Origin of the sequence: Nonomuraea rhodomycinica (assembly GCF_013363995.1) — a bacterium.
In the GTDB taxonomy this organism is placed as follows: Bacteria; Actinomycetota; Actinomycetes; order Streptosporangiales; family Streptosporangiaceae; genus Nonomuraea; species Nonomuraea rhodomycinica.
The window spans coordinates 57672-113187 of sequence record NZ_JABWGO010000006.1 but is presented as its reverse complement, the minus strand read 5'-3'; the positions used below and the strand labels follow the sequence as shown (position 1 = coordinate 113187).

Genomic DNA, 55516 nt, shown 5'->3' with positions numbered 1-55516 from the left:
GTTGATGCCGATCCCATAACGGACGTCATCGCCACCCGGGGCACGGTCGTCATGGGAGTGTCTCCACGTACAGCAGCAGCGGGACCGCGTGGACGCCGTGGCACGTCGGCTGGTACGTCAAACAAAGGTGATCTCGACATGACAATCCGACAGGTAACGCCTTCGCTCATCTCCTGCGTTCTCGTCTTCTTGGCGGTGGCCTGCACACCCTCGCGTCCAGCAGATCAGACGCAGGCGCGGCGGGGCGCTACCACGTCGGCCGTCCCCACCGAACGCCCGACGCCCGCCGCGACCGTGGTGAGCACGCGGCCACCCGCTGCACGCGCACCCCTCCGTCTCCCCGGTCTCGACGCGGGCACGAAGACGGTCCTCAAGGCGGGCCCCACGAAGGGTTCCATGGTGATCGGGGACATCCCGCCCGGCAAGGACGACCTCTGGGTGCTGTTCAACTGCCGAGGCGCCGGCAAGGCCGAGATCCGGCTGGAGCCGGACGTGGCCATGCCGTTCACCTGCCTCGACGGCCTGATCAGCCCCATCATGAACCGGCTCGACCTCGGGCGGAGGAAGACCTTGACGGTGCGGGTCCAGGCGCCGGACTCGGTCGAATGGGCCCTGCGCGTCACGCGCTGAGCGTCAGCGCAGGGTGGCGGTGAAGGTGCGGCCGTAGGCGTGCCGCGTCGTCGCCCGCACCAGCGTGCCGCCCGGCACCCGCCGTACCGTCACCCCCTCGTCCGCCTTCTCCACTCTCAGCCGCGCGCCCGGCAGGAGAACCGACACCCGGTCCTGCTTCATCGTCGGGTCGGACAAGGCGACCACCGTACGGTCGTCCCTGGTCCGCACCATCACCGAGGCCGGGCCCTCGACGAGCAACCGCCCGGCCGGACGCGGCCCGTCGGCGAAGACGTTCGCGGCGACGATCCCGAGCTCCTCGTGCCTGATCGCCTGTACGTGCTCGTCGTTGGCGAGGACGGTCAGCGGGCCGCGCGGGTAACGGCGCAGAGCGGCCTCCGTCGCGTTCGGGACCAGGGCGTACGCGAACGCCGAGACCCCGCCGGAGGCCGGGTGGGTGACGGACGCGGTGAAGACGTTCTTGGTCACTGCCGTGTCCGGGTTGGAGGTGCGGACGACCCGGCGGCTGCGGGTCACCGTCTCCAGCCCGGCCGTCACCGGCTGGCGGGTGAGGAAGGCGTAGCCGATCGCGGTGCGGCGGGTGTCGTTGGCGTACCGGAGCCAGCGGGGCGGCCTGGTGTCGCCCGCCTGCCACGCCTTGCCGTCCCAGCCCTCCCCGCTCAGGGCGACCGCGTCCGAGGGGGCGGCGATGCGGCTGTCCACGGTGGTCACCGCGTCCCGTCCGCCCTGTCCGGACACGCCCGCCACCAGCACCACGATCTCGTCGTCCAGCATGAACCACGACTTGGTCGCGCGGGCGTTGCGGTACGCGACGAAGTCGTCGGGCAGGATGCCGGCCTGCTTGGCGGTGTACGCGACGTCGTCGGACTGCACCATGCCGGCCACTCCGTACGCGCCGAGCGTGGCGCCGCCGGAGAAGGCGTTGCCGGCGCGCGGGAAGTACACGTAGGTGTTCTGCGACTCCGACGAGGAGGTGAAGTTCAGCGGGTGGCCCGGGTTGTCGTACCAGAGCCGGCCGCCGTACAGCTCGGGGACGGTGCGCCGCTCCTCCACCGGCGCGGTGATCCCGGCCAGCCGGTACGGCGAGACGGTCGTGTAGTAGTCGACGCCGAAGACCTGGCGCTGGTCCTCGCCCGCGAGGTAGAGGTGGAAGGCGCCCTCGCCCTGGAACCACGGCATGAGGTTCTCGCCGCTCATGTACTCGTACTTGCTGATCCGCTCGGAGTTGCGGGCCAGGGCGAAGGCGTAGCCGGGGCGCCGGTGGACGGTACGGTCCATGGCGTTGAACGCGACGCAGCGCTCCGGCGGGTTCAGGTCGGCGGCGGGGATGGCGGCGTCGGCGCGGATGGCCGCGTACCGGGCGATGCTGACCGGGGAGACGAAGGCGGTCGTGTCGGCGGCGGGCAGGAACTTGACGTACTTCTTCAGCGGCAGCGGGTCCGCGACGTGGTCGGCGAGATCGGCGACGGCCTCCACGACCGCTCCGACGTCGGCGTACCCCGTGCCGGTGCGCGAGACCGCCCGGCCCTTGACGATCTCCATCAGCCAGCCCTCGAAGATCAGCGGGGCGAAGCCGTCGGCGATCCAGCGGTGGACCACGCCGGGCAGGTCCGCCGAGGTGCTCGTCGCTCCCTCCAGCACCTTGAGGGTCTGGACGACGCGGGTGAGCAGGGCCTTGCCGTACGAGCCGGTGTAGGCGACAGAGTGGTGCTGGATGAAGGAGCCGTCGGGGTAGTAGCCGTCGGTGTTGCCGTGCTGGAGGTCGTACGGGTCGATGGTGGCGAAGACGGTGGCCTGGTCGGAGATGGCCTTGCCGACGCGGGCGTCGTCACCGGTCAGGGCGCCCTGGAGGATGCGGTTGGCGGTGATGTCGGCCAGGTTCGCCCCGGTGTGGAAGCGGGAGTCGAGGTCGACGTCGCCGTTCTTGCCGCTGCGCAGGTAGGCGTCCATGGAGGCGATGTAGGTCGCCGTCAGGTCGGGTCGTTCCTCCCGCGCCCTGTCGGCGAGCAGGGCCAGGGTCCTGCTCACGTGGGTGGGGATGCCGATCTCCCAGTTGTGCCAGTTGCCGTAGTAGCCCTTCGACTGGTCGCCGTAGTAGCGCTCGTGCAGCCACACCAGGCCGTCGAGGACCCGCCGCTGGGCGGTCGCGTCGTCGAGGAGCGGGCCGCCCGGCGTGCGGGTCGCGAGGGCGATCTCGTACAGGTACTGGAAGGCCAGCCGCAGGTTGACGTCGTCGGTGCCGAGCCGCAGGCCGGAGAACAGCTCGCCGTCGCCTGCCTTGTCCATGGCGGTCAGCCGCTGCCTGGCGGCGGCGAGGATCGCGGCGAGCTTGGGGGCGACCTCGGGGCGGGCGTTGACGTCGGGGGTTCCGGCGAGCATCGCGACGGTGTTGGAGATCAGGCGGGCGTGGTCGATGCCGGTCGAGGTGCGCGCGAAGGCGGGGGTGGGGGCGACCGCGGCGAGCAGGCCGGCGGCGGGAAGCAGGGAGAGAACCTGGCGACGGGACATGTGCGGCACTGCGGGCTCCAGGCCGTAGGGGGGTATGCCGGGCTGGCCCTACATGATCTATTTTGTCCGAGCCGTCAAGTCAACCTCCGGGAGCGGGAACGCCTCCGGGCGCCCGGGCATCGGCGCCTCTAGAGTTCACGATCATGCGGCGACTGGTGCTCTTCGATCTGGACAACACGCTCGTCGATCGGCTGGACGCGTTCCGGCGCTGGGTGCGGGAGTTCGCGGATCGGCGGGGGCTGGGCGACGGGGCCGTCGAGTGGATGGTGCGGCTGGACGGTGACGGCGGCCTGCCGATGGACGTCTTCTTCGGCCGGGTACGGGAGCGGTTCTCGCTGCCGGAGCCCGCCGAGGAGCTGTGGGAGGAGTACCGGGACGGGATGCCGCGGCTCGTGGTGTGCCGGGAGCCGGTGCTGCGGGCGCTGGAGGGGTTGCGGGACGCCGGGTGGCGGATCGGCGTCGTCACCAACGGGATGGAGGACAACCAGCTCAGGAAGATCCGGTGGTCGGGGCTGGCCGAGCGGGTGGACGGGTGGGCGATCTCCGGGGCCGAGGGGGTGCGGAAGCCGGACGCGCGGTTGTTCGCGATCGCGGCCGAGCGGTGCGGCGCCCGTCTCGGGGGCGGAGGGTGGGTCGTGGGGGACGATCCGGTCAATGACGTCGCGGGTGGGCGGGCGGCGGGACTGCGGACCGTGTGGGTCGATCGGGGCATGCAGGCGTGGCCCTCCGACGTGGCGGCGCCTGATCATGCGGTCGCCGATGTCGAGCGGGCCATCGAGGTCATCACCGCGTCGGCGTGACCGTCGAGGTCATCACCGCGTCGGCGTGACCGTCGAGGTCATCACCGCGTCGGCGTGACCGTCGAGGTCATCACCGCGTCGGGGTGACGGCGTTCATCGCGTTCGTGGCGTTCGCCGTGTCCGGGGGGTGCCGTCCGTACCGTGAGGGGCGGGGGTGAGGCGGGTGGGCCGGGAGGAGCCGCGGGCCGGGCGGGCGGTGCTGCCGCTGTCGTTGACGCTGGTGAGCGGCATCCTGGACGCCGTCTCCTTTCTGGGCCTCGGGCACGTCTTCGTGGCCAACATGACGGGGAACGTCGTCGTTCTCGGCATGGCTCTCGGCGGCTCGCCGGACTTCTCCACCCCGGGTTGCCTGGTGGCGTTGGCGGGGTTCGTCGCCGGGACGGTGGTGTCCGGGCGGCTGGCCGGGGCCGTGCCGCGCCCGCCGGTGCCGGCGCTGGTCGTGGAGTCCGTGCTGCTGGTGGCGGCCACCGCCGTGGCGTTCGCCGGGCTCACGCCGGGACGCCGGTTCGCGGCGATCGGCCTGCTGGGGCTGGCGATGGGGCTGCGCACGGCGAGCATCCGGCTCGCGGGGGTGTCGGACATCACCACCACCGTGATCACCAGCACGCTGGCCGCGCTCGGCGCGCGCTCCGCGCTGGCCGGGGGCGACGGGGCCGGGTGGGGGCGGCGGCTCGGGGCCGTCCTGCTGCTGCTGGCGGGCGCGGGCGGCGGCGCGTGGCTGATCCTGCGCTGGGGGCCGGGCGTCGCGCTGGTGGCGGCCACCGGCATCCAGGCCGCCACCGGCGGCGCGTACGCTTACCTGTCGCGACGTCGGCCATGAGACGGGGGTGCGGCATGACCTGGTGGACGGTGGTCCGGTTCCTGCACGTGCTGTCGGCCGCGCTGTGGGTGGGCGGGCAGCTCACCGTGTCGCTGGTGGTGCTGCCGCTGGCGCGGCGCCTGCTGGACGAGGAGCGGCGGGGCGGGCTGCTGAAGGCGGTGGGCCAGCGGTTCGGGGTGTTCACCGTGGCGGTGTTCCTGCCGGTGCAGATCGCCACGGGCGTGGCCATCGCCGCGCACAAGGGCGTCACCTGGGGGTCGCTGGCCGAGCCGGGGTACGGGCGGGTCCTCGCGGCCAAGCTGCTGGTGTTCGGCCTGGTCATGGTGGCGGCCGCGCTGCACGGGTGGGCCAGCGTGGCGGGGCGGGCGGTGTTCGCGCGGGCGACGGCGCTGGCCGGGCTGGTCGGGTCGGTCGCGGTCGTGCTGCTGGCGACCGCTCTTCCCGCTACGTGAGCGGCTACAGGTACGCGCTGAACCAGGCCGTGGCCAGGCGGGCCACCTCGTCCAGGGCGCCGGGCTCCTCGAACAGGTGCGTCGCCCCCGGCACGATCTCCAGCCGCTTCTCCCCCGCCAGCCGTTCCATCGCCTGACGGTTGAGGTCGAGGACCAGCGGGTCGGCGCCGCCGACGATCAGCAGCGTGGGCTGGCGTACGCGCCCGAGGCGCTCCCCCGCGAGGTCGGGCCGGCCGCCGCGCGAGACCACCGCGTGCACCCTGTCCGGCAGGGACGCGGCGGTGACGAGGGCCGCCGCCGCGCCCGTGCTGGCGCCGAAGAGCCCGGTCGGCAGCCCCTCGGTACGGGCGTCGGTCTGCGCCCAGTCGCTCAGCGCCTCCAGCCGCCGCGCCAGCAGGCCGATGTCGAACCGCAGCTCCCGCGTCACCGCGTCCTCCCGCTCCTCCTCCAGGGTGAGGAGGTCGGCGAGCAGGGTGGCCAGGCCGGCCGCCCGCAGCCGCTCGGCGACGTGCCGGTTGCGCGGGCTGTGGCGGCTGCTGCCGCTGCCGTGGGCGAACAGCACCAGCCCGTGGGGCCGACCCGCCGGGCCGGGCGGAAGGGCGAGGTCGGCGTCCAGCCGGACACCGCCGCCCACGTGCACCCGGAGCGCCTGGTTCACGTCGCGCCCTTCACCGGCAGGCCGGACGCCGCGTCGGGTACGGAGATGTCCATGCGGGCCATCCGCCGGTACCCCGTCTCCGGCGGCCGGGCCGGGATGGCGAGCGACGGCCGGTCCACCTCGCGGTACGGGATCGACGACAGCAGGTGGGCGATCATGTTGATCCGGGCCCGCCGCTTGTCGTCGCTGTCCACCTCGTGCCAGGGCGCCTCCGGGATGTGGGTGTGGACGAGCATCTCGTCCTTGGCCCGGGAGTACTCCTCCCAGCGGATGAACGACTGCAGGTCCATCTCGGACAGCTTCCAGCGCCGCATCGGGTCCTCCAGCCGGTCGCGGAAGCGGCGCTCCTGCTCGGCGTCGCTGACGGAGAACCAGTACTTGCGCAGCAGGATCCCGTCCTCCACCAGCAGCCGCTCGAAGATGGGGCACTGGTGGAGGAAGCGGGTGTACTCCTCCTGCGTGCAGAAGCCCATGACCCGCTCGACACCGGCCCGGTTGTACCAGCTGCGGTCGAACAGCACGATCTGCCCGGCGGCGGGCAGGTGGTCGACGTAGCGCTGGAAGTACCACTGCGTCCGCTCGCGCTCGGTGGGCGCGGGCAGGGCGACGATGCGCGCGACGCGGGGGTTGAGGTACTCGGCGACGCGCTTGATCGTGCCGCCCTTGCCGGCGGCGTCGCGCCCTTCGAAGATGACGACGACCCGCCGTCCCTCGTCGCGCACCCATTCCTGGAGCTTGACGAGCTCGCCCTGCAGCCGCAGGAGCTCCTCCTCGTACGGCTTGCGTCTCAGCTTCCCGGAGTTCTTCGTCATCCGTACCACCTGCCCGCCTCACGTCCCGCCTGCCCCGCCGCACCGGCGTGATGCGGCGGGACCATGGTGACTCAGACGCCGGCGCCGGCCGCGAGCCGGGCCCCGAGGCGCTTGAGGCGGATGCGGGCCTGGGAGCGCAGCGGTTCGAGCACGATCGTGCGGGCCCCCTCCGGCACGTGCCGCAGGTCGTGCGTGATGAGGATCGTGGTGCGCCCGGTCATGAGCCGTCGCAGCGGCTCCATGACGCGGGCGGCCGTGACCTCGTCGAGCCCGGTCATCGGCTCGTCGAGGACGAGCACGGGCGCGTCGCGCACGAGGGCGCGGGCGATGGCGATGCGCTGCCGCTGGCCACCGGACAGTTGCCGGCCGCGCTGGCCGACCGGCGTGTCGTACCCGCGGGGCAGCGCGGTGATGAACTCGTGCGCCCCGGCGAGGACGGCGGCCTTGACCACCTCGTCGAACGTGGCGCCGGGACGGCCGTAGGCGATGTTCTCCCGCACGCTGCCGGAGAACAGCATGCTCTCCTGGTGCAGGATCGTGATGGCCTCGCGCAGGGAGGCCCGGGTCAGGTCGCGGATGTCGACGCCGTCGAGCAGGATCCGGCCCTGGTCGGGATCGTAGAACCTCAGCAGCAGCTTGGCCAGCGTGGACTTGCCCGCCCCGCTGGGCCCGGTGCAGACGATCAGCTCGCCCGGCTCGGCGGTGAGCGACAGGTGCCGCAGCGTCGGCCGGTGGCGGCCCGGGTAGGTGAAGCCGACGTCCTCGAACTCGATCCGCCCGTGGCTGCGCGACACCAGGGTCAGTGCGGTGGCGCGGTCGTTCACGTTGGGCCGGGAGTCGAGGATCTCCATGACGCGGTCGGATCCGGCCGCCGCCTCGGACACGGTCAGGGCGATCTCCCCCAGGCTCTGCACGGCCGGGTAGAGCAGTCCCAGGTACGCGGCGAAGGCGAGCAGCCCGCCGATCGTCAGCCGGCCCTCGGCGATCTCCCAGGCGCCGACGCCGAGGATGACGACCATGCAGATGGTCTGCAGGACCTGCACCATCGGGCCGTACAGGCCGGACAGCCGGGCCTGCCACATGTTGGCGCGCAGCCAGCCGCGGCCCTCGCGGTGCAGCCGGCGCGACTCGGTGGTCTGCCGGTTGTAGGCCTGGACGAGCGCCTGGTTGGCCAGGCTCTCCTCGATGACGCTGTTCATGGCGCCGTTGCTGAGCCGCTCGTTGGCGGCGGCCACGCGGAAGCGCGCGGCGAACATCTTCGACACCAGCAGGAACGCCGGGACCAGCGCCAGCGTGACGAGCGCGAGGTCCCACCGGATGAAGAACGCCGCGCCGGCGAAGAAGACCACGCTGACGACCGTGGTGAGCACCTTGACCAGGCCGGAGCCGACGAGCTGCTCGATGGCCTCGATGTCGTCGGTCAGCCGGGCCATCAGGTCGCCGAGGCGCCGGCTCTCGAAGAAGTCGGGTGACAGTGTCTGGACGTGGGCGAACACCCGGTCGCGCAGGCTGAGCAGGAAGCGTTCGGCGCCGAGCGCGGTGACGTACGACCCGCCGAACGACATGACTCCGGCCACCACCGCGAGGGCCAGCCAGGCGAGCGCCGGCGCCCAGAAGGCGGACAGCACGCGGGTGGTGAGCACCTTGTCGGTGATGTGGCCGAACAGCGCGATCGCGGCGACCTCGCAGACCGCCGCCAGGATGGCGAGGACCGTGCCGGCCACGAAGAGCCGGCGCAGTCCCCGTGTACCCGGCCAGAACTCGCGGAACGTCCGGCGGATGGTCACCGCCGGCGCGAGCGTGGGGCGGACCGTTCGGCCCCCGGGCGAGAGGGAGAGCCGGCGGGAGACCCGCCGGCTCTCAGGTGGATTTACCACCACCAACCTCCGCCGCCCCAGCCGCCGCCGCAGCCACCCCAGCCGCAGCCGCCCCAGCGCCGGCGCCATCCACAGCCGCCGCCCCAACCGCAGCGACGACGCCTCCAGCACGGCCCCCAGCCCTGCCGGAATCCATTTGTGGTGCCCATAGTCCCCTCCCCCGAGTTGGACTTTCACTGTCAAACGGGACCGTACCACCCATAAGACGATAAATCACCACTTATCGCGGAGAGCAAATCAGACTTGACCGGGAGGCCCGGTCAAATAGCCGGTTGCTTGGCAGCGGTAAATCGCCAGCAAAGATCCGGGCGCCATTCCATACTTCGGCCCCGGTTTAGCCGCGAGACCCGCCTCCACCTGGGGTTCCGCACTCGCTCCGACCCTCCGGGGAGGCGATTAGGCGCGACTTGAAGAATGTTTTTGCGCGCCAATGGTGTTCGTTATACACGGCCGCGCGGCTATCGCCCCCGGGTCGTCGCCGGGGTACGGCCGGACATGCGCGCGGACCGCCTCGCGCGACGCCTCCCCGGACGCACATGACGGGCCGGATACGTGCGCTCCCTCGCCCGTCCGCGCGCATCCCTCACGCGAACCCTCCCGCGGGACCGCGGCGGGCGTCGCCCCAGCTCCAGGCTTGACAAATATTTTTGTCGGTGAGACGCTCGACGCACCTGAGGAGGTAGTCATGAACAAGGTCGTTTCCAGCGACGGCACCGCGATCGCCTACACCCGCGTCGGCCAGGGCCCGCCCGTCGTGCTCGTGGACGGAGCGCTCTGCCACCGCGCCGCCGGCCCCAACACCGCGCTGGCCGAGGCGCTCGCCCGCGACTTCACCGTCTACACCTACGACCGCCGGGGACGCGGCGACAGCGGCGACACTCCCCCGGCCGCCGGGTCGGCGATCGACCCGCGGCGCGAGATCGACGACCTGGCCGCGCTGGTGGAGGAGGCGGGCGGCGACGTGCGCCTGTACGGCATCTCCTCCGGAGCGGCCCTGGCCCTCGCCGCCGCCGAGGCGGGCGTGCCGGTGGCCAGGCTCGCGGTGTACGAGCCGCCGTTCATCGTGGACGGCTCACGGCCGCCGATCCCGGCCGACTACCAGGAGCGCCTGCGGGAGCTGGTCGGCGCCGGGCGCCGCGCCGAGGCGGTCCGCTACTTCATGCGCTCGGCCGTCGGGTTGCCGGCCGTCATGGTGGCGATGATGCGGTTCATGCCGAACTGGTCGGGGCTGAAGGCCGTGGCGCACACGCTGGCGTACGACGCCGCGTTCGTCACGGCGTACGAGCGGGGCGAGCCGCTCCCGGCGGGGTCCTGGGCGGGCGTCACTGTGCCCACGCTGGTGATCGACGGCGGCAAGAGCCCCGCGTGGATGCGCAACGGCGTCCGGGCGCTGGCCGGGACGCTGCCCGCGGCCCGCCATCGCACCCTGGAGGGGCAGACCCACCTGGTCAAGACCGCGGCCCTCGCCCCCGTCCTCACCGAGTTCTTCCGCTGATCGCCCGTACGCCGCCGCCGGCCCGAGACACCCGCTTCCACCTGCGGCGGGGCGAGTCTTCACCCGTCCTGTGGGCATAGGGAGCCCATGGCTGAGTTCCTGACCGACATCACCACCATCCGTGAACGGGCCCGCGCGGAGATCGACAAGGGTCCCATCACCGACGCGTACGGCGCCGACCTGGAGCGCGTGATCCAGGTGTGCAACGAGGCCCTGGCCACCGAGCTGGTGTGCGTGCTGCGCTACAAGCGCCACTACTACACCGCCTCCGGGATCCAGTCGGAGTCCGTCGCGCAGGAGTTCCTGGAGCACGCCGGCGAGGAGCAGGAGCACGCGGACAAGCTCGCGGCCCGGATCGTCCAGCTCGGCGGCGAGCCGGACTTCAACCCCGACACGCTCACCGCGCGCGCCCACTCCCAGTACGACGCCAGCCGCGGGCTCATCGACATGATCAAGGAAGATCTCGTGGCCGAGCGGGTCGCCGTGGCCACGTACACGGAGATCATCCAGTGGCTGGGCGAGCGCGACATCACGACGCGGCGGGTGTTCGAGGAGCTGCTCGCCAAGGAGGAGGAGCATGCCGACGACATGCAGAGCCTGCTCGAACGCATCCCCCAGGGCCCGCCGGCGTCGCCGCTCTGAAGGGCCGCCGCCCCTCGCCCGCCGGCCTCACCCACGCGGACCGGTCGTGCGGGCGAGAGACTCCCTCCCAGGAGTGAGATCGAGGATCGCTCGTCGCGGCGATCCGCTCTGACCAGCGAACTCGGAGGATTACCGGGGTAAGCACCACGCCCCCTGGAGGCCCTCCGTGAACATCCGCACCGCTTTCGTCGCCGCCCCCCTGCTGATCTTCGCGTACGGGGTGATCCGCATCGTCGACGGGTTCGACGGCGAGAGGGGGCCCGGCCCGGCCTGGACCACCGGGCATCTGGCGTTCATGGCGGCCCTGGTGTTGTTCGTCCCCATCTTCTGGGAGCTGCGGCGGCGGCTGGACCGCAACGCGCTCGCCACCACGGCCGTGGCCGTGGGTGTGGCCGGCATCGCGTGCGCGTTCGCGCAGTTCGCCGTCGACATCGCGGTGGGCTTCACTGCCGCCGACCACGCGGCCATGGGACCGCTGTTCGACCAGGTCAAGGCCGTGCCGGGGGTGTCGCTGGCCGTCTACGACGCCGGGCCGTTCCTGTTCTACGTCGCGCAGTTCGTGCTCGTCACCCAGCTCGCCGTGCGGCGGCAGGCGCGGGCCTGGACGCCCGTCCTCGTGTTCCTGGACTTCACGCTGCCGCTCATCGACCGCGACCTGATCCCGGCCGGCGCCCTTCTGCTGCTGGTCTCGTTCGTGCAGCTCTCCCGCCGCGGTGCGGCGACCCCGCGCCACGCCCTCGCCCATGCCTGAGGCCGGACACGCAGAAGCCGGCCGCGCAGAAGCCGGCCGCGGGAAGGAGCGGCTCGGACGCGGGAAGGGGCGGCTGGTACGCGGCGAAGGCCGGCCGAGGCGACCTGCCGGACATGCGGCAGACTGGGACGCCGTGTCCTCCCCGCCGTCGTATCCGCCCTTCGTCGAGGCCGCGCGCCGGCGGCTGGCCGAGCTGCCGCCCCTCTGGGTCGACGCGGCGCTGACCGCGGTGATCCTGCTGGCACAGCTCTGGCCGCTCCTGACCGGGGTCAGCTCGACCGGGCGCCCGTGGGACTGGTGGGGCTACGCGGTCGCGGCCGGCGCCTCGCTGCCCCTGGTGTGGCGGCGGCGGGCGCCCGTGGCGGTCCTGGTCACGAGCCTGTGCGTCGGCGCCCTGTACGACCTGGCCGACGACGTCGCCCGGCAGCCCATCTGGTACGGCGCGACCGTCGCCTTCTACACCGTCGCCGCCCGCTCGCCGCGCTGGAAGCGGCTGGTCATGCTGGTCGTGACGCTCGTCGGCGGCATGCTGGTGGTCGGTTCGTCGGAGACCGCGCTGCGTGGCGTCATCGTGTTCGTCGCCGCGTACGCGGTGGGCCGGGCGACCGCCACGTCCCGCGCGCACGCCGCGGCCCTGGAGGAACGGGCCGCCCGACTGGAGAGGGAGCGCCAGGTGGAGGCCGAACGAGCCGCCGAGCGCGAGCGGGCCCGCATCGCCCGCGACATGCACGACATCCTCGCCCACGCGGTCAGCCTCATGGTGGTACAGGCCGAGGCGGGACCCGTGGTGGTGCGGTCGAACCCGGCGCGCGCCGAGGCCGCGTTCGACGCGATCGCCGCCGCCGGGCGCGACGCGATGACGCAGCTCAGGCGGATGCTCGGCGTGCTGAAGGAGGGCGAGGCGCCCAGGGTGCCGCAGCCCACCGTCGAGGACCTGCCCACGCTGGCCGAGCAGGTCACCGGCGCCGGCCTGGACGTGACGTTCTCCACGACCGGAGAGCCGCGGCCGCTCGCGCCCGACTGCGCGGTGGCCGCCTACCGGATCACGCAGGAGGCCCTGACCAACACCGTGAAGCACGCCGGCGCGCGCCGCGCCGACATCCGGCTCACCTGGGAGAACGGCAGCCTCATGATCGACATCACCGACGACGGGCGGGGCGCGGGCCGTGCGCTGCCCTCGGGCGGCAACGGCCTGATCGGGATGCGCGAGCGCGCCGCCGCGTGCGGCGGCGTCGCCACGGCCGGCCCCCGCCAGGACGGGCCGGGCTACCGGGTGTCGGTACGGCTCCCGGTGGCGGGCTCGTGAGCGACCGGAACGGTGGAACGTGAGCGACAAGAAGGGCGGACCGTGAGCGACCAGAGCGAGCAGAGCGACCAGAAGGGCCGGACCGTGAGCGACCGCATCAGGATCGTGGTGGCCGACGACCAGGAGCTGGTCCGGGGCGGCTTCGCGATGATCCTCGACGCCCAGCCGGACATCGACGTGGTCGCCGAGGCCGGCGACGGCGCCGAAGCCGTCGCGGCGGTGCGCGAGCACGACCCCGACGTGCTCCTGCTCGACATCCGCATGCCCCGCATGGACGGCATCGAGGCGGCCCGCGTCGTCTGCGCGGAAGCCCGCTGCCGGGTGCTCATGCTGACGACGTTCGACCACGACGACTACGTCTACGACGCGCTGCGGGCCGGGGCCAGCGGGTTCCTGCTCAAGGACGTCCGCCGCGACGACCTGGTCAACGCCGTGCGGGTGGTCGCCGGGGGCGAGTCGCTGCTGGCGCCCCAGGTGACCACGCGGCTGATCTCGGCGTTCACGTCCCGCCCGGCCGCCCGGCCCGCCGAGGCGCTGGGCGTCCTGACCGCGAGGGAGCGCGAGACGCTTCAGCTCATCGCCCGCGGGCTGTCCAACGCGGAGATCGCGGAGGCGATGGTGGTGAGCGAGCACACCGTGAAGACGCACGTCAGCAACGTGCTGTCCAAGCTCGGCCTGCGCGACCGGGTCCAGGCCGTCATCGCCGCCTATGAGTCGGGGCTCGCCGTGCCGGGCGCGTAACGCGGGAACGAGCGGGTAGGCGGGCGCGTATGAGTGCTGACCCCGAGAACTACGACGCCGACCTGCTCTGGGAGGAGTTCCACGGAGTGGTGAACATGACCTCCGAGGAGCTGCGGGCCTACCTGCTGGCCGACGCCGCCGGCGCGGACACCACCTTCCCCGCCGAGACCGACCTGGGGATCGACGAGCTGGGACGCGGCGTCCTGCACGTGCTGGCCAAGCGGAAGACCGACCTGACCGAGGACGACCTCGACACCATGCGCCAGGTCGTGGACCTGGTGGAGACCCTCGACAACAGAACCGACGACGAGGCACGGCGGCTCCAGCTCTCCGTGGGCCATGACCCGTTGCGCGCCGCCTGACCGGCTCGTCACCGGAGGGCCCTGGAAGGGACGACTCGTCGTGGCGAATCGGCAAATGGTGGATGGAGCACGACTTCAGATGGTGCAATGGGCCGTGCCGTACGCATCCGAGGAGGCCCGTTGACAGACAACCTCGACCTCGCCGCGAGCGCCCAGGAACTGGCCGACGCCGCGCCCGCCGGGTCGCTGGACCGTACCGCCGCGACGTCGGTGGCCATCACGCTGGCCACGACGCGGGACGCCGACCACGCCCGGCAGACGCTGGACGGGCTGTCGCCCGACGACGTGCGGCAGGCGGCGCTCCAGCTCTTCGACCGCCTCCGGGCCGGCTGACCGGTCCAGGAGCCGGTCGGCGTCGCAGTCCGGTCGCGATCCCGTCGCGGTCCCGATCCCGTCGCGGTCGCGATCCCGTCGCGGTCGCGATCCCGTCGCGGTCTCGGCCGCGGTCCCGCTCAGAGCGTGATCTCGTACTCGACCTGGTCGATGGGGTTGCCGTCGCCGAAGTCGTGGCCTCGCGTGGCGCCCGACTCGGTGAAGCCGTTCTTGGCGTAGAAGCGGCGTGACTGCGCGGTGTCGCGCAGCGTCCACAGGTGCGCGCGCCGGAAACCTCGCGCGCGCAGGGTGTCGAGCGTGGCCGCCATGAGCGTGCCGGCCACGCCGCTGCCCCATGCCTCCGGGTGGTTGTAGAAGCCGAAGATCTCCACGTCGCCGGGCCGCTCCGGGGAGGCGCCGAAATACGCGTACGCCAGCGGCCGCCCGCCGGGACGGGCGGCGAGCAGCACCGTGTCCGCGCCCGCACCCTCGGCCTCGGCCTCGGCGAGCACGGCGAGCACGGCGTGCCACTTGCCGCGCCGGTGCGCGACCGCCCGCTCGAAGAACGCGGGGGCGAAGTACGGCCGGTAGGCGACGGCCCAGGCCTCCGCGTGGATCTCGCCCATCGTGTCGGCGTGCTCCGGAGTCGCCGGGAAGACGATGAAATCAGAGGACATGATCGAAGCCTAGGGTGTGCCTGGCGGCGAAAATCCGCCTGAAAGTGGGGTGAAACGATCTGGCGGGTCCGGACAGGTACCGGATGACGGGCCCACCGGATGAGAGAAGGCAGCGTGACCCACCATGACCGCAAGGAGCGCTTCGAGGTGATCTACGTTGCCAACTACACCGACATCCTCGCCTACATCCGCCGGCGTACCGACTCCCACGAGGACGCCGCCGATGCCCTGGCGGAGACGTTCGCCACAGCCTGGCGCCGCCTGGACGACGTCCCCGAGGGGCGGGACGCGCGCCTGTGGCTGTTCGGCGTGGCCCGCCGCGTGCTGGCCAACGGCCGGCGCGCCGAGTCGCGCCGCAGCGAGCTGGTGGAGCGGATCGGTCACCAGCTCGCCGTGTGGGCGGAGCGGACCGAGGCCGGCGACGGCCTGGCGGGCGTCCAGGAGGCGTTCGCGCGGCTGAGCCCCGACGACCGGGAGATCCTCGCGCTGGCCGGGTGGGAGGGGCTGGGCTCCGACGAGATCGCCACCGTCCTGGGCTGCTCGCGCGCCAACACCCGGCTGCGGCTGCACCGGGCCCGCAAACGGCTGGCCAGGCACCTGGACACGGCCGGCGTCGACATGGCCCGCATCGGCCTGCGCGCCGTCGCGATGACGAAGGGGGCCATGTGATGCACGAGATCGACCGCCTGGTGGCCGGCATCGCGCCCGATCCCGGTCCCGGCAGCACGCCGATCGCCAGGGAGCTGCTGGAGGAGATCACCTCCGTCCCCGTCCCCGAGCGCCGCCGCCGCCGCGGCTGGCTCGCCGTTCCCCGGCCGCGCAGGTGGGCGACCGTGCCGGTCCTGGCCACGCTGGCGGCCCTGCTGTCCTTCGGCATCGCCCAGGCGCCCGCCTCCGCCGCGCTCGACATCGAGCTGGTGGACGACCACTACGTGATCACGGTGAAGGACCTGCTGGCCGAGCCCGAGGTGTACCAGCGCCAGCTCAGGGCCAGGGGACTGGACATCACGCTCGACGTGGTGCCGACCTCCGCGAGCCTGACGGGCCAGCTCATCGTGATCAACGACATGGACCAGTTGATGTCCGGTCGGATGGTGCCCGGCGAAGGTCCGATCACCACGATCGACGCCCCGGGGCCGTGCGAGCGGTTCGCCGGCTGCCCCATCGGCGTGAAGGTGCCGGTCGACTTCGACAAGAAGGCCGAGATCACTCTCGGCAGGCGGGCCCTGCCCGGCGAGAGGTACAAGCTGCCGCCCAGCATCGCCACGCCCGGCGAACCTCTGCACTGCGTGGACTACGTCAACAAGAGCGTCGCCGGCATCTCGGCGCTCCTGCGCGAGAAGGGGGTCACGCCCTCGTACATCCAGTACGGCAAGCGCGCGGCCCCCTCGGCCCCCGGCGGCTGGTACGTGTACGACGGCGTCATGAGCGCCGACGGCCAGGCCCTCCTGCTGGTCGGCGCCGAGCCCACCACCCGGCGCGAGCCGGCGCCGCCGTCCCGCTGCTGATCCCGGCCCGGCACTGAGAGCTCCCCCGGGGCGCGCGGCCGAGCGCGCCCCGGATCACCGCGCGCCGAGCGCGGCACCGGTCATTGCGCGCTGAGCGCGGCACCGGTCACCGCGCGCTGAGCGCGGCACCAGTCACCGCGCGCTGAGCGCGGCACCAGTCACCCCGCGCTGAGCGCGGACCCCATCACCACGCGCCGCTGAGCGCGTGCCCCCATCACCGCCATGCGTCGTCCTCGGCATGCGCGGACCCCCGTCATGCCCCCACGATCGGATCTCGCGTGCTCACCGACACCCGCGTGGCGCTTCCCCCTCAGCGCCGCCTGGTCGCCCTCGCCGGCCACCGCGTCTTCGCCGCGTCGCTGCTCCTGGCCGCCGCGCTGCGGGTCGTGACGATGCTCGGCTACCGCCCCGCCACGCTCTACTGGTACGACTCCTTCACCTACCTCGACACCGCCGTGCACCCGGCCCCGTCGGCGACGTTCCACCCGATCGGCTACCCGTTGCTGCTGCGGGCGCTGCTGCCGTTCCACAGCGTGGAGCTGGTCGCGGCCGTCCAGCACGTCATCGGCCTGGGCACCGGGACGCTGCTGTACGCGGTGCTGCGCCGCAGGTCGGCGCCCGGCTGGGTGGCGGCGTCGGCGGCGGTGCCGCTGCTGTTCGACGCCTCCTTCCTGCGCCTGGAGCAGGCCGTCCTGTCGGACACGCAGTTCATCTTCCTCATCGTGGCCGGGCTGGCCGTGCTGATGTGGTCGCCCCGGCTGTCCGTGCGCGCCGCCGGCGGAGCGGGCCTGCTCTTCGCCCTGGCCGCGCTGACCCGGACGATCGCGCTGCCGCTGCTGCTGCTCGTCGTGCTGGTGCTGGCCGTACGGCGCGCGGGATGGCGGCCGCTGGTCGCGCTGGTCCTGGCGGGGTCGCTGCCGCTGGCCGGCTACGCCGCCTGGTACGCCCGGCACCACGGCCGTTTCGCCATCAGCGGCGCCGACGGCGTCGCCCTGTGGGCCCGCACGATGACCTTCGCCGACTGCGCCCGCATCCAGCCGCCGCCCGACCTGGCGCGCCTGTGCCCCAACGGGACGACGGTGGACGCGGCCTCCGAGTACGTGTGGGCCCCGGGGGCGTCGCTCAACCTGCTGCCCGGCGGCCGGTTCGCGCACAACGACCTCGCCCGCTCGTTCGCGATCGACGCGATCCTCGCCCAGCCGCTGGACTACCTGGGCGACGTCGTACGCGACACCGCCATCGCCTTCTCCTGGACCCCGATCCCGCACCCGGACCGCACCACCCCGGCGTTCGGGTTCAGGATCGGGCAGGGGGAGCTGCCCGACCAGCCGCTGATCGACAAGGTCAGGCGGGAGTACGACCGGGACATCCGCGGCCTGTCGTCGGTGTCGCCGTACGCGGACTTCCTCGTCGCCTACCAGTACGCCGCCTACCTGCGCGGCCCGTTCCTGGGGGTGATCCTCCTGCTGGGCGGGGTCGCCGCGGTGCGGCGGCCCGGCGTGGCGCTGCTGCCCTGGGCCGTGGCGGCGGGCCTGCTGATCGGCCCGGTCGCGGTCCTGGACTTCGACCACCGCTACGTGCTGCCGGTCGTCCCCGTCGCCTGCCTGGCCGCCGCCCTCGTTCAGGCGCCCGGCGGGCGCGCCGAGCGCAGGCGGGCGCGCACGGCGCGGCGGGCGCGGTCGGCGGCGCGCGGGTCGCGGTGCAGCTGGAGGGCGTGGTTGAGCGCCATGAGCAGGCCCATGAGCTCGAACGCCACGTCGGCGGGGTCCGTGTCGCCCGGCAGGTCGCCGGCCTCCACCGCGCGCCCGGCCTCCTTGCACAGCCGCGCGGACCAGGCGTCGAACCGGGCCTCGATCGCGTCCCGCACCGCCCCCTCGCGCCCGTCGAACTCGTGGGCGGCGGCCACGAAGAAGCAGCCGCCGGGGAACACCTCGCGTTCCAGGTAGGAGATCCACGCCTCGCAGAGGGCGGCCAGGCGCGGCAGCCCCGGCGTGGCCGGCACGGCCGGCTCCCACACCTCGGCGCGGAACACCTCCCCCGCCCGCTCCAGCACCGCGAGCTGGAGCGCCTCCTTGGAGCCGAAGTGCCCGAGCACGCCCGACTTGCTCATGCCGAGCTCGGTCGCGAGGCGGCCGATGGTCAGCCCTTCCAGCCCTTCGAGGGAGGCGATGGCCACGGAGCGGTCGAGGATGGCGGCGCGGGTGGAGAGCGCGTCGGCGACGGACCTGCGGGGGCTCATGGGGCCATCATGCGGGCTCGGAGGCGCGGGACGAAATCCATGGCGGCCACTTTAGCGTCCGAACGTTCGGTTGCTATAGTCGCCGGGCATGAACGGATCACGCATCGTCGCCACCGGCCACTACCAGCCCGCCAAGGTGCTGACCAACGACGACCTCGCCGCCATGGTGGACACCAGCGACGAGTGGATCACCCAGCGGGTGGGCATCCGCACCCGCCACGTCTCCGCCCCCGGCGAGGGGGTGCCGGAGCTGGCCGCGAACGCCGCGGCCAAGGCCCTGGCCGGCAGCGGACTGGAGGCCGGCGACATCGACCTCGTGCTGGTGGCGACGTGCACCCAGCTCGACCGCGCTCCGAACGTGGCCGCCATCGTCGCGGCCCGCCTCGGCGTGCCGGGCGCGGCCGTCATGGACGTGGGCGTGTCGTGCTCGGGGTTCACGCACGCGCTGGCCACGGCCGACCACACGATCCGCGCGGGCGCGGCCAGGCACGCGCTGGTCATCGGCGCCGACGCGATGACGGCGGTCACCGACTGGACCGACCGCACCACGTGCGTGCTGACCGGCGACGGAGCCGGGGCCGCCGTGGTGAGCGCGGCGTCCGCGCCGGAGATCGGCCCGGTCGTCTGGGGCTCGTTCCCCGAGCTGGGCGACGCGGTGCGCATCGGGGGCACGCCCACCCGCTTCGCCCAGGAGGGGCAGGCCGTCTACCGCTGGGCGACCACCAAGCTGCCCGCCATCGCCCGGCGGGCGTGCGAGCGCGGCGGGGTGGCGCCCGAGGAGCTGGCCGCCGTGGTCCTGCACCAGGCGAACCTGCGCATGATCGAGCCCATCGCCGAGCGCATCGGAGCGGTCAACGCGGTCGTGGCCCGCGACGTGGTCGACTCGGGCAACACCTCGGCGGCCAGCGTGCCGCTGGCGCTGTCCAAGCTGGTGGAGCGCGGGCAGGTGCGGCGGGGCGCGCCGATGCTGCTGTTCGGCTTCGGCGGCAACCTGTCGTACGCGGGGATGGTCGTCCGCTGCCCCTGACCCGCTATCTCTCCTCCGAGGCCGCGCCGGGGCGGTCGCCCAGGTGGCCGACCAGGCGCGCGACCTGCTCCGCGTAGTACGCGGCGAACTCGGGCGAGGCCGGGTCCAGCCCGGTGACCGCCCGTGCGAGCTGCGGGAACGACACCCCGGCCGCGGTCATGGCGAACAGGGCGAGCAGCACGGCGGGCGGATCGACGTCGGCCGGCAGCTCCCCCGCCTCCTGACGGCGGCGCAGGTGCTCGGCCTCGCGCCGGAAGTCCTCCTCCATGTCAGCGGCGGGCGGCCCGTCGTCGGTGAGGCCCTGCCAGACCATGAGCCGGCCGTAGTCGCGATGGGCGGAGTTGGCCCGGACGTAGCCGGCGACGAGCCCGGCGAGGCTGGCGCCGGGATCGGCGAACATCCCCTCCTCGCGCTGCCAGCTCCCGGTCAGGGCCTGGTAGAGGCCCTCCTTGCCGCCGAAGTAGTACGAGATGAGCTGCTTGTTGACCCCGGCGCCGGCCGCGATCTCGCTCACCCGGGCCCCCGCGAACCCCTTGGCCGCGAACTCCCGCAACGCCGCCTCCAGGATGCGCGCCTTGGTGCGCTCGGGGTCGCGCTGCTTCTCCTCTGGTGCTCGTCTCACCGTCGAAGCCTATCATCCATCCGGATGGTTGACAGAATCATCCGAATGGTTGATAGTCGGTGCCATGAGAGACGACATCGCGATCATCGGTGGCGGCATCGGCGGGCTCTGCCTGGCCCAGGGGCTGCGCAAGGCGGGCCGGAACGTGACGGTCTACGAGCGCGACCGCACCCCCGGCGACCGGGTGCAGGGCTACCGCGTGCACATCGACCCGAACGGCGCCCGCGCGCTCCACGACTGCCTGCCGCCCGAGCTGTGGCAGGCGTTCCTGGCCACGACCGGCCGGGGCGGCCAGGACTTCGGCTTCCTCACCGAGCAGCTCGGCCTGCTCGCCCTCATCGAGACGCCCCCGGCGGCCGACCCGGCCGACGACCACCACTCCGTCAGCCGCATCACGCTGCGCCAGGTGCTGCTGTCGGGGCTGGAGGACGTGGTGCGCTACGGCAAGACCTTCGAGCGCTACGAGCGGCTGCCCGACGGGCGGATCGAGCTGTTCTTCGCCGACGGCTCCACCGCGCGGGCCGACGTGGTGATCGCCGCCGACGGCGGCAACTCCAGGGTGCGGGCGCAGTACCTCCCGCACGCCCTGCGCGTGGACACGGGCATCACCACCGTGGCCGGCAAGTTCCCGCTGACGGACGAGACCCGGCGGCTCATCGCGCCCCGGCTGTCCGACGGGCCGAACAGCATCATCCCGCCCAAGGGCATGGGCATGTTCGTCGCCCCGCACGACGTGGCCGGGCTCGCCCCGGTGGGCGGCATCGGCGTGACCGAGCAGGACGGCGCGCTGATGGACAACAGCAGCGCCTACATCCTGTGGGCCGTCGGCGCGGCGCGCGGCCGCTTCCCCGGCGACCTCTCCGAGATGTCCGGCGAGCGGCTCAGGGACACCGTGGAGCGGATGATCGGCTCCTGGCACCCGGACCTGCGCCGGATGGTCTCCCTGTCGGACCCGGAGACCGTCTCCCTGCTGCCGATCCGCACCTCGATCCCGATCGACCCGTGGCCCGCCTCCACCATCACCCTGCTCGGCGACGCCATCCACAGCATGACGCCGATGCGCGGCATCGGCGCCAACACCGCGCTGCGCGACGCCCGCCTGCTGTTCCAGGCGCTGACCAGCGGACGCGAGACCGTCGAGGCCATCGCCTGGTACGAGGAGCGGATGCGGGAGTACGGCTTCGCGGCCGTGCGCGACTCGCTCAACGCGGCCCGCCAGTTCGTGGGCGAGAGCCGGCTGGGGCGGCTCGGGTTCAAGACGTTCCTGCGCACGGCTCAGCGTTTCCCCCGGCTGAAGGAGAAGGCGTTCTCCTAGGGTCCGCGAGACTCGCGGGCGGCGGGGAGAATGGGGGATCCGACGACGGGAACCGCCGGGGTGGAGGGCTGGATGCGGATCGGGATCCTGGGGCCCCTCCAGGTCGCGGGGGCCGCGGTCAAGGGAGCCCGGGTGCGCGCCCTGCTCGTGCGGCTGGCGCTGGAGCCCGGCCGCGTGGTGACGGCCGACCGGCTGATCGGCGACCTGTGGCCGGAGGAGGCGCCGGAGCACCCGACGGCGGCGTTGCAGTCGCTGGTGTCCCGGACGCGGCGCGAGGCGCCGGGGATCGTGGCCTCGCATCCCGCCGGGTACGCGCTGGACGTGCCGGCCGCCGAGGTGGACGCGTGGGAGTTCGAGCGGCTCGTACGGGCCGGCGAGGCGCGGGCGGCCCTGCGGCTGTGGCGGGGGGCGGCGCTGGCGGACGTCGCGGCGATGCCGTTCGCGGCGGGACCGGCGGCGCGGCTGGCGGAGCTGCGGCTCACGGCCCTGGCCACGCGCATCGCCGCCGACCTGGACCGGCACGCCGCCGCGGCGGGCGCGGACGGCCCGGACGAGCGTGATGACCTGCCGGGCGCGGACGGCCCGGACGAGCGTGATGACCCGGCGGGCGCGGGCGACGGGGTCGGGGAGGTGGTGGCCGAGCTGCGGGCGCTGGTGGCCGAGCATCCGGTGCGGGAGCCCTTCCACGCGCTGCTCGTACGGGCGCTGGTGGCGGCCGGGCGGCGCGGGGAGGCGCTGGAGGCGTTCGAGCGGGCACGGGCCGGCCTCGCCGACGAGCTGGGCGCCGATCCCGGGCCCGCGCTGCGCGAGGCGCATCTGGCGGCACTGCGCGACGAGCCCGCCGCCACCCGCGCCACACCGCAGAGGCCCACCCCGGCCGACGCCTTCCGGGAAGGGCCCGTGGAGGAGCCGCGGGGCGGGCGGATGCCGGCCCGCATGACGAGCTTCGTGGGCCGGTCGCACGACGTCTCCCGGCTCCGCGCCCTGCTCACCGCGCCGGCGCCCGGCGACGGCGCGCGGCTCGTGACGCTCGTGGGCCCCGGCGGGGCGGGCAAGACGCGGCTGGCCGTCGAGACGGCCGACACGCTCGACGGCACGCTCTGGCTGGTCGAGCTGGCCGCCGCCGGAGACGTGCGCACCGCCGTGGAGGGCGCGCTGCGCACGACCGACGCCGTGACGGCGCTGCGCGGCGCCCGGCGGCCGCTGATCGTGCTCGACAACTGCGAGCACCTGGTCGAGGAGGCCGCCCGGGTGGCGCATGCGCTGCTCGGCGCGGTGCCCGAGCTGCGGATCCTGGCCACCGGCCGGGAGCCGCTGGACATCCCCGGCGAGACGCTCCACCGGGTGCTCCCGCTGGAGGAGGAGGCGGCCGTGGAGCTGTTCCGCGACCGCGCCGCCGCGGCGCGGCCCGACGCGCGGGTCGAGGCCGGCGAAGCGGCCCGGATCTGCCGCGAGCTCGACGGCGTTCCGCTGGCCATCGAGCTGGCCGCGGCCCGGCTGCGCACCATGCCGGTCGCCCAGCTCGTGCGCGGGCTCGGCGACCGGCTCGCCTTCCGCGGCGGCAGGACCGCCGAGCCGCGGCACCGCACGCTGCGCGCGGTCATCGACTGGAGCTGGGAGCTGCTGTCGGACGCGGAGCGGGAGCTGCTGCGCGCGTTCACGGTGTTCGCGGGCGGCGCGAGCGCGGAGGCCGTCGCGCGGGTCTGCGGGCCGCGGGTCGAGCCGCACGGGGACGACGTGCTGGACGTGCTGGCGTCGCTGGTGGACAAGTCGCTCATCGCCCTGTCCGGCGACCGCTACACGATGCTGGAGACCATCAGGCAGTACGCCGCCGCCGACCTGCCCGACGTGCGCCGCGCCCACGCGCGGTACTACACGCTGCTGGCCGAGGAGGCCGGTCCGGGGCTGCGGACCGGCGGGCAGCTCCACTGGCTGGCCGTGCTCGACGCCGAGCAGGGCAACCTCGACGCCGCCCTCGAACGCACCGACGACCCGCTTCGGCTCTTCCTGGCCCGGCTGTGGCCGTGGAGCATCCGCGGACGGCGCGCGGAGGCGGCCGGGTGGGCGGCGGAGGTGCTGCGGCGGGTGGGCGGCACGCCGCCGCCGGGCCGGGAGCTGGCCCACGGGCTCTGCCGGCTGATCACGGGTGACCGGCCGGGCGACGCCGTCCGGCGTGCGGACCATCCGGCGGCGGTGGCCTCGTTCGCGCTGATGCCGGCCCCGTCGCCCGACGTCGTGGAGCTCGCCGAGGCGGCCGCCGAGCGGCTGCGCGACCACCCCGACCCGTGGACGAGGGCGGCGGCCCAGCTCATGCGCGGGCTCACGCGGTTCGAGTTCGGCGCGGCGGCCGAGGCGGGTGAGCCGCTGCGGGCGGCGCTGGCCGGGTTCCGGGAGAGCGGCGACCGGTGGGGGCTGTCGTACACGCTGCACTGGCTGTCGCTGGAGGCCGAGAACGCGGGCGACGACGCGCGGGCCATGGCCCTGGCCACGGAGGGCGCGCGGCTGGCCGGGGAGATCGCCGGGCTGGAGGCCCCCGAGGGGCCGATCCTGTTCCTCGCCCGGCTGGGCCGCCTCCAGGCCCGCACGGGAGACCTCGACGGCGCCGCCGCCACCCTGGCCAGGGCCGAAGAGGTCGCGGGGAGGTCCGGGCCGGGTGACGGCGATCCCCTGGCGGTGGCGCGGGTGCTGCACGCGCGGGCCGAGCTGGCCCGCCGCTCGGGCGATCCGGAGGGGGCGGCCCGGCTGCTGCACCGCGCACTGGCGCTGCTGGACGGCGCTCCCCCGCAGTTCGAGGCGCTGGTGAACGTCGAGCTCGCCCGCGTGTCGGCCGACCCCTGGCCGCCGCTGCGCCATGCCTTGGAGCTCATGGACGCCTCGCCGGACCGCACGGTCCGCGCGAGCGTGCTGGAGGGCGCGGCCGAGCACTGCGATCCGCCGCTCGCCGCCGAGCTGGCCGGGGCGGCGCGGGCGCTGCGCGGCGGGGCCGGGGCCGGGGACTCCGCGCTGCTCGCGCGCTGCCGTGACGCCCTGGGCGAGGACGCCCTTCAGCGGGCGCTGGCCAGGGGCGCCGCGATCCCCCACCCCGAGAGGTACGCGCTGAGCCCGCTCTCGTCGCCGTGATAGCCGATGTACCCGTCGGGCCGGACCAGGACGACGCCCCGCTGACCGTCGAGCGGCGGGTGGACGCGCACCGCGTCCCCGTGGTCGCGGCCCGTGGCGGCGAACAGCGTGAAGTGCGTGCCGCGCCGCGCGTCGAAGTGACCGCCGAGGCGCTCGCCGCCCCGCTCGCCCTCCGACAGGGGGCTGTCCAGGTAGCCGATGGCGAGCTGGTCGGTCTCGCCGCCGCGCCTGTGCTCGCGGTCGCGGTACAGGCGGGTGCTGAGGCCGAGCACGTCGGCGGCGACCCGCATGCGTTCGTGCTCGTAGGTGTCGAGCAGCCGTTCCCCGCCGAGGGCGAGCTTCCAGCCGAGGTTGTACGCGTCCTGCACGCCGGTGTTGAGGCCCTGCCCGCCCGCCGGCGAGTGGACGTGCGCGGCGTCGCCCGCCAGGAAGACGCGGCCGATCCGGAACCGCTCGGCCATCCGGACGTTGACCCGGTACTCCGAGCGCCAGACCACCTCGTCCAGCGTGACGTGCGGCGCGTGCTCGGCCAGGATCCGGCGCGGGTCGTCCTCGCCGGTGCAGGGCGCGACGAGCTGGAACACGTCGGTTCCGGGCAGCGGGCACAGGCTCACGTGGAGCGCCTTGGTGGCCGGGTCGCCCCACAGGTGCCAGTGGTCCCGGTCGAGGTCGCGGGTCCTGACGTCCGCCAGCACCGCCCGGTCGCTGTCGTGGGTGTCGCCGAGGAAGCCGACGCCGAGCAGCTTGCGCACGGTGCTGCGACCGCCGTCGGCGGCCACGAGGTGGGAGCAGCGGACGCGCTCCCCGGTGGCCAGCGTGGCCGTGACGCCCTCGGCGTCCTGCTCGACGCCGGTGACTCCCGCGCCGTACTCGACGTGCCCGCCCAGCTCGGCGAGGCGGTCGCGGAGGATCCGCTCGGTGCGCCACTGCGGCTGCATGACGAGGTTCGGGTACGGCACGTCGGGGGACGGCTCGCGCGGCTCGTCCATCCGCCCCTCCCAGACGACCTGCTCGCCCCGGTAGCTCCGGAGGGGCGGGTAGGCGCCGCCGGTGGCGAGGATCTCGTCGACGACACCGAGGTCGTCGAACACCTCCAGCGTCCGCGGCTGGAGCCCCTTGCCGCGCACTCCCTCGGCGGGGCCGGACGAGCGCTCCACGATCCGGAAGGCGACGCCGCGGCGGGCCAGCTCGATCCCCAGGGTCAGTCCTGTCGGCCCGGAGCCGACGATCAGCACGTTGGTCATGGGCCCACCTTGCGACAGGGCTCTGCCACGGCTCTGCCGTCCCGCTGTCACGGCGCCGCCCCGCTGCCGCGGGGCCGCCGGGCCGAGCACAAGCTTCCGTACGGGGCCGTAATACGCGAATGTGGGGGTCATCTTTCCCCGGCTTTGTGAGGAGACCAGTGGCCGACCCACTCACGCTCGACACGCGGGGCAGCGACTTCGCGCGCCTGTCCAGGAGGATCGCGGAGGCCGGCCTGCTCGACCGGCGTCCGGTCTACTACGCCGTACGGTTCTGCCTGGCCGCGGCCGCCTACGCCGGGGCGTGGGCCCTGTTCTGGTGGGCCGGCGACTCGTGGCTGCAGCTCCTCGTCGCCGCGGTGCTCGCCGTGGTGTTCGCGCAGTTCGGCTTCCTCGCCCACGACCTCGGGCACCGCCAGGTGTTCCGCACCCGCCGGCCGGGCGACCTCGTCGGGCTCGTGATCGGTGACCTGTGCATCGGCCTCGGCTGGGGCTGGTGGAACGCCAAGCACAACCGTCACCACGCCAACCCCAACCACGACGACCACGACCCCGACGTGTCGCCGGCGGTCATCGTCTGGTCGTCCGACCAGGTCGGGCGGAGCCGGGGGTTGCCGCGGTTCGTGGCCCGCCGGCAGGCGTTCCTGTTCTTCCCGCTGCTCACGCTGGAGGCGTGGCACCTGCACGTGGCCAGCTTCCGGGCGCTCGGCAACCCGGAGCTCAAGCGGCGCTGGATCGAGCTGGCCCTGCTGACGGCGCACTTCGCGGTCTATTTCGGCGTGGTGTTCGCGACGCTGTCGCCGGTCAGGGCCGTGGCCTTCCTGCTCGTCCACCAGGGGCTGTTCGGCCTCTACCTGGGCTCGACGTTCGCGCCGAACCACAAGGGCATGCCGATGTTCACCAAGGCCGACAGGCTCGACTTCCTGCGCAAGCAGGTGCTGACCTCGCGCAACGTCAGGGGCGGCCCGCTCCGCGACGTGCTGTTCGGCCAGCTCAACTACCAGATCGAGCACCACCTGTTCCCGAACATGCCGGCGCCCAACCTGCGCCGCGCCCAGCCGATCGTGCGCGACTACTGCGCGTCCATCGGCGTGCCCTACCTGGAGACGGGCGTGCTGGAGTCGTACGGCCAGGCGCTGCGGCACCTGCACGACGTCGGCGCCCCCCTGCGCGCGGCGCCCGCGAGGTCGTGAGCCCGGCGGTCAGTTCTGGCCGAGGCGGCGGCGCAGCTCGTCGCGCCGCCGCTCCAGGTCGGCGATCAGCTGCTCCTGGTCGTCCGCCATGGCGATCATGGAGCCGATCTCGATCGGGTCGGTCGCCCCGAGCTCGCCGATCTGCTGGCGGACTTCCTTGTTCTCCGTGCGCAGCCGCACCAGATCCTCCTCGACCTGCCGCAGCTCATCCTCAGTGCTCATCCTCCTGATCTACCCAGCCGGAGGCCGCCCGCACGTCACCGGCCCACTCTCGCCGGTTGCCGGGCACCGCCGGCCCCCGTGGACAATGGGGGCCATGCGTGATTCCCGGACCGGCACCGCCGTCTCGGTCGGCGTGGTCGCCGTCGTGCTCGGCGCCACGCTGGTCACGGCGCTGGTCGGGCCCCACCCGCGGCTGAACGCGCTGGACCTGATCCTCCCCCTGGTCGCCGGGGCCGCCACGCTCGCGCGGCTGCGCCACCCGGTGGCGGCGCTGGTCGTCGTGACCGCCGCCGTCGTCGCCTACTACCCGTTCGCCCGGCTCGACGGGCCCCTGCTGGTCCTGCTGTTCGTCGTGCTCTACACCGCCGCCGACCGGGGCCACCTGGTCGCGGCCGGCACGGTGGGCGCCGCCGCGCTGCTGGCCGTCGGCTACGGCGAGAGCGGGGACGTCCGGCACATCGACGACAGCATGTTCCTGTCCATCATGGGCTGGGTGGTGGCCTGCATCGCGTTCGGCGGCGTCACCCGCAACCGCCGCGCCTACCTCCAGGAGGCCGAGCGGCGCGCGCGGGAGGCCGAGCACGGCAGGGAGGAGGAGGCCAGGCGGCGGGCCGGCGAGGAGCGGCTGCGCATCGCCCGCGAGCTGCACGACGTGCTCGGCCACAACATCTCCATGATCAATGTGCAGGCCGCGGCGGCGCTGCACGGCCTGAAGAAGCGGCCCGAGGAGGCCGAGACGGCCCTGCGCACGATCAAGGAGACGAGCAAGGAGACGCTGCGCGAGCTGCGGACCACGCTCGGCGTGCTGCGGCAGGTGGACGAGGCGGCCCCGACCGGGCCGGCCGACAGCCTGGCCCGCGTGGACGCCCTGGTGGCCGCCACGGGGCTGTCGGTGCGCACCGAGCTGTCGGGGCCGCTCGACGACGTGCCCACGGAGATCGACCTGGCGGCGACGCGCATCGTCCGGGAGGCGCTGACGAACGTCTCCCGGCACTCCGGGACGGCCGAAGCCACGCTCACCATCACCAACAAGTCCGGACATCTCGTGATCCGGGTGGAGGATGATGGGCCCGGAGCGACGTACACCGAGGGCAGCGGCTTCGGCGTGCAGGGCATGCGGGAGCGTGCCACCGCCCTGGGCGGCACCCTGGAGGCCGGCCCCCGCCCCGAGGGCGGCTACCGCGTCGTCGCCCACCTGCCCCTCACGAACGGAGCCCGATGATCCGCGTACTGCTCGCCGACGACCAGACCCTCGTGCGCGCCGGGTTCCGCTCCATCCTGAGCGACGAGGACGACATCGACGTGGTCGCCGAGGCCCCCGACGGCGCCGAGGCGGTGGAGCAGGCCGGGAGGCACCGCCCGGACGTGGTGCTCATGGACATCCGCATGCCCCGCCTCGACGGCCTGGAGGCGACCCGCCGCATCGCCGCCGACCCCCGCCTGACCGGCGTCAGGGTGATCATCCTGACCACGTTCGACCTCGACGACTACGTGTACGGGGCCCTGCGGTCGGGCGCGAGCGGCTTCCTGGTCAAGGACACCGAACCGGCCGAGCTGATCCACGCCGTACGCGTCGTGGCCCGCGGCGACGCGCTGATCGCCCCCGCCATCACCCGCCGGCTGATCGCCGAGTTCGCCGGCCGGGTGCGGCGGCCCGAGCCGGGGCCGCGGCTCAACGCCCTGACCGAGCGCGAGCGCGAGGTCATGACGCTGGTGGCGGCCGGCCTGTCCAACGACGAGATCGCGGCCCGGCTCGTGCTCAGCCCCGCCACGGCCAAGACCCACGTCAGCCGCATCATGACCAAGCTGGGCGCGCGCGACCGGGCCCAGCTCGTGGTGATGGCCTACGAGGCCGGCGTGATCACCCCGGGCTGGCTCACGCCCTGACCCCCCGGGGGCGCGTACATCCCGGGTGGTACCTTCGGCGCCCCCTGTCACCCTGCGGAGTACGCCAGGTGCCCGCGCGGGCATGACGCCGCGCGCGGAACCGTCGCCGCAGGATCGTGAGCCATGGAAACCGTGGACCTCGCCCGCCTGCAGTTCGCCCTCACCGCCGGGGCGCACTTCCTGTTCGTCGCGCTGACCCTCGGGCTGGCGACGCTGGTGGCCGTCGTGCAGACCTGGGCGACGCTCACCCGCAACCCGGTCCACCAGCGGATGACCAGGTTCTGGGGGCAGCTCTACGTCATCAACTACGCGATGGGCATCGCCACCGGCCTCGTGATGGAGTTCCAGCTCGGGCTGACGTGGAGCGGGCTGACGGAGTTCGCGGGCAACACCTTCGGCGCCTCGCTGGCGATCGAGACGCTGGTGGCCTTCTTCCTGGAGTCCACGTTCCTGGGCCTGTGGATCTTCGGCTGGAACAAGCTGAACCGGTGGGCCCACCTGGCGGCGATCTGGGTGGTGACGCTCACGGCGTACGCCTCGGCGTTCTGGATCCTCGTCTCCAACGGCTTCCTGCAGCGCCCGGTGGGCTACGAGCTCGCGGACGGCGTGCTGCGGCTGACCGACTTCGGCGCGATGGTCGCCAACCCCACCGCCCAGGTCGCGTTCTTCCACGTGCTCGGCGGCGCCATGGTCACGGGCGGCTTCTTCATGGCCGGGGTCAGCGCGTACCACCTGCGCAGGCGCACCGCCGAGCAGGACCTGTTCCGCAAGTCGCTGCGGATCGGGATCGGCGTCGCGCTGCCCGCGACGCTGTTCACCGCCACGTTCGGCGGGCTCGGCTTCGAGACGCTCCAGCCGGCCAAGGCCGCCGTGTGGAGCGGCGACGCCGCGCGTGCCGCCGCCGCGCAGGCCGAGCTGGCCGCCGCCCACGGGCCCGGCGACTACCTGCCGCCGGCCGGGTGGGTGCAGGCCGGCGCCATGACGATGCTGATCGCGTTCGCGGTGATGTTCTTCTTCTCCGGGCTGAGCGCCGTCCTCATGCTCATCCGGCCCGCCGTGCGCGGCCTGCGGGTGTGGCACTGGCTGCTGACCCTGATGATCCCGGTGCCGTTCGTGGCCATGCTGGGCGGCTGGGTGTTCCGCGAGATGGGCCGCCAGCCCTGGGCGGTGTACGGCCTGCTGACCACGGCGGAGGCGATGTCGCCGCTGACGCCGACGCAGATGCGGGTCTCGCTGGCCGCGTTCGTGACCGTGTTCGCCGCGCTGATCGTGACCACCTACGCGCTGCTGGCCAGGGCCGCCCGGCGCGGCCCGGACGCGGTGACGCTGGGCGACCGGCCGATCGACGCCCCTTCCACCGAGCCCGCCCTGTCCCTCTGAGGACCCCTGAGGAGTCCCGTCATGGAGATCTTCGTTCTGGCCTTCTTCGCGCTCGGCTACCTCGTCCTGGGCGGCGCCGACATCGGCGTCGGCATGGCGCTGCCGTACCTCGGCCGCGGCGCGGACGAGCGGCGCGAGGTGATCGCCGCGATCGCGCCGTTCTTCCTCGGCAACGAGGTGTGGCTGGTGGCCACGGCGGGCGTCCTGGCGGGGCTCTTCCCCGAGCTGGAGGCCGAGCTGCTGAGCGGCAACGTCGCGGTGGTGGTGCCGCTGCTGCTGTCCTGGGTGGTGCGCGACATGGGGCTGTGGCTGCGGGGACGGCTGCCCGGCATCCGCTGGCGCGGCTTCTGGGACGGCGCGGTCGTCGCCGGGAGCTGGGGACTGGCGCTGAGCCTGGGGGTGCTGCTCAGCGACGTGCTGCTCGGCCTGCACGGGCCGGTCGCACTGGTGCCCGCCCTGCTGGTGGCGGTGGTGTTCGGCGCGCACGGGCTGGCCTTCGCCACGCTGCGGCTGCGCGGCGAGCTGCGGCGGCGGGCCGCCGTGCTGTCCGGTGGCTCCGGCGAGGCGCGCACGTACGCGCTGACCGCCGCCGCGCTCGTGGCGATCGGGGTGCTGGCCGGGCTGCGGCTGCCGCTGACGGCCGGTCCCACGGCGGCGCTGCTCACACCGGTGATCCTCGTGGTGACCCCGCTGCTGGTCGCCGCGCAGGCGTGGGTCTGGTGGATCTTCCGGCACCGGGTGACCGGCCCGTCCTACCTGTGAGTGCTCACCTGCGACGCGGATGGGTGAAGGAGTCGTCCGCCTTCACCGAGGCGTCCTCCGGCGGCACCTCGGCCGGCGCGGCGCGCAGCCACCGGCACCCGTGCGGGCCGAGCGGCAGCCGCACGACGCCCTGCTCCGAGACATCGCTGGTGCCGTCCACGAGCAGGTCGGTGAGCCGGTAGTTCTCCAGACCTTCCAGCTTCAGCTCCACGTCCTCGGCCGTCCTGCCCAGGTTGTGCAGGGCGATCACGGACGCGCCGTCGGCGTCGCAGCGGTGCGCCAGCACGTGCGGGCTGCCCGAGTCGAGCACGGTGTGCCTGCCCCAGGCCAGCTCCGGGCACTCGCGGTAGCGCTCGATGAGGAGCTGGATCCAGCGCAGCAGGGAGTCGGTGTCGCGCTTCTGGTCCGCCACGTTGACCCGGTCCGGCCCGAAGGGACCGTCCGGCATCCTGCGCACGGGCTCCGCCATGGTGAATCCGCCCTCGCTCGACCACTGCATGGGGGTGCGCACCGCCATCCGGCCCTCGGCGTCGAGGTTCTCCCCCATGCCGATCTCCTCTCCGTAGAACAGCACCGGCGTGCCAGGCAGCGAGAAGAGCAGGCTGTAGGCCATCTTGATCCGCCGCAGGTCGCCGCCGAGCATGGTGGGCAGCCGGCGGCGCAGCCCCCGGCCGAAGATCTGCATGTTCTTCTCCGGGCCGAATGCCCGGAAGATCTCCTGACGCTCCTCGTCGGTGAGCTTGTCCAGGGTCAGCTCGTCGTGGTTGCGGAGGAACGTCGCCCACTGGCAGTCCTTGGGCGGCCTGGGCCGCGCCTTGAGCGCCGCGGCCAGCGGCTCGGCCTCTCCCCTGGCCAGCGACAGCCAGGCGCTCTGCATGCCGATGAAGTCGAAGCACATGGTGACCTGGTCGCCGAGCCCGTCGCCGAAGTAGTCCAGCAACTGCCGGTAGGGCACGTTGACCTCGCCGAGCAGGATCGAGTCGCCCTTGCGCCGCGTCATGAAGGCCCGCAGGTCGGCCAGGAACTCGTGCGGGTCGGCCAGCTTCGGCTCGACGTTCTCGATGAGGAACGGCACGGCGTCGACCCGGAAGCCCGACAGCCCGAGCTCCATCCAGAAGCCGAGGATCCGGGCGATCTCGTCACGGACCTCCGGGTTGGCCACGTTGAGGTCGGGCTGGTGCTTGTAGAAGCTGTGCAGGTAGTACTGGCCCGACCCCTTGTCGTACTGCCAGATGCTGTTCTCCTTGTCGGGGAAGACCACCATGCTCGGGTCGTCCGGCTCGGGCTTGTCGGACCAGACGTACCAGTCGCGGCGCGGCGAGTCCTTGCTCTTGCGCGCCTCCTTGAACCACGGGTGCTGGTCGGAGGTGTGGTTGACGACCAGGTCCGCGATGACCCGCAGCCCCCGGTCGTGGGCGGTCCGCATGAACTCCACGAAGTCGCCGAGCGTGCCGAGCCGGGGGTCGATGGCGTAGAAGTCGGTGATGTCGTAGCCGTCGTCCTTGTTGGGGGTGGGGTAGAACGGCATGAGCCACAGGCACGTCACCCCCAGGCCCGCCAGGTAGTCGATCTGCTGCGTCAGCCCGCGGAAGTCGCCGATCCCGTCGCCGTTGCCGTCCTTGTAGGTCTCGACGTCGAGGCAGTAGATGACGGCGTTCTTCCACCACAGATCCGAGGTGTACGTCAGTCGCATGCGCCGCCTGCTACCCAGACGATCGCCCGGAATGCCCGGCGCCTCCCGGGGAAGCAGGCAACGCCACTAAGGTCTGACCCACACGGATCCCCCAGGAGGGCACGAATGAGCGACCACGCGATCACCTTCGACCTGATCGACGTCGACAAGGACGGCCGCATCTCGGCCGAGGAGCTGGTCCGGCTGATGGAGGTCCTGGGGCAGCCGATCAGCCTGGAGCGGGCCCAGGCCGGCGTGGCCCGGCTCGACCAGGACGGCGACGGGCTGATCGACCTGGAGGAGTTCGGCGCGTTCCTCAGGGACTGAGCGCCCCGGGCGGAACGATCAGAGTCCGGGGAACATGTAGTCGGCGGCCACCCGGCCGTCCCCGTCCAGGACGAGCACCTCGACGCCGCCGCCCACGCGCTCGCCGCTCTCGGCCGCCACCGTCTCCCAGGTCAGCTTGACGACCTCGTTGAGCCGGATGGCGCCGGGCGCGGGCCGGAAGACGTACCTCCCGGATCCGACGAACCTGTCGTAGGAGCTGGCCACGCGCACCTCGATGGCGTCGTGGCCGTGGGCCTCCAGCGTGGAGGCGGGGAAGCCGAGCCCCGCGGCGATCTCGCGGATCTCCTGGGGCGGATGCAGGACGTGCGCGGCGTTCTCGGCGAACACGTCCTCGATGGCCTTGCGGCGCAGGGCCGGGTCCGGCTCGTTCCACAGCGCGATGTACCGGGCGGCGATGTCCTGCGGGTCGGGGTACGACATGGTGTCTTCCTTCGTGCGGTGAGGGTCTCTCGCGGGCTCCACTGTGCGAGGAGCCCCGCCCGCCCGGCAATTCCCGCGAGGGAATCGCCGGGCCCGCACGAGCCGCTGTCAGTCTCCCTGGACGTACACCTGGCCGAAGACCTCGGCCAGGGCCTTCAGGTCGGTCGCGGCGTCCACCTCGGGCTTGGCCGGGTCGTAGAGCGTGGCCAGGCGGGGGCGGACCTCGGTGAGCTTCTTGAGCTGGTCCCAGGTGGCGTTGGCCGCCCACTTCTCGCCGTACAGGCGGCTGACCTGGCCCTGCTCGTTCTCGGAGCGGCTCGGCAGGGTGACGGTCTCGGCGGCGTCGTCCTGGATCGGGCTCGCCACGTGCTCGGTGACGGCCTTGGTGACCTGCTCGCCGGTGAGCTGGGGCGCGCCGGTCGCGGTCAGCGTGGCGTCCTCGCTGGCGATCTGCGCGTACGCGTCCCACGCCCGGGCCCGGACCTGCACCCACTGGTTGCGCTGCGCCGTGGCGGCGTCGATCTTCCAGGTGGCGTACTCGGTGCCGAGGTGGGCGCCGTCCAGGGCGAGCTGGTCGATCCTGCCCTTGGCGAGCCAGGCGCCGATCCGCTCCGGGGCGAGCAGCGGGTACTTCTCGGTCATCGCGGTCTTGCAGGCGTCGTCGGCGCCGCAGCCGAACAGCGGCACCGCCGTGCGCGCGGCCAGCTTCCGGCCGGGGGCGAGCTTGCGCAGCCGCGCGGTCGCCTCGTTGACGAACGTGTCCATCTCTTCGGCGGTCTGGAACGTCTGCCCGGTCCCGAGCTGCCGGGTGAAGCGGATGCCCACGACGCCCGGCTGCGCGGCCAGCGCGGCGACGCGCTGGGCGGCCTCGTCGAGCTTGCCGGCCTTCCAGTCGTCGGCCAGCTCGGCGTCCACCCACACCCGAAGGCCCGCCGCGACGGCGGTCTTGACGGCCTGGCCGGTGGTGCTCTCCATGGCCGTGGAGATCTGCTCGGCGGACAGGCCCTCCGGCGAGACGAAGCACTCCTCGCCGGCCTTGCACTCGGGCGTCCCGCCGTCCTCGGCGCCCTCGACGTCCGGTTCGCCGCCGTCGTGGGCCTGGCCGTCGCCCACCCCGTCGTTCTCGAGCGGCGGGCAGACGTTGCCGGGCTCGGCGCAGTTGACGCCGATGCCGTCCACCGGGCCGGCCGACTCCATCCGCTCGCCGTCGTTGGCCAGCCACCACCGGGCGATGTCCAGCGCCTCGTCCGGCGTGGCCATCCACCGGCACACCACGTACGCGGGGGTGTCGCCGGACATCAGGTCGTTGCAGCTACGGGGGTCGTCCTCCGACCACGCGGGGACGCCGATGCCGAGCAGGGAGAGGGCGAGTCCCAGGACGAAGAGCTGCCGCAGTCGTCGACGTCGCATCCAGGCGCCTTACGTGAGGGGTGATCGTCGGGCATTCAGCACGATATCCGGATGATCAATAACGTTCAATGAGATCAGGCAGTCTTGACCGCTTTTCTGACCGATGTCGTGACTTTTCTGACCTATTCCCAGCCCCCGATAACCAGGCGACAGCCCCCTGGGAAACCGGCAGAATGGGCCCGTTTGTCAAAAGGGGGCATCACGTTGCGCGGACACTTCCAGGATCTCGGTCTGCTGCGCGACCGGCGGTTCACGTTGCTGCTGGCCGCGCGGACCATCTCGGTGCTCGGCAGCGCGTTCGCCCCCGTGGCCCTCGCCTTCGGCGTCCTCGACCTGCCCGGGGCCGACGCGACCACGCTGTCGGTGGTGCTCACCGCCGAGTCGCTGCCGATGGTGCTGTTCATGCTGGTCGGCGGGGTGATCGCGGACCGGTTCCCCCGGCACCTGGTGATGACGGCCGGCGAGGCCGCCAACGCGCTGGCGTTCTTCGCCCTGGGCGCGATGATGCTCACCGGCTGGACCCCGCTGCCCGCGCTGGCCGCCGCCGCCGCGCTCAGCGGCGTGTCGATGGCGGTGCTGTTCCCCGCGCTGACCGGCATCATCCCGGAGGTGGTGCCGGCCGACCGGCTGCAGACCGGCAACGCCCTGCTCGGGCTGGGCGCCAACGTCTCCCGGGTGGCCGGGGCCGTCTTCGGCGGCGGCACGGTGGTGCTGTTCGGCGGCGGCTGGGCGCTGGCGGTGAGCGGGCTGATGTTCGCGGTGGCGGGCGGGCTGATCGCGGCCCTGCGGCTGGCTCCCTCCGAGCGGCCCGCCGGCCCGCGCCACTCGGTGCTGGCCGACCTGCGTGACGGCTGGCGGGAGTTCAGCTCTCGGCAGTGGATCTGGGTGGTGGTCGCGCAGTTCTCGGTCCTGGTGATGGCGCTCCAGGCCGGTCACGGTGTGCTGGGGCCGCTGCTGGCCAAGGAGAGCCTGGGCGGGCCGCTGGTGTGGTCGGCGTTCCTGACGGGCGAGGCGGTCGGCACGATCGCCGGGGTGCTCGTGTCGCTGCGGCTGCGGCCGTCGCGGCCGATCCTGGTCGGCACGCTGCTGTGCCTGCCCACCGCGGCGCCGTACCTGCTGCTCGGGCTGGGCGCCCCGGTGTGGGCGATCGTGGCCGCCTCGTTCGCGCTGGGCGTGTGCTTCGACGTCTTCGGGGTGCTGTGGCAGACCACCATGCAGCGCGAGGTCCCGGCCGAGGCGCTGTCGCGGGTCAGCTCGTACGACGCGCTGGGGTCGCTGATGTTCGGCCCGCTCGGGCTGATGCTGGCCGGGCCGGTGGCGGCGCTGGTCGGCACCCGTGAGGCGCTGCTGGGCTGCGCCGCGCTCGTCGTGCTCTCGACCCTGGCGGCGCTGCTGTCGCCGGGGGTGCGCAACCTGCGCGCCCCGGCCCAGGACCGCGACCAGGCCCAGGCCGCGGAGGGCGTCTCAGGCTGACCGGCCGCGGAAGAAGGCGTTGGCCCGGGGCTGGAACATGAGCGTCACGGCCCCGAGCACGGCCAGCAGGTGCAGGATCCGGCTGCCCGCGAAGAGGAGATCCATCGGGCCCGCGGCGGCTACCGCGTCCCCGATCGAGCCGCCGTCCAGCAGCCACCGCACCGGCTCGACCACCAGCGACAGCGTCCCGAAGACGCCGAGGCCGACGGCCAGCGTGAGCCGCGCCCAGTTCCGCCCCTCCCGCAGCCGCAGGGCGAGGAGCACGGCCGCCGCGAACACCCCCAGCCGGAAGGCGATCTGGGGCAGCAGCTCGCCGAACGCCGTACCCGACGACAGCATCTGAGTGACGATCAGCACGGCCTCGAAGGCGCCGGCCGCGACGGCGAAGAGCCACAGCGACATCGCCGCGAGCACGGCGGGCGGTGCCTGGTCCGCAGGGCCGGTCCGGCGCGCGGACCGCTGGGAGATAGTGGGCATGCGGGTCATGAGTTCCTCCTCGGGGCTTTCCTGAAGTCTGCGCCGATCACCCGTCCCGATCAGGCCCGTCGTCCCCCGAACCGGGGGTACGGCCTGCCCTACCGGCGTCCGCGCGCGCCGTGTGACGGCGGCGTCCGGACGGCGATAATCGACGCATGGCCGCTGAATCCGCCCAGACGCTGGAGCGCGGGCTCCGCCTGCTGAGGCTGCTCGCCGACGGCAAGGGCGGGCGCACCCCCACCGAGCTGAGCCACGAGCTGCAGCTCAGCCGCCCGGTCGTCTACCGGCTGCTCACCACGCTGTCGAGCGAGGGCTTCGTGCGCCGCGACGCCGAGGGGCGGGTTCACCTGGGGTTCGGGGTGCTGGTGCTGGCGCAGGCGGTGCAGCCGCTGCTGCGCGCGGCGGCGCTGCCCGCGCTGCGGCGGCTGGCCGAGCGGGTGGGCGCGACCGCGCACCTGACGGTGGCCGAGGGCGAGGACGGGCTGGCCGTGGCCGTGGTGGAGCCGTCGTGGACGCACATGCACGTGGCCTACCGGGAGGGCTCGCGGCACCCGCTCACCAAGGGCGCGGCGGGGCGGGCGATCCTCGCGCTGCGCCAGGGCCGTTCGGACTACTTGGTGACGGAGGGGCAGTTGCAGGAGGGGGCCCGCGGCATCGCCGCCCCGGTGACCGGGGTGCCCTGGCTGGAGGCGTCGGTGGGGGTGGTGACGTTCGGGCCGCTGGAGGAGTCGGCGGGCCCGCTCGTGGTCGAGGCGGCGGCCGAGCTGGCCGGCGCCCTGGGTTGACATCTCCAGGGGGATGGACGACGGTAATTACATATAGAGGACACTAACGTCCGATAAGCGGACACCAGCTCGGGGAGGGCGGATGCCGTACTACCGCGTCGTGGGCGAGATCCCCCGCAAGCGCCACGTGCAGTTCAGAAGGCCCGACGGCGGCCTGTACGCCGAGGAGCTGATGGGCGAGGAGGGCTTCTCCTCCGACTCCTCGCTGCTCTACCACCGCCACCTGCCGACGGCCATCGTCAAGGCCGAGGCGGTCACCCAGCCGGCCGGCGCCCGCCTGGAGCCCAACCTGCCGCTCTCCCCGCGGCACTTCCGCACCCAGGAGCTCGCCGGCGCCGGCGACCTGGTCACCGGCCGGATCCTGCTGGCCGGCAACGGCGACGTCCGGTTGTCGTACGCCACCACCGACCAGCCGAGCGAGCTGTACCGCAACTCGATGGGCGACGAGTGCGTGTACGTCCAGCGCGGCCGGGTCCGCTTCGAGTCCACGTACGGCGCCATCGACGCCCGCGAGGGCGACTACGTGGTCGTGCCCACCGGCACGATCCACCGCTGGGTGCCCGACGGGCAGGTCAACGTGCTGGCCATCGAGGCCGCCGGGCACATCAGGCCGCCCAGGCGCTACCTGTCGCAGTACGGACAGTTCCTGGAGCACGCCCCGTACTGCGAGCGCGACCTGCGCGCCCCGGCCGAGCCGCTGCTCGCCGAGGGCGAGGAGGTGCCGGTGCTGGTGCGCACCCGGGGCGGGCTGACCCGGCTGTTCTACCGCAACCACCCGTTCGACGTGGTGGGCTGGGACGGCTGCCTCTACCCGTACGCCTTCAACATCGAGGACTTCGAGCCGGTCGTGAAGAAGACGCACGCGCCGCCGCCGGTCCACCAGACGTTCGAGGGGCCGGGGTTCGTGGTCTGCTCGTTCTGCCCGCGCCCGCTGGACTTCCACCCCGAGTCGGTGCCGATCCCGTACAACCACCACAACGTCGACTCCGACGAGTTCATGTTCTACGTCGGCGGCGACTACTCCGCGCGCAGGGGCTCCGGCATCGACGTCGGCTCGGTGTCGCTGCACCCGGCCGGCTTCACCCACGGGCCGCAGCCCGGCGCGGTCGAGGCCGTCATCGACGCGGTCTCCCGCGGTGTCACGACCACCAGCGAGATGGCCGTCATGGTCGACACGTTCCGCCCGCTCGACCTCGGGCCGGGCGCGCTGGCCTGCGAGGACACCGACTACGCCTGGACGTGGGCGCGATGAGCACCGCCGTCCTGTTCACCGCCCTGGTGGACGACGCGGGGCTGTTCCCGCCGACGTCCCTGCACATGTCCGAGGCGCTGGCCCGCCACCGCCGCGACCAGGAGCACGGCGGGCCGGTGCTGACCCACCGCTTCCTGTGCCCGGCCAGCCGGATCGACGCGCTGCGCCGCGAGGACTTCATGCCCCGGCGCATCGGGCTGATCCTGCACACGCCCGAACCGCCGCCGTTCGAGGACCTCCCGGTGGACATCGTCGAGGCGCTCCCGCCGCCCGAGACGTCCGTGGCCGCGTTCGCCCAGCGGCTGGGCGGGCGGCTGCCCCACGGCGTGCGGCTGTTCGTGGAGGTGCCGCCGCACCGCGTCACCGGCGACGTGCCGGAGGGGGTCGGGCTCAAGGTGCGCTGCGGCGGCGCGAGCGCCGAGGCGTTCCCGCCGGTCGAGCACCTCGCCGCGTTCATCCGCTCGTGCGCCGAGCAGGAGATCCCGTTCAAGGCCACGGCCGGGCTGCACCACGCCGTCCGCCACTTCGACCCCGCGCTCGGCACCGACCGGTACGGCTTCCTCAACCTGGTGCTGGCCGTCTGCGAGGCCGTCGAGCGGCGCGACCCCGCGCAGGTGCTGCGCACCACCGACGCCGCCCGGCTGGTCGCGCTGGCCCGGGCGGTGCCGCCGGAGACCGCCAAGCGCGCCCGCGAGCTGCTGGTGAGCTACGGCTCGTGCAACACCGCCGCGCCGCTGGCCGACCTGCGCGAGCTCGGCCTGATCCCGGAGTGACCCGCCGATGGGTGGGCAGGGTGAGCGGCGCGCGATGCCGATCGACGAAGGAGGACGTGTGAGCTGGGGAGTGGACCACCTGCCCTACGGGGTGTTCTCCCGGCCGGGCCAGGCGCCGCGGGTGGGGGTGCGCTACGGCGACCGGGTGCTCGACCTGGCCGCCGCGCTGCACGACGAGGTGTTCGCGGCGCCCTCGCTCAACCCGTTCATGGCTCGGGGGCGGGCCGCCTGGCAGGCCACCCGGGCGCTGCTGCGGGAGAAGCTGACCAACGACATGGCCGTCACCGAGGCCCACCTGATCCCGCTGGAGCAGGTGCGGCTGCACATGCCGTTCGAGGTGGCCGACTACGTCGACTTCTACTGCTCGCTCGACCACGCCTCCAACATCGGCCGGATCTTCCGGCCCGACGCCGAGCCGCTGCTGCCCAACTGGCGGCACCTGCCGGTCGGCTACCACGGCCGCTCCGGCACCGTCGTCGTCTCGGGCACCCCGATCACCCGGCCGCGCGGGCAGCTCAAGGCCGGCGTGTTCGGGCCGTGCGCCAAGCTCGACATCGAGGCGGAGCTGGGGTTCGTGGTCGGCACGCCGTCCGAGATGGGCTCGCCGGCCGGCGCGTTCGAGGACCACGTCTTCGGCGTGACGCTGCTCAACGACTGGAGCGCGCGCGACATCCAGGCGTGGGAGTACGTGCCGCTCGGGCCGTTCCTCGGCAAGTCGTTCGCCACGTCGATCTCGCCGTGGATCACCCCGCTGGACGCGCTGCCCCGGATCCCCGGGCCGCCGCAGGACCCGGAGCCGCTGGAGCACCTGCGGCGGCGGGCCGACTGGGGGTTCGACCTCGTCGTCGAGGTGGCGATCAACGGGGAGGTCGTCTCCCGCCCGCCGTACGCGTCGATGTACTGGACGCCGGACCAGATGCTCGCCCACATGACCTCCAACGGCGCGTCCCTGCGCGTCGGCGACCTGTTCGCCAGCGGCACCATCTCCGGGCCGCGGCGCGAGGAGCGCGGCTCCCTCATCGAGCTCACCTGGAACGGGAATGATCCGATCAAACTGGCCGACGGCCAGACCCGGACATTCCTGGAGGACGGCGACACCGTGACCCTGCGCGCCACGGCCGGGAGCATCACTTTGGGCGAGGTGTCGGGAACCATCCGTTAAGTCACTCGGCGTGCTCCCGCCATGACTCCCCGCTAACCTGGGACGTCCCTTCCCGGAAAGCAGGAGTCAGATGCGGCGCGCCGCGGTCATCTCGCTGGTCATCCTCTGCCTCACCGCCCCGCTCGCCGCGGGGTGCGGCTCGGGGACCTCCGACACCCCGCCGCCCGCGGCGCCGGCCGTACGCGTGAAGCCGGCGTTCGACACCAAGCGCGCCCGCACCGACCGCGGCCTCGTCGTCCGGGCGCGCGGCGGCCGGCTGGGCGAGGTGCGCGCGCACGCCGCCGGGGTGCCGGTGCCGGGGCGGCTCGACGCGTCCGGCACCGTCTGGCGCTCCGACTGGGCGCTCAAGCCCGGTGCCGAGTACACCGTGACGGCCAGGGCGACCGGGCCGGGCGGCCCGCCGGCCGTCGCGCGGGGCCGCTTCCGCACCCGCGTGCCCGAGCAGGCGTTCGGCGTCGCCTCGGCCGTGCCGCTGCCCGGCGAGACCGTGGGCGTCGGCATGCCGGTCATCCTCGACTTCGACACCGCGGTCCGCGACCGGGCCGCCGTCGAGCGCTCCCTCCAGGTGACCTCCGAGGTGCCGGTCGAGGGGGCCTGGAGGTGGGTGAGCGACACGCGGGTGGTCTACCGCACCCGCTCCTACTGGGCGCCCCGGCAACGGGTCACGGTCACCGCCCACCTGTCCGGGGTCCGGGCCGCGCCCGGCGTGTACGGCACGGCCGACCGCACCTTCGCGTTCACCGTGGGCCGCGACCAGTCCAGCGTGGTGGACGCGCGTACCCACCAGATGACGGTCAGCCGCGACGGCGCGGTCGTGCGGCGCATGCCGATCAGCGCCGGCATGGGCACCACCCGCGAGTACACCACGACCAGCGGCGTCCACCTCACCATGGACAAGGGCGACCCCGTGCGCATGGTCTCCCCCGGCCGCGAGAAGGGCGAGCCCGGCTACTACGACAAGCTCATCGACCACGCCGTCCGCATCTCCGACAGCGGCGAGTACGTCCACGCCCTGGACAACGTGTGGGCGCAGGGCCGCGCCAACGTCAGCCACGGCTGCATCAACGCCCGCCCCGACCAGGCGGCCTGGTTCTTCGCCTCCTCCCGGCGCGGCGACCCGGTGACGATCACCGGCACCGACCGCGAGCTGGAGTGGGACAACGGCTGGGGATTCTGGCAGTTGTCCTGGGAGGAATGGCTGCTCGGCAGCGCGCTCAACAGCCCAGCTCCGACGCCCCTGTCGCAACGCTGAAACGGCGATACCGTAGGACAAAGGGGAACCGGTGGCGGCCCCTGGCCCGTTGTCCTTACAGGAGGGCCGGAGCATGGACGAATGGATCGTCTGGGTGATCCTCGCGGTGGTCCTCGGCGTCGCCGAGATCTTCACCCTCACCGCGGCGCTCGGCTTGCTGGGCGTGGCGGCGTTGCTGACGGCTGCCGGAGCCGCGGTCGGGCTGCCGGTGCCTCTGCAGTTGCTCGTCTTCGCCCTGTCCTCGACCGCGGGGCTGTTCGTCGTCCGCCCGATGGCCGTGCGCCACATCCGCCAGCCGCAGTTGCAGCGCTTCGGCGTCGAGGCGCTCGTGGGCAAGCCCGCCTACGCGATCACTCCGGTGACCGGGCGTGACGGCAGGATCCGCGTCGGCGGGGAGGAATGGTCGGCACGCGCCTACGACGAGACTCTGGTGATCCCGGAAGGGGCGTCCGTCGACATCATTGAGATCGAAGGGGCCACCGCCCTCGTATATCCCAGGGAGTGAGCATGGATCCGCTGTTGCTGGCCGGACTTCTCGTCATACTCTTCGCGGTTTTCACCGTGCTCAAGGCCGTGCGCATCATCCCGCAGGCCCGGGCGCGCAACGTCGAGCGGCTCGGCCGCTACCACCGCACGCTCAAGCCGGGCCTGAACTTCGTCATCCCGTACGTCGACCGCGTCTACCCCATGATCGACCTGCGTGAACAGGTGGTGTCGTTCCGCCCGCAGCCGGTCATCACGGAGGACAACCTGGTCGTCGAGATCGACACCGTGCTCTACTTCCAGGTCACCGACCCCAGGGCGGCCGCCTACGAGATCGCCAACTACATCCAGGCGGTCGAGCAGCTCACGGTCACCACGCTGCGCAACGTGGTCGGCTCCATGGACCTGGAGAAGACGCTGACCTCCCGCGACACGATCAACAGCCAGCTGCGCGGCGTCCTCGACGAGGCCACCGGCAAGTGGGGCATCCGCGTCAACCGCGTCGAGATCAAGGCGATCGACCCGCCCAAGACCATCAAGGACGCGATGGAGAAGCAGATGCGGGCCGAGCGCGACAAGCGGGCCGCCATCCTCAACGCCGAGGGCCAGCGGCAGTCGCAGATCCTGACGGCCGAGGGCGACAAGCAGAGCCGCATCCTGCGCGCCGAGGGCCAGCGGACGGCCGCCATCCTGGAGGCCGAGGGCCAGTCGCGGGCCATCGACCAGGTCTTCCAGGCCGTCCACCGCAACGACCCCGACCCGAAGCTGCTGGCCTACCAGTACCTCCAGGTGCTGCCGCAGCTCGCCCAGGGCTCGGGCAACACGTTCTGGGTCATCCCGAGCGAGGTGACCTCGGCGCTGCAGGGCGTCTCCAAGGCGTTCACCGAGGCGCTGCCCAAGTCGGCGGCCACCCGCGACGAGCTGCCGCCGAGCGCGGAGATGGACGAGGAGGTGGCCAAGGCCGCGGAGGCGGCGGCCGAGGCGGTGGCGGACGCGCAGGAGGCCGAGAGCCCCAACGGGCCGCGGCAGCTCACGCAGGCCGCCCCGGAGCCGGCCCCGTTCCCGGGCCTCGACGCCGACCGCGCCCCGGCCGCCGAGCACAACCGCCAGGAGCACTGACCGGCCCCGGTCAGGCCGCTCCCGGCAGGCGGCGCACCCGGCACTCCCGGTGCGCCGCCCGGGCCCGGCACGCCGGCGGTCTCCGGCGTCGGTGACGTCCCGGGCAAACATCTCCGGCGTTCCATGCGTCCAAAGGATCGTGAACTCACGCACGGAACACTTGAGCAGCCCGACGGCCCGCCGGCTTCGAGCCGGCGCGGGGATCATCGCCATCGCGACCTCGCTGGCGGCGATCCTCGCCCCGGGCACCGCCACCGCGGACAGTATGACGGCTGACGGGGTCGACTGGACGGCCGTGGTGGCGCGGGCGCTGGACTGCCCCAAGCCGGGGCCGAACGACACCTGGTATGTCGTGCACGCCCGCGTCGCCGCTGTGGGCGACCTCACGCGTGACGGACGGCGCGAGACCGTGGTCGTGTCGTCCTGCCCGAGCCCGACGTCGAGCAATCCGCTGATCGCCTTCGTCTACGACGGCGCCTCCAAGCGCTCGGCCCCCCGCCTGATCGGCGAGCTCGGCAGGAACCGCTACTTCAAGTCCCAGAAGGTCACCATCCAGAACGGGCTGGTGCGCCTGCGCGGCAAGGTGGTCAGCGACCGGGCCCCCAACTGCTGCCCCGACCTGGTCGTCCGCCAGACCTACAAGTGGAACGGCACGAAGTTCGCCATGACGTCCGAGAAGGCGTCCCGCATCTCGTGAACCCTGCCGTCACCCCGCCAGGGCTCGCGGGCCCTGAACCGGCCGCGCCCTAGTGCGCCAGCGGCGGCTCCGTGGTGTCCACCAGGGTGCAGTCGGCGACGGTTCCCTCGGCCACCCGGGCCCACACGGGCGTCACCGCCGCCGGCCCGTCCGGGGCCTTGAAGACGGTGAACTCCAGCACGCCCGTCTGGCCGTCCTTGATCACGCGTGGGTCTATGACGAAGGTCGCCTCGCCGTCGTCGTGGGTCAGCATGGCGATCAGGGGGGCCTGCTCATCCGGCAGGAATCGCGCGGCGCGCGGCTGCGGGCTGCACTTCTTGCCCTGAGGGATGTAGTCCACCACCATGTTGATGCCCTTGGCCCGCAGGTCGGCCTCCAGCTTGTCCGCGTCCCGGAGCTCGTTGATCTGCACGCGGACGGTGCCGTCCGGGTTGTCGGTGACGGCGTACGCCGGGCTGCCGCCGCCCACGAACAGCGGGACGGCCACGGCCGCCGCGGCGGCGAGCCCCAGCACGGGCGCCAGGACGGCGGGACGCGGCAGGCGGCGGCGCGGAACGCTCTGCCCGGCCTCGCGGTCGATCTCGGTCATCACGAACTCCTTGAGCAGCCGGTGACGGCCCTCGGGAAGATCGCGTTCGTCGTGCCAGGTCATCGGATCTCCTCCTTCGCGGGGCCTCGGTCACCTACTACCTGTCGGGGCGCGGGCGGCGGTTCCACGAATCTCTCCAGCTTCCGCCGCGCCCTCGACAACCGCGACCGCACGGTGCCCACCGGGACGCCCAGCGCCTCGGCCGCCTCCGCGTAGTCGAGCCCCGCCCACACGCACAGCGCGAAGACGTCGCGCTCGTGGCGGCGCAGCCCCCCGAACGCCTCCCGCACGGCGGCCAGCCGCTCGGCGTCGTCGATCCGGCCCACCACCTCCTCGGCGAAGTCGGGCACCGGCTCGCCCCTGGGCAGCCGGGCCAGCGCGTCGTCATGGCGGCGCGAGGCCCGGCGGGTGTTGCGGGCCACGTTCGTGGCGATCCCGAGCAGCCACGGCCGCAGTGAGCCGCCCTCGGGGTCCACCCGGGCGCGTAACCGCCACGCCTCCAGGAACGTCAGCGCCATCACGTCCTCGGCCGCCGACCAGTCGCCGGTCAGGCGGTAGGCGTGGTTGTAGACGGCCTTCGAGCACTCGTCGAAGAGCTGCTCGAAGGCCGCCGGATCTCCGGTGCGTACTCCGGCACGTAGCGACATGTCCACACACAGGACTGTCCGCGGCGGGAGGAGAGTTCCCGCTCAGCTCTCCCGCGTCTGACCGGCCTCGAAGTAGGCGGCCAGTTCCGGGTCCAGCGCCGGCACGTCGTACGGCGTGCCGCCGTCGCGCAGCGACATCGTGGCCTGGTAGCCCGCCGCCACGCTCATCCGGGCCGCGACCGGCGAGGTGTCCGTCGCCCCGCCCTCCCGGACGAACCGCAGGAACTCGGTGATGATCTCGGTGTCGGCGCCGCCGTGGCCGCCCTGGGCGTCGGGCACCCGGTAGGTGACGTCGGCGTCGCCGCGGTAGCCGGTGGGGCCGGTGTTCCACACCTTGACCGTGTCGCCGGGGCCGTCGCCGAAGTTCTCCAGCCGGCCCTCGGTGCCGATGACCGTGTAGTTGCGCACGTAGTCGGGGGTGAAGTGGCACTGCTGGTAGGCGGCGATGACGCCGTTGTCGAGGCGCATGTTCATCACGGACACGTCCTCCACGTCCACGACGTGGTGCAGGTCGCGGCGGGCCGTCGGCGGCCAGTCGTACTCGCGCAGCCACCCCTCGGGGCGCGGGGTGCCGGGCTCGCGGCGCGGCAGGCCGCCGTAGACCATGAGGTCGCCGAACGCGCTGACCCGGCTGGTGTAGCCGCCCGCGAGCCAGTGGATGACGTCCAGGTCGTGGGCGGCCTTCTGCAGCAGCAGGCCGGTGGTGCGGGTGCGGTCGGCGTGCCAGTCCTTGAAGTAGTAGTCGCCGCCGTACGAGACGAAGTGCCGCACCCACACCGTCTTCGGCTCGCCGATGTCGCCGCGCCGGATGGCCTCGCGCATCAGCCGTACGACGCCCATGTGCCGCATGTTGTGCCCCACGTACAGCCGCGTGCCGGTGCGGCGGGCGGCGCGCAGGATCGCGTCGCAGCCCTCCACGGTGATCGCCAGCGGCTTCTCCACGTAGACGGCCTTGCCCGCCTCCAGGCAGTCGATCGCGATGCGCTCGTGGGTGTCGTCGGGCGTCATCAGGATCACGGCGTCGAGGTCGTCGCGCTCGAGCAGGCGACGGTGGTCCTCGGTCACGTACGCGGCGTCGAACACCCCGGCCTGGTGCTTGAGCACGGCCGGGTCGGTGTCGCAGAGCGCGGTGACCGCCGCGCCCGCGCCGGGCCGGTGCGCCGCGCGGGCGAGGCTGGCGCGCAGGCCGAGGCCGATGACGCCGATCCGCAGGTCTTCCACGTGGGTCCTTTCTCGGGGGTCCGGCACGCTACTTGGAGCCGGTGAACGCGATGCCCTGGATGAGCTGCTTCTGCATGATGATGAACAGTACGATGATCGGCGCGCTGGCCATCAACGAGCCCGCCATGAGCACCGGGTAGTCGGTCATGTGCTCGCCCTGCAGGGCCGACAGGCCCGCCGAGAGCGGCATGCTCTCGGGGTCGGTGTTGACGATGAGCGGCCACATGAGGTCGTTCCACGACCACAGCACGGTCAGCACGCCGAGCGCGAGCAGCCCGGGGCGGGCCAGCGGCAGCATCACGCTCCAGAAGATGCGCAGCGGGTGGGCGCCGTCCAGCCGGGCGGCCTCCTCCACCTCGGCGGGCAGCGTCATGAAGAACTGCCGCATCATGAACGTGCCGAACGCGCTGAACATGCCGGGCGCGATCAGCCCGGGCAGGGTGTTGAGCCAGCCGAGGCCCTGGATGATCTGGTACTGCGGGATGAGGAAGAGCTGGCCCGGCACCATGAGCACCGACAGCAGGGCGACGAAGATGACGTCGCGGCCGGGGAAGCGCAGCCGGGCGAAGGCGTAGGCCGCCAGCGAGCAGAACAGGAGCTGGGCCAGGGTGCGCCCGGTCGTCATCACCACGGTGTTGCCGAGCTGCTGCAGGAACGGCGTCTCGTCGAGGACCTTGGCGAAGTTGGCCCACTCGAACGAGGGGATCCAGACCGGCGGCGTCCTGGTCGCCTCGGTGAACGTCTTCAGCGAGGTGAGCACCTGCCAGAAGAACGGCATGACCATGGCCGCCGCGCCGACGGCGAGCACGAGGTGGACCGGCCAGAGCCGGCCGCCGCTACGCATAGTGGACCCACCTCTTCTGCACGCGGAACTGGATGACGGTCAGCACGAGCGTGATCAGCATGAGGACCACGGCCATGGCCGCCGCGTAGCCCTTGGCGCCCTCCTCGAAGGCGCGGGAGAAGAACAGCGACACGACGGTCTGGGTGTCCTCGCGGGCCGGGTTGCCGCGGCGCAGCATGAGGTAGACGAGGTCGAACATCTGCAGGCCGTTGATCACGCTGAGCACCGAGACGAAGAAGATGCTCGGCGACAGCAGCGGCAGCGTGATGCGGAAGAACTGCCGCGCGCGCCCCGCCCCGTCGATCGAGGCGGCCTCGTACAGGTGGGACGGGATCGACTGGAGGCCGGCCATGAAGATGACCGCGTTGTAGCCGATCTGCGTCCAGATGCCCACGGCGACGAGCGCGTACAGGGCGGTGGACGGCTCGGCGATCCACGACGTGCCGTGGATGCCGACGAGCGAGAGCAGGTAGTTGACCAGGCCGTAGTCGCCGTTGTAGAGCCAGGTCCAGATCATCGCGACGGCCGCCGGCATGGTCACCACGGGCAGGAAGTACAGGGTGCGGTAGAGCGACACGAGCCGCAGCCCGCGGGTGCCGAGCAGGGCCGCCACCGCGATCGACAGCGGGATGCCGAGCAGGCTCAGCCCGCCGTACACGAACGTGTTGCGCAGCGCCCTGGCGTTGGCCGGGTCGGTCAGGAGCTGCTCGTAGTTGCGCAGGCCCACCCAGGTCGCGTCGCCGAACAGCGTCCACTCGGTGAAGCTGTAGTAGACCGACTGCACGACCGGCCACAGGTAGAAGACGCCGAGGCCGAGCACGAGCGGCGCGATCATCGCGTAGCCCCAGACCCAGTCGCGGTTGCGCAGCCGGCGACGGGTGGCGGGGCGGGCGGACGCCTTGACGGCGACCGCCCTTCCGGCGGTGCTCACTTCTCCTGCGACAGGGCCGCGTTCATGGCCGTGGCGAGCTGCTTGGCCGTCGCCTCGACGTCCTGGCCGTCGGTGAACGCCTTGGTGATCGCGTCGGTCTCCAGGCGCGCCCAGGCGGCGGTGTTCTTCGAGACCGGGTACGGCCGGGCGTCCGGAAGCTGGTCGATGAACGCCTGGAGGTCCAGGCCGGGCATCGACTTGACCCAGGACTCCTGGAGCCCCTCGTAGGCCGGGATGACGGCGCCGGACTCGGCCTGGATGCGGTTGGCCTGCTCGGAGCCGAGGAACTTGACGAACTCCCACGCCTCCTTCGGGTGCTTGGTCTTGGCGTAGACGACGTTGGCCAGGCCGTGGATGACGGTCGCCTTGCCCTTGGGCCCGGCGGGGAGCGGGGCGACGCCGGCCTTGAGGCCCTCGGTCTTGAAGTACTGGGAGGCGTCGTAGGAGCCGTCGTACCACATGGCGAGCTTGCCGCTCTTGAACATCTCGATGGGGTCGTTGTCGGTCATCTGCTGGACCGTCGGCGAGAGCTTCTGGTCGAGCAGGTCCTTCCAGAACTTGAGGCCCTCGATGGTGGCGGGGTCGTCGTAGCCCGACTTCTTCTTGTCGTCGGAGATGACGTAGCCGCCGGCCTGGAAGATCGTGTTGTAGTAGAGCTCCTGCGACCAGGGCATCGCGCCGATGCCGTGGACGCCCTTGGCGGGGTCGGTCAGCTTCTTGGCCGCCGCCCGGACGTCGTCCCAGGTCCAGGAGGCGTCGGGGTACTTGACCTTGGCGGCGTCGAACAGGGCCTTGTTGTACCAGAGGCCGATGGTGTCGAAGTCCTTGGGGATGCCGTACTGCTTGCCGTCGAGGGTGTAGAGGTCGACCAGCGACTTGGGGTACTTGCCGAGGTCCACCTTGTCGGCGGCGATCTTGTCGGAGAGCGGCATCAGCGCGCCCTGCGAGGCGTACAGGCCGATGCGCGGGCCGTTCATCCAGAACACGTCGGGGGCCGTGCCGCCGGCGGCGGCGGTCTGGAGCTTGGTCCAGTACTCCTTGTTCGGGGTGAACTGGAGCTTGACCTCGATGTTCGGGTGGCTCTTCGTGAACTCTTGGACGATCTTGGTCATCGCCTGGCCCTGGTTCTCCTGGTCCCAGTAGGCGTAGGTCAGCGTGACCTTGCCGCCGGAGCCGTCCCCGTCAGACGAGGAGCATCCCGCGAGTCCGGCAACGAGCGTGCCGGCGACCACCAGCGCCCTGATCTTCCCTGTCATGTCGTCCCCATCCGTCCGGGTCTGTGCGTGACTGGAAGATAGCGCTCATTTATGAAAAGAACTATAGATAATCACGCATGATCAAGCAGAAGATGCGCGCAAGCGACCTCAGCGTGACAGCTTCGTGACAGAATTATCGAAGATCTCTACGAAAAGAGCAGGTCGTCGGCGCGGTCCAGCGCCCACCTGACGGCGCCCAGCGCGACGCAGTCGCTGCCCAGGCCGGAGGCGACGACCTTCGGCGGGTGGTAGCACACCTCGTCGAAGTAGCGCTGGATCGGCTCGACCAGCAGGTCACCGGCCCTGGCCAGCCGCCCGCCGACCACCACCATCTCGGGGTCCAGCGGGTTGACCAGGGTGAGCAGGCCCTCGCCCAGGTGCCGGGCGAACGCGGTGACCGCGGCCAGCGCCCGCTCGTCGCCGCCGCGCGCCCGCTCGATGGCGAAGTCGGCCGCCTGCTGGTGCGAGCGCAGCTCGCCCGGCTCGGACTCCATCGCGTAGTCGAAGACGTGCTTGAAGGCCGACCAGTGGTCGCGGGCCTGCCGGCCGATCTCGCCCGCGGCGGCGTTGGCGCCCCGGTGCGGCCGGCCGCCGATCAGCAAGGCCAGGCCCAGCCGGTGGCCGGTGAAGAGATAGAGCACGTCGTCATGGCCGTGCGCCGCGCCCCGCCAGTGCTCGGCGAGCACCGCGAGGCGCATGTCGTTCTCGACCAGCACGGGCGGCGCGAGCCGCCGCCCCAGCTCGGCCCGCAGGTCGAGGCCGGTCCATCCGGGCAGGACGGTGCTCTTGACCACGCGGCCCGCGTTGTCCACCATGCCGGTGGTGCCCACGCCGACGGCCGCCAGGTCGGCCGGGGACAGCCCGGCCCGGCCGGCGACGGCGGAGACCAGACCGGCGACGACGTCGAGCCGCTCGGCCGCGGTCATCGTCTCGTGCGTGGGCGCCTTGTGGGAGGCGACGACCTCCCCGTTGAGGTCGGCCACCATGGCGCGGACGTGCGAGGCCCCGATGCCGACGCCCGCGACGTGGCCCGCCGACGCGCGGAAGCGGAAGCGCCGGGCCGGCCGGCCGCGCTGGCGGTCGCCCTGCTCCTCGCCGCACTCCTCGGCCCAGCCCTCGGCGATCAGGTCCTCGACGATCACCTCGGCCGTCGGCCTGGAGACGCGGGCGGCCCGGGCCAGCTCGCTCAGCGTGGCGACCCCGGCCTGGCGCAGGATGCGCAGCACCGCGGCGGAGTTGAGCTTACGCAGCAGGGAGGCGTCGCCGCTCTGCTCTCGCACCGGACCTCCAGGGAAACCGTCAGATCGACATCTTACTTAACAAACTTGGTTACGTAATCACGGGGCGACAGCGGCCCGCCGGAACACGCCGAGCGGCGGCGTGAAGCGAAGCTGTGGGGGCACTTAAGAATCCCTCGATGGACATGTCCGGAGCCGGGGCGGCACAGTGCGTTAGGTTCGGGATGAGGGGGAATGTGCGATGAAAGCGCTGGTCAAGGACAAGCCCGAGGCCGGCCTCCGGCTGGTCGACGTACCGGAGCCGACGCCGGGGCCCGGCGAGGTGCTGATCAAGGTGCTGCGTACCGGCATCTGCGGCACCGACCTCCATATCCGGAAATTTGATGACTGGGCGCGTAACACCCTGAAGCTTCCTCTCATCGTCGGGCACGAGTTCAGCGGCGAGGTCGTCGGGACCGGCCCCGGGGTGGAGAACGTCGCCGTCGGCGACCTGGTCAGCGGCGAGGGCCACATCGTGTGCGGCCGGTGCCGCAACTGCATGGCCGGCCGCCGCCACCTGTGCCGCAACACCGTCGGCCTCGGCGTCCACCGCGACGGCGCCTTCGCCGAGTACGTCACGCTCCCCGCCGAGAACGCCTGGGTGCACCGCGTCCCCGTCGACCCCGACGTGGCGGCCATCTTCGACCCGTTCGGCAACGCCGTCCACACGGCCCTGTCGTTCCCCCTCGTCGGCGAGGACGTGCTGATCACCGGCGCGGGCCCGATCGGGCTGATGGCCGCTGCCGTGGCCACCCACGTCGGCGCCCGCAACGTCGTCATCACCGACGTCAGCGACGAGCGCCTCGACCTGGCCGGCAAGCTCGGCGTCTCCCTCGCGCTGAACGTCGCGCGCGACTCCATCGCCGACGGCATGCGCCGCCTCGACATGCGCGAGGGCTTCGACGTGGGACTGGAGATGTCCGGCAACCCGCGGGCCATGCGGGACATGATCGCGAGCATGACCCACGGCGGCAAGATCGCCATGCTCGGCCTGCCCGCGGAGGAGTTCGCGGTCGACTGGGCCACGATCGTCACCTCGATGATCACCATCAAGGGCATCTACGGCCGCGAGATGTTCGAGACCTGGTACAACATGTCGGTCCTGCTGGAGAAGGGCCTCGACCTGACTCCGGTGATCACCGACCGGTTCCCGTACGACGAGTTCGACGCCGCCTTCGACACGGCCGCCAGCGGCCGCACCGGCAAGGTTCTCCTGGACTGGAGCGGAGGAGCTCGGCCGGAGAGAGCAAGGAACGAGCCAACGGAGGCCGAAGCGGCCGCGACCATGAACAGGAGTTGTGCTTGATGTTCACGAACGTGCGCGAGCAGCTGCGTACGACGCTCGACGAGATCACCGAGGCCGGGCTGCTCAAGCCCGAGCGCGTCATCAGCACCCCGCAGAGCTCCAACGTGCGCGTCGCCGGCAAGGAGGTGCTGAACTTCTGCGCCAACAACTACCTCGGCCTGGCCGACCACCCCGAGGTGATCGCGGCGGCCAAGGAGGCGCTCGACCGGTGGGGCTTCGGCATGGCCTCGGTCCGGTTCATCTGCGGCACCCAGGAGGTGCACAAGGAGCTCGAAGGACGCCTGTCCGCCTTCCTCGGCATGGAGGACACCGTCCTGTACAGCTCGTGCTTCGACGCCAACGGCGGCGTGTTCGAGACGCTGCTCGACGCGCAGGACGCGGTGATCTCCGACGCGCTCAACCACGCGAGCATCATCGACGGCATCCGCCTGTCCAAGGCCCGCCGCCTGCGCTACGCCAACCGCGACATGGCCGAGCTGGAGTCCCGGCTCAAGGAGGCGGCCGACGCCCGGCGGCGGCTGATCGTCACCGACGGCGTGTTCTCCATGGACGGCTACCTCGCCCCGCTGGCGGAGATCTGCGACCTGGCCGAGCGCTACGACGCCATGGTCATGGTGGACGACTCCCACGCCGTCGGCTTCGTCGGCCCGACCGGGCGCGGCACGCCCGAGCTGCACGGCGTGACCGACCGGATCGACATCATCACCGGCACCCTCGGCAAGGCGCTCGGCGGGGCCAGCGGCGGCTACGTCTCGGCCCGCAAGGAGATCTGCGAGCTGCTGCGCCAGCGGTCCCGGCCGTACCTGTTCTCCAACTCCCTGGCCCCGGTCATCGCCTCCGCCTCGCTGCGGATCCTCGACCTGCTGGAGACCACCGGCGAGGCGCGCGAACGGCTGCGCGCCAACACGGCCCGCTTCCGCAGCGAGATGACGCGCAACGGGTTCGACATCCTGCCCGGCGACCACCCGATCGTCCCCGTCATGATCGGTGACGCGGCGAAGGCCGGCGCCATGGCCGAGCGGCTCCTGGAGCTCGGCGTGTACGTCATCGGGTTCTCGTACCCGGTGGTGCCGCACGGGCAGGCCCGCATCCGGGTCCAGCTCTCGGCCGCGCACTCGGCCGAGGACGTGGAGCGCGCCGTGGAGGCGTTCGTCCAGGCCCGCGGCTGACCGGCCGTACCGGGAGCAGACCCGTGGCCGGCCGGCCGCCGTAGGTATCCTCACCAGCGTGATAGACACGCGCCGGCTGCGCACGCTGCGCGCGGTGGCCGACCACGGCACGGTCACCGCCGCGGCGGCCACCCTGCACCTCACCCCCTCGGCCGTGTCGCAGCAGCTCGTCGCCCTGGAGCACGAGGTGGGGCACCGGCTGTTCACCCGCGACGGCCGCGGCGTACGGCTGACCGCCGTGGGCACGATCATGCTCAGGCACGCGGACGAGGTGCTCGCCCAGCTCGAACGCGCCGAGGCCGAGGTCGCCGCCTACGCCAGCGGGGAGGCGGGCGAGGTCACCGTGGCCTGCTTCGCCACCGCGATCAGCGCCGTCCTGGCGCCGGCGGTGGCGGCGCTGCGGCTCAAGGCCCCGGCGCTGCAGGTCCGCGTCCGCGACGTGGAGGGCGACCAGGGGCTCGCCATGCTGCTCGACGAGCGGGCCGACCTGGCCGTCGTCGTGGAGTACCGCGGCTGGCCGGACGCGGCGGACCGCCGCCTGTCCCGGGTCCCTTTGTACGCCGAGCCGTTCGACCTCGTCCTGCCCGACGACCATCCTCTGGCCGCACAGCCCTCGACCACGCATGACCCGGTCGCGCATGACCCGGTCGCGCATGACCCGGTCGCGCATCCCTCGGCCGCGCGCCCGTCCGACGAGCCCGTGGCGCTCGGCGACCTGGAGGGCGAGACCTGGATCGGCCCGCACCCCGGCAACCCGATCCGCGACGTGATCGCCTTCGCCTGCGAGCAGGCCGGCTTCACCCCCGAGTTCGCCCACTGCTCCGACGACTTCCGGGCCGTGGTGGCGCTGGTGGGGGCGGGCGCGGGGATCGCGCTCGTGCCCCGGCTGGCGCTGCGCGACATGACCTTGTCGGGTGTCACGGTACGGCCGGCGCCCGGGCCCGAGCGGCGGGTCTTCGCCGCCGTCCGCCGCGGCGCCGCCGCCCACCCGCTCCTCCGGCAGGTGCTCGACACGCTGCGCGCCATCGCCCCGGCCTGAGCCCGCCTCCTCGATCGCCGGACGCGTGGCCACCCGAGTCCCCGGCCCGGGCGGCCGGGGCCCGGCCGCGCGAGAGGATCCCCGTCCCCGCGCGGCCGGGCCTGTGGAGGGTGTCACCCGACGGCGTACGCCCGTGTGACGGTCTGCGTCACCTGGTCACCCGCCGCGTCCGTGACCTTGGCGCGCAGCGAGACGAAGCCGGGCACGGCCGGGTTCGCGACCCGGACCGTCCAGCCGGAGCCGGAGCGGACCGGCCGGACCGGCCGCCAGCTCGCCCCGTCGTCGAAGGACGCCTCCACCATGATCGACGTGACGCGCGGCCGGGAGGCTCCGGGGTTGCGCTGGAGGCTCACCGGGATCACGGTCGTGGACCCCGGCTTGGCGCGGTTGTGGTCGTCCAGGCCCTCGGGGAGGTAGCGGACCGCGGTCAGCGGCAGCGGCCGGGCCTTGTCCGTCCGCTCCGACCGGAACGTCCAGGCCGCCTCGACCTTCGTGGACAGCACCGACGGCCGCTGCGCCGACGCGGTCAGCGTGTAGGTCGCCGCCTCGGCCGGC

55 protein-coding genes (1 of these 55 running past the window's edge) are annotated in these 55516 nt (G+C 72.8%); 34 read left to right on the top strand and 21 right to left on the bottom strand.

Annotation, left to right across the window (positions count from 1 at the left end):
* The first annotated feature begins 396 nt into the window (after positions 1 to 396).
* The gene (locus tag HT134_RS24525) at positions 397 to 630 is read left to right on the top strand and encodes a hypothetical protein (protein ID WP_175602806.1); all 234 of its coding nucleotides are present in this window, start codon (positions 397 to 399) and stop codon (positions 628 to 630) included.
* Positions 631 to 633: 3 nt separating this feature from the next.
* Here the strand turns inward: HT134_RS24525 and HT134_RS24520 are convergent, their stop codons facing one another.
* A complete protein-coding gene (locus tag HT134_RS24520; protein ID WP_175602805.1) occupies positions 634 to 3138 on the bottom strand; it encodes a polysaccharide lyase family 8 super-sandwich domain-containing protein in 2505 nt (834 codons plus the stop codon).
* Between the two features lie 143 nt (positions 3139 to 3281).
* Between HT134_RS24520 and HT134_RS24515 the strand changes: the two genes are divergently transcribed.
* From HT134_RS24515 to HT134_RS24505, 3 genes are all read left to right on the top strand, one after another.
* Positions 3282 to 3938, top strand: a complete 657-nt coding sequence (locus HT134_RS24515; protein ID WP_175602804.1) for an HAD family hydrolase — start codon at positions 3282 to 3284, stop codon at positions 3936 to 3938.
* A gap of 154 nt (positions 3939 to 4092) precedes the next feature.
* Complete coding sequence (locus tag HT134_RS24510; protein ID WP_175602803.1) at positions 4093 to 4758, top strand: YoaK family protein; 666 nt, start codon at positions 4093 to 4095, stop codon at positions 4756 to 4758.
* Between the two features lie 14 nt (positions 4759 to 4772).
* Positions 4773 to 5210 carry a hypothetical protein gene (locus tag HT134_RS24505; protein ID WP_175602802.1) on the top strand — a complete coding sequence of 146 codons (438 nt, stop codon included), beginning with the start codon at positions 4773 to 4775 and terminating at the stop codon, positions 5208 to 5210.
* A gap of 4 nt (positions 5211 to 5214) precedes the next feature.
* On the opposite strand, the gene HT134_RS24500 is transcribed toward HT134_RS24505, so the two are convergent.
* The 3 genes from HT134_RS24500 to HT134_RS24490 form a co-directional block, all read right to left on the bottom strand.
* Complete coding sequence (locus HT134_RS24500) at positions 5215 to 5868, bottom strand: dienelactone hydrolase family protein (protein WP_175602801.1); 654 nt, start codon at positions 5866 to 5868, stop codon at positions 5215 to 5217.
* Entirely contained in the window at positions 5865 to 6680 is an 816-nt protein-coding gene (ppk2, locus tag HT134_RS24495; RefSeq protein WP_175602800.1) for a polyphosphate kinase 2, read from the bottom strand. The genes HT134_RS24500 and ppk2 overlap by 4 nt, the downstream gene beginning before the upstream one ends.
* A 71-nt stretch (positions 6681 to 6751) precedes the next feature.
* Positions 6752 to 8668, bottom strand: coding sequence for an ABC transporter ATP-binding protein (locus HT134_RS24490; protein ID WP_312888392.1), 1917 nt, complete (start codon positions 8666 to 8668; stop codon positions 6752 to 6754).
* A gap of 574 nt (positions 8669 to 9242) precedes the next feature.
* Here HT134_RS24490 and HT134_RS24485 point away from each other — a divergent pair.
* The 7 genes from HT134_RS24485 to HT134_RS24455 all read left to right on the top strand — a co-directional run bounded on the left by HT134_RS24485 (position 9243) and on the right by HT134_RS24455 (position 14187).
* Positions 9243 to 10052, top strand: a complete 810-nt coding sequence (locus tag HT134_RS24485; protein ID WP_175602799.1) for an alpha/beta fold hydrolase — start codon at positions 9243 to 9245, stop codon at positions 10050 to 10052.
* An 87-nt stretch (positions 10053 to 10139) separates the two neighbouring features.
* Positions 10140 to 10694, top strand: coding sequence for a ferritin-like domain-containing protein (locus HT134_RS24480; RefSeq protein ID WP_175602798.1), 555 nt, complete (start codon positions 10140 to 10142; stop codon positions 10692 to 10694).
* Positions 10695 to 10860: 166 nt separating this feature from the next.
* Complete coding sequence (locus HT134_RS24475) at positions 10861 to 11445, top strand: hypothetical protein (RefSeq protein ID WP_175602797.1); 585 nt, start codon at positions 10861 to 10863, stop codon at positions 11443 to 11445.
* A 133-nt stretch (positions 11446 to 11578) separates the two neighbouring features.
* A complete protein-coding gene (locus HT134_RS24470) occupies positions 11579 to 12751 on the top strand; it encodes a sensor histidine kinase (protein WP_312888391.1) in 1173 nt (390 codons plus the stop codon).
* Positions 12752 to 12793: 42 nt separating this feature from the next.
* Positions 12794 to 13492 (top strand): response regulator, encoded by a 699-nt coding sequence (locus HT134_RS24465; protein WP_312888389.1) that lies wholly within the window; start codon positions 12794 to 12796, stop codon positions 13490 to 13492.
* Positions 13493 to 13521: 29 nt separating this feature from the next.
* A complete protein-coding gene (locus HT134_RS24460; RefSeq protein ID WP_175602794.1) occupies positions 13522 to 13854 on the top strand; it encodes a DUF3140 domain-containing protein in 333 nt (110 codons plus the stop codon).
* A gap of 120 nt (positions 13855 to 13974) precedes the next feature.
* On the top strand, positions 13975 to 14187 hold the full coding sequence (locus HT134_RS24455; protein ID WP_175594816.1) for a hypothetical protein: 213 nt from the start codon (positions 13975 to 13977) through the stop codon (positions 14185 to 14187).
* A gap of 119 nt (positions 14188 to 14306) precedes the next feature.
* Here the strand turns inward: HT134_RS24455 and HT134_RS24450 are convergent, their stop codons facing one another.
* Positions 14307 to 14843 carry a GNAT family N-acetyltransferase gene (locus HT134_RS24450; protein WP_175602793.1) on the bottom strand — a complete coding sequence of 179 codons (537 nt, stop codon included), beginning with the start codon at positions 14841 to 14843 and terminating at the stop codon, positions 14307 to 14309.
* A 114-nt stretch (positions 14844 to 14957) separates the two neighbouring features.
* On the opposite strand from HT134_RS24450, the gene HT134_RS24445 reads away from it, so the two are divergent.
* Both HT134_RS24445 and HT134_RS24440 read left to right on the top strand, forming a co-directional pair.
* Positions 14958 to 15512 (top strand): RNA polymerase sigma factor, encoded by a 555-nt coding sequence (locus HT134_RS24445; protein WP_175602792.1) that lies wholly within the window; start codon positions 14958 to 14960, stop codon positions 15510 to 15512.
* On the top strand, positions 15512 to 16351 hold the full coding sequence (locus tag HT134_RS24440; RefSeq protein WP_175602791.1) for a hypothetical protein: 840 nt from the start codon (positions 15512 to 15514) through the stop codon (positions 16349 to 16351). Before HT134_RS24445 ends, HT134_RS24440 begins: the two co-directional genes overlap by 1 nt.
* A gap of 1621 nt (positions 16352 to 17972) precedes the next feature.
* Here HT134_RS24440 and HT134_RS47725 read toward each other — a convergent pair.
* Positions 17973 to 18590, bottom strand: coding sequence for a TetR/AcrR family transcriptional regulator (locus HT134_RS47725; protein ID WP_175602790.1), 618 nt, complete (start codon positions 18588 to 18590; stop codon positions 17973 to 17975).
* An 88-nt stretch (positions 18591 to 18678) separates the two neighbouring features.
* Here HT134_RS47725 and HT134_RS24425 point away from each other — a divergent pair, with 88 nt between their 5' ends.
* Entirely contained in the window at positions 18679 to 19617 is a 939-nt protein-coding gene (locus tag HT134_RS24425; protein ID WP_175602789.1) for a beta-ketoacyl-ACP synthase III, read from the top strand.
* A gap of 4 nt (positions 19618 to 19621) precedes the next feature.
* On the opposite strand, the gene HT134_RS24420 is transcribed toward HT134_RS24425, so the two are convergent.
* Positions 19622 to 20239 carry a TetR/AcrR family transcriptional regulator gene (locus HT134_RS24420; RefSeq protein WP_175602788.1) on the bottom strand — a complete coding sequence of 206 codons (618 nt, stop codon included), beginning with the start codon at positions 20237 to 20239 and terminating at the stop codon, positions 19622 to 19624.
* Positions 20240 to 20303: 64 nt separating this feature from the next.
* On the opposite strand from HT134_RS24420, the gene HT134_RS24415 reads away from it, so the two are divergent.
* Both HT134_RS24415 and HT134_RS24410 read left to right on the top strand, forming a co-directional pair.
* Positions 20304 to 21554, top strand: a complete 1251-nt coding sequence (locus HT134_RS24415; RefSeq protein ID WP_217708303.1) for an FAD-dependent oxidoreductase — start codon at positions 20304 to 20306, stop codon at positions 21552 to 21554.
* A 72-nt stretch (positions 21555 to 21626) separates the two neighbouring features.
* Entirely contained in the window at positions 21627 to 24674 is a 3048-nt protein-coding gene (locus HT134_RS24410; protein WP_175602786.1) for an AfsR/SARP family transcriptional regulator, read from the top strand.
* On the opposite strand, the gene HT134_RS24405 is transcribed toward HT134_RS24410, so the two are convergent.
* Positions 24599 to 25918 carry an FAD-dependent monooxygenase gene (locus HT134_RS24405; RefSeq protein WP_175602785.1) on the bottom strand — a complete coding sequence of 440 codons (1320 nt, stop codon included), beginning with the start codon at positions 25916 to 25918 and terminating at the stop codon, positions 24599 to 24601. The two genes, HT134_RS24410 and HT134_RS24405, sit on opposite strands and share 76 nt — an antisense overlap.
* 158 nt (positions 25919 to 26076) lie before the next feature.
* Here HT134_RS24405 and HT134_RS24400 point away from each other — a divergent pair, with 158 nt between their 5' ends.
* Positions 26077 to 27108 (top strand): fatty acid desaturase family protein, encoded by a 1032-nt coding sequence (locus HT134_RS24400; protein WP_312888387.1) that lies wholly within the window; start codon positions 26077 to 26079, stop codon positions 27106 to 27108.
* Between the two features lie 9 nt (positions 27109 to 27117).
* Here the strand turns inward: HT134_RS24400 and HT134_RS24395 are convergent, their stop codons facing one another.
* Entirely contained in the window at positions 27118 to 27330 is a 213-nt protein-coding gene (locus tag HT134_RS24395) for a hypothetical protein (protein WP_175594828.1), read from the bottom strand.
* 94 nt (positions 27331 to 27424) lie between these two features.
* Here HT134_RS24395 and HT134_RS24390 point away from each other — a divergent pair, with 94 nt between their 5' ends.
* The 4 genes from HT134_RS24390 to HT134_RS24375 all read left to right on the top strand — a co-directional run bounded on the left by HT134_RS24390 (position 27425) and on the right by HT134_RS24375 (position 31359).
* On the top strand, positions 27425 to 28552 hold the full coding sequence (locus HT134_RS24390) for a sensor histidine kinase (RefSeq protein ID WP_175602783.1): 1128 nt from the start codon (positions 27425 to 27427) through the stop codon (positions 28550 to 28552).
* Positions 28549 to 29217, top strand: coding sequence for a response regulator (locus tag HT134_RS24385; protein WP_175602782.1), 669 nt, complete (start codon positions 28549 to 28551; stop codon positions 29215 to 29217). The genes HT134_RS24390 and HT134_RS24385 overlap by 4 nt, the downstream gene beginning before the upstream one ends.
* A 123-nt stretch (positions 29218 to 29340) precedes the next feature.
* Positions 29341 to 30597 carry a cytochrome ubiquinol oxidase subunit I gene (locus tag HT134_RS24380; protein WP_175602781.1) on the top strand — a complete coding sequence of 419 codons (1257 nt, stop codon included), beginning with the start codon at positions 29341 to 29343 and terminating at the stop codon, positions 30595 to 30597.
* 21 nt (positions 30598 to 30618) lie between these two features.
* Positions 30619 to 31359 carry a cytochrome d ubiquinol oxidase subunit II gene (locus tag HT134_RS24375; RefSeq protein ID WP_175602780.1) on the top strand — a complete coding sequence of 247 codons (741 nt, stop codon included), beginning with the start codon at positions 30619 to 30621 and terminating at the stop codon, positions 31357 to 31359.
* 4 nt (positions 31360 to 31363) lie between these two features.
* On the opposite strand, the gene HT134_RS24370 is transcribed toward HT134_RS24375, so the two are convergent.
* Entirely contained in the window at positions 31364 to 33052 is a 1689-nt protein-coding gene (locus tag HT134_RS24370) for an alpha-amylase family protein (RefSeq protein ID WP_175602779.1), read from the bottom strand.
* 105 nt (positions 33053 to 33157) lie between these two features.
* Here HT134_RS24370 and HT134_RS24365 point away from each other — a divergent pair, with 105 nt between their 5' ends.
* Positions 33158 to 33358: an EF-hand domain-containing protein gene (locus tag HT134_RS24365; protein ID WP_175602778.1), complete on the top strand. Its 201-nt coding sequence runs from the start codon at positions 33158 to 33160 to the stop codon at positions 33356 to 33358.
* An 18-nt stretch (positions 33359 to 33376) separates the two neighbouring features.
* Here HT134_RS24365 and HT134_RS24360 read toward each other — a convergent pair whose 3' ends face one another.
* Both HT134_RS24360 and HT134_RS24355 read right to left on the bottom strand, forming a co-directional pair.
* Positions 33377 to 33799 (bottom strand): hypothetical protein, encoded by a 423-nt coding sequence (locus HT134_RS24360; RefSeq protein WP_175602777.1) that lies wholly within the window; start codon positions 33797 to 33799, stop codon positions 33377 to 33379.
* A gap of 108 nt (positions 33800 to 33907) precedes the next feature.
* Positions 33908 to 35209, bottom strand: a complete 1302-nt coding sequence (locus HT134_RS24355; protein WP_175602776.1) for a hypothetical protein — start codon at positions 35207 to 35209, stop codon at positions 33908 to 33910.
* 204 nt (positions 35210 to 35413) lie between these two features.
* Here HT134_RS24355 and HT134_RS24350 point away from each other — a divergent pair, with 204 nt between their 5' ends.
* A complete protein-coding gene (locus HT134_RS24350) occupies positions 35414 to 36682 on the top strand; it encodes an MFS transporter (RefSeq protein WP_175602775.1) in 1269 nt (422 codons plus the stop codon).
* Here the strand turns inward: HT134_RS24350 and HT134_RS24345 are convergent.
* The gene (locus HT134_RS24345; RefSeq protein ID WP_175602774.1) at positions 36674 to 37168 is read right to left on the bottom strand and encodes a hypothetical protein; all 495 of its coding nucleotides are present in this window, start codon (positions 37166 to 37168) and stop codon (positions 36674 to 36676) included. The genes HT134_RS24350 and HT134_RS24345 overlap by 9 nt on opposite strands.
* A gap of 146 nt (positions 37169 to 37314) precedes the next feature.
* Between HT134_RS24345 and HT134_RS24340 the strand changes: the two genes are divergently transcribed.
* The 8 genes from HT134_RS24340 (at position 37315) to HT134_RS24305 (ending at position 44682) form a co-directional block, all read left to right on the top strand.
* Positions 37315 to 37944, top strand: coding sequence for a helix-turn-helix domain-containing protein (locus HT134_RS24340; RefSeq protein ID WP_175602773.1), 630 nt, complete (start codon positions 37315 to 37317; stop codon positions 37942 to 37944).
* A gap of 82 nt (positions 37945 to 38026) precedes the next feature.
* Entirely contained in the window at positions 38027 to 39196 is a 1170-nt protein-coding gene (locus HT134_RS24335) for a homogentisate 1,2-dioxygenase (RefSeq protein WP_175602772.1), read from the top strand.
* Positions 39193 to 39969: a hypothetical protein gene (locus HT134_RS24330; RefSeq protein WP_217708302.1), complete on the top strand. Its 777-nt coding sequence runs from the start codon at positions 39193 to 39195 to the stop codon at positions 39967 to 39969. Before HT134_RS24335 ends, HT134_RS24330 begins: the two co-directional genes overlap by 4 nt.
* 58 nt (positions 39970 to 40027) lie before the next feature.
* Positions 40028 to 41131, top strand: a complete 1104-nt coding sequence (fahA, locus tag HT134_RS24325; protein WP_376768109.1) for a fumarylacetoacetase — start codon at positions 40028 to 40030, stop codon at positions 41129 to 41131.
* A 70-nt stretch (positions 41132 to 41201) separates the two neighbouring features.
* Positions 41202 to 42383: a L,D-transpeptidase gene (locus HT134_RS24320; protein ID WP_175602769.1), complete on the top strand. Its 1182-nt coding sequence runs from the start codon at positions 41202 to 41204 to the stop codon at positions 42381 to 42383.
* Between the two features lie 73 nt (positions 42384 to 42456).
* On the top strand, positions 42457 to 42888 hold the full coding sequence (locus tag HT134_RS24315; protein WP_175602768.1) for an NfeD family protein: 432 nt from the start codon (positions 42457 to 42459) through the stop codon (positions 42886 to 42888).
* A 2-nt stretch (positions 42889 to 42890) separates the two neighbouring features.
* The gene (locus tag HT134_RS24310; RefSeq protein WP_175602767.1) at positions 42891 to 43985 is read left to right on the top strand and encodes an SPFH domain-containing protein; all 1095 of its coding nucleotides are present in this window, start codon (positions 42891 to 42893) and stop codon (positions 43983 to 43985) included.
* Between the two features lie 139 nt (positions 43986 to 44124).
* Positions 44125 to 44682: a hypothetical protein gene (locus tag HT134_RS24305; RefSeq protein ID WP_175602766.1), complete on the top strand. Its 558-nt coding sequence runs from the start codon at positions 44125 to 44127 to the stop codon at positions 44680 to 44682.
* Between the two features lie 49 nt (positions 44683 to 44731).
* On the opposite strand, the gene HT134_RS24300 is transcribed toward HT134_RS24305, so the two are convergent.
* The 7 genes from HT134_RS24300 to HT134_RS24270 all read right to left on the bottom strand — a co-directional run bounded on the left by HT134_RS24300 (position 44732) and on the right by HT134_RS24270 (position 51450).
* Complete coding sequence (locus HT134_RS24300; protein WP_175602765.1) at positions 44732 to 45334, bottom strand: hypothetical protein; 603 nt, start codon at positions 45332 to 45334, stop codon at positions 44732 to 44734.
* Positions 45331 to 45918 carry an RNA polymerase sigma factor gene (locus tag HT134_RS24295; RefSeq protein WP_175602764.1) on the bottom strand — a complete coding sequence of 196 codons (588 nt, stop codon included), beginning with the start codon at positions 45916 to 45918 and terminating at the stop codon, positions 45331 to 45333. The genes HT134_RS24300 and HT134_RS24295 overlap by 4 nt, the downstream gene beginning before the upstream one ends.
* A 42-nt stretch (positions 45919 to 45960) precedes the next feature.
* A complete protein-coding gene (locus tag HT134_RS24290) occupies positions 45961 to 47139 on the bottom strand; it encodes a Gfo/Idh/MocA family protein (RefSeq protein ID WP_175602763.1) in 1179 nt (392 codons plus the stop codon).
* 28 nt (positions 47140 to 47167) lie between these two features.
* Positions 47168 to 47983: a carbohydrate ABC transporter permease gene (locus HT134_RS24285; RefSeq protein WP_175602762.1), complete on the bottom strand. Its 816-nt coding sequence runs from the start codon at positions 47981 to 47983 to the stop codon at positions 47168 to 47170.
* On the bottom strand, positions 47976 to 48914 hold the full coding sequence (locus HT134_RS24280) for a carbohydrate ABC transporter permease (protein ID WP_312888386.1): 939 nt from the start codon (positions 48912 to 48914) through the stop codon (positions 47976 to 47978). Before HT134_RS24280 ends, HT134_RS24285 begins: the two co-directional genes overlap by 8 nt.
* Positions 48911 to 50170, bottom strand: coding sequence for an ABC transporter substrate-binding protein (locus tag HT134_RS24275; RefSeq protein ID WP_175602761.1), 1260 nt, complete (start codon positions 50168 to 50170; stop codon positions 48911 to 48913). The genes HT134_RS24280 and HT134_RS24275 overlap by 4 nt, the downstream gene beginning before the upstream one ends.
* 146 nt (positions 50171 to 50316) lie before the next feature.
* Positions 50317 to 51450, bottom strand: coding sequence for an ROK family transcriptional regulator (locus tag HT134_RS24270; protein ID WP_175602760.1), 1134 nt, complete (start codon positions 51448 to 51450; stop codon positions 50317 to 50319).
* 199 nt (positions 51451 to 51649) lie between these two features.
* On the opposite strand from HT134_RS24270, the gene tdh reads away from it, so the two are divergent.
* The 3 genes from tdh to HT134_RS24255 are packed head-to-tail and all read left to right on the top strand — an operon-like array spanning position 51650 to position 54961.
* Positions 51650 to 52753 carry an L-threonine 3-dehydrogenase gene (gene tdh, locus HT134_RS24265; protein ID WP_175602759.1) on the top strand — a complete coding sequence of 368 codons (1104 nt, stop codon included), beginning with the start codon at positions 51650 to 51652 and terminating at the stop codon, positions 52751 to 52753.
* Complete coding sequence (locus HT134_RS24260; RefSeq protein WP_175603083.1) at positions 52753 to 53922, top strand: glycine C-acetyltransferase; 1170 nt, start codon at positions 52753 to 52755, stop codon at positions 53920 to 53922. Before tdh ends, HT134_RS24260 begins: the two co-directional genes overlap by 1 nt.
* Positions 53923 to 53980: 58 nt before the next feature.
* On the top strand, positions 53981 to 54961 hold the full coding sequence (locus HT134_RS24255) for a LysR family transcriptional regulator (protein WP_175602758.1): 981 nt from the start codon (positions 53981 to 53983) through the stop codon (positions 54959 to 54961).
* Positions 54962 to 55074: 113 nt separating this feature from the next.
* Here the strand turns inward: HT134_RS24255 and HT134_RS24250 are convergent, their stop codons facing one another.
* Positions 55075 to 55516, bottom strand: partial view of a S8 family serine peptidase gene (locus tag HT134_RS24250; RefSeq protein WP_175602757.1) — the 3' end only. The gene runs 2822 nt beyond the window's last position; 442 of the gene's 3264 nt are visible here — the last part of the coding sequence; its start codon lies off the right edge, out of view; the stop codon is at positions 55075 to 55077.

What these genes read in the sequence shown, in the direction of transcription:
- HT134_RS24410 (WP_175602786.1), top strand. Translation starts at nt 21,627, where the DNA reads ATGCGGATCGGGATCCTGGGGCCCCTCCAGGTCGCGGGGGCCGCGGTC.
- HT134_RS24285 (WP_175602762.1), bottom strand. Translation starts at nt 47,983, where the DNA reads ATGCGTAGCGGCGGCCGGCTCTGGCCGGTCCACCTCGTGCTCGCCGTC.
- HT134_RS24335 (WP_175602772.1), top strand. Translation starts at nt 38,027, where the DNA reads ATGCCGTACTACCGCGTCGTGGGCGAGATCCCCCGCAAGCGCCACGTG.
- HT134_RS24460 (WP_175602794.1), top strand. Translation starts at nt 13,522, where the DNA reads ATGAGTGCTGACCCCGAGAACTACGACGCCGACCTGCTCTGGGAGGAG.
- HT134_RS24480 (WP_175602798.1), top strand. Translation starts at nt 10,140, where the DNA reads ATGGCTGAGTTCCTGACCGACATCACCACCATCCGTGAACGGGCCCGC.
- HT134_RS24520 (WP_175602805.1), bottom strand. Translation starts at nt 3,138, where the DNA reads ATGTCCCGTCGCCAGGTTCTCTCCCTGCTTCCCGCCGCCGGCCTGCTC.
- HT134_RS24295 (WP_175602764.1), bottom strand. Translation starts at nt 45,918, where the DNA reads ATGTCGCTACGTGCCGGAGTACGCACCGGAGATCCGGCGGCCTTCGAG.
- HT134_RS24340 (WP_175602773.1), top strand. Translation starts at nt 37,315, where the DNA reads ATGGCCGCTGAATCCGCCCAGACGCTGGAGCGCGGGCTCCGCCTGCTG.
- HT134_RS24370 (WP_175602779.1), bottom strand. Translation starts at nt 33,052, where the DNA reads ATGCGACTGACGTACACCTCGGATCTGTGGTGGAAGAACGCCGTCATC.
- HT134_RS24515 (WP_175602804.1), top strand. Translation starts at nt 3,282, where the DNA reads ATGCGGCGACTGGTGCTCTTCGATCTGGACAACACGCTCGTCGATCGG.
- HT134_RS24415 (WP_217708303.1), top strand. Translation starts at nt 20,304, where the DNA reads ATGAGAGACGACATCGCGATCATCGGTGGCGGCATCGGCGGGCTCTGC.
- HT134_RS24275 (WP_175602761.1), bottom strand. Translation starts at nt 50,170, where the DNA reads ATGACAGGGAAGATCAGGGCGCTGGTGGTCGCCGGCACGCTCGTTGCC.
- HT134_RS24485 (WP_175602799.1), top strand. Translation starts at nt 9,243, where the DNA reads ATGAACAAGGTCGTTTCCAGCGACGGCACCGCGATCGCCTACACCCGC.
- HT134_RS24360 (WP_175602777.1), bottom strand. Translation starts at nt 33,799, where the DNA reads ATGTCGTACCCCGACCCGCAGGACATCGCCGCCCGGTACATCGCGCTG.
- HT134_RS24320 (WP_175602769.1), top strand. Translation starts at nt 41,202, where the DNA reads ATGCGGCGCGCCGCGGTCATCTCGCTGGTCATCCTCTGCCTCACCGCC.
- HT134_RS24380 (WP_175602781.1), top strand. Translation starts at nt 29,341, where the DNA reads ATGGAAACCGTGGACCTCGCCCGCCTGCAGTTCGCCCTCACCGCCGGG.
- HT134_RS24315 (WP_175602768.1), top strand. Translation starts at nt 42,457, where the DNA reads ATGGACGAATGGATCGTCTGGGTGATCCTCGCGGTGGTCCTCGGCGTC.
- HT134_RS24405 (WP_175602785.1), bottom strand. Translation starts at nt 25,918, where the DNA reads ATGACCAACGTGCTGATCGTCGGCTCCGGGCCGACAGGACTGACCCTG.
- ppk2 (WP_175602800.1), bottom strand. Translation starts at nt 6,680, where the DNA reads ATGACGAAGAACTCCGGGAAGCTGAGACGCAAGCCGTACGAGGAGGAG.
- HT134_RS24425 (WP_175602789.1), top strand. Translation starts at nt 18,679, where the DNA reads ATGAACGGATCACGCATCGTCGCCACCGGCCACTACCAGCCCGCCAAG.
- HT134_RS24505 (WP_175602802.1), top strand. Translation starts at nt 4,773, where the DNA reads ATGACCTGGTGGACGGTGGTCCGGTTCCTGCACGTGCTGTCGGCCGCG.
- HT134_RS24385 (WP_175602782.1), top strand. Translation starts at nt 28,549, where the DNA reads ATGATCCGCGTACTGCTCGCCGACGACCAGACCCTCGTGCGCGCCGGG.
- HT134_RS47725 (WP_175602790.1), bottom strand. Translation starts at nt 18,590, where the DNA reads ATGAGCCCCCGCAGGTCCGTCGCCGACGCGCTCTCCACCCGCGCCGCC.
- HT134_RS24390 (WP_175602783.1), top strand. Translation starts at nt 27,425, where the DNA reads ATGCGTGATTCCCGGACCGGCACCGCCGTCTCGGTCGGCGTGGTCGCC.
- HT134_RS24395 (WP_175594828.1), bottom strand. Translation starts at nt 27,330, where the DNA reads ATGAGCACTGAGGATGAGCTGCGGCAGGTCGAGGAGGATCTGGTGCGG.
- HT134_RS24375 (WP_175602780.1), top strand. Translation starts at nt 30,619, where the DNA reads ATGGAGATCTTCGTTCTGGCCTTCTTCGCGCTCGGCTACCTCGTCCTG.
- HT134_RS24365 (WP_175602778.1), top strand. Translation starts at nt 33,158, where the DNA reads ATGAGCGACCACGCGATCACCTTCGACCTGATCGACGTCGACAAGGAC.
- HT134_RS24450 (WP_175602793.1), bottom strand. Translation starts at nt 14,843, where the DNA reads ATGTCCTCTGATTTCATCGTCTTCCCGGCGACTCCGGAGCACGCCGAC.
- tdh (WP_175602759.1), top strand. Translation starts at nt 51,650, where the DNA reads ATGAAAGCGCTGGTCAAGGACAAGCCCGAGGCCGGCCTCCGGCTGGTC.
- HT134_RS24310 (WP_175602767.1), top strand. Translation starts at nt 42,891, where the DNA reads ATGGATCCGCTGTTGCTGGCCGGACTTCTCGTCATACTCTTCGCGGTT.
- HT134_RS24330 (WP_217708302.1), top strand. Translation starts at nt 39,193, where the DNA reads ATGAGCACCGCCGTCCTGTTCACCGCCCTGGTGGACGACGCGGGGCTG.
- HT134_RS24260 (WP_175603083.1), top strand. Translation starts at nt 52,753, where the DNA reads ATGTTCACGAACGTGCGCGAGCAGCTGCGTACGACGCTCGACGAGATC.
- HT134_RS24300 (WP_175602765.1), bottom strand. Translation starts at nt 45,334, where the DNA reads ATGACCTGGCACGACGAACGCGATCTTCCCGAGGGCCGTCACCGGCTG.
- HT134_RS24525 (WP_175602806.1), top strand. Translation starts at nt 397, where the DNA reads ATGGTGATCGGGGACATCCCGCCCGGCAAGGACGACCTCTGGGTGCTG.
- HT134_RS24355 (WP_175602776.1), bottom strand. Translation starts at nt 35,209, where the DNA reads ATGCGACGTCGACGACTGCGGCAGCTCTTCGTCCTGGGACTCGCCCTC.
- HT134_RS24345 (WP_175602774.1), bottom strand. Translation starts at nt 37,168, where the DNA reads ATGACCCGCATGCCCACTATCTCCCAGCGGTCCGCGCGCCGGACCGGC.
- HT134_RS24440 (WP_175602791.1), top strand. Translation starts at nt 15,512, where the DNA reads ATGCACGAGATCGACCGCCTGGTGGCCGGCATCGCGCCCGATCCCGGT.